A 49,853-nucleotide genomic window follows, 5' to 3' on the forward strand; every position below is an offset into this window, starting at 1 on the left:
GATCACCGTTAGGAACCATCAGTGAGCGATAATCTGAAGCGCGATGCGGCGGAGAAGGCTGCGGCCCTCGTCAGCGACGGCATGAGGCTCGGTCTCGGCACCGGGTCCACGGCGGCCTATTTCGTGGCTGCTCTCGGCGCGCGTGTCCGCGGCGGTCTCTCCGTCGTTGGTGTTCCCACCTCCGAGGCGACCCTCGATCAGGCCCGCCGCGAGGGCATTCCTCTGACGACCCTCGACGAGACGCCCGAACTCGACCTGACGGTCGACGGTGCCGACGAGATCGACGATGATCTGCGTCTCATCAAGGGGGGCGGGGGTGCGCTCCTGCGGGAGAAAATCGTGGCGTCCTCCAGCCGCCGCATGATCGTGATCGCCGACGGAACGAAGCGAGTCTCCCGTCTTGGACGCTTTCCGCTGCCGATCGAAGTCGTGCCTTTCGGCCTGCGCGCGACGCAGATCGCCATCGAAAAACTGCTGGAAACCCTGGAGATGAGCGGTGAGATGCATCTCCGGCGGATGGCCGACGGAACGCCCTACATCACCGATGGCGGGCATTTCATCCTCGATGCGCATCTTGGGCGCATCGACAAGCCGAACGTGCTGGCTTCGACGCTCAACAATATTCCGGGCGTCGTCGAGCACGGTCTTTTCATCGGCCTTGCCACGGGTGCGATCCTCGCAACCGGGCAGGGTCTCGTCGAACTCGGTCAGATCTGACCATACCGTCGTGACTGGAGCTTAACCTATGATCCGTTCCGCCTCCCGCTTCGCTGCGACCACGGTCGCGATCCTGATGCTCGCAAGCCCCGTTCTGGCTCAGACGGCGCAGCCTACGCCGACTCAGCTGGCGCTGGCCCGCGAGGTCGCCATCAATTCCGGAATGACGCGCTCGTTCGATGCCATGACCGAGCCTTTCTTCGCTCAGTTGCAGCAGATGAACGTCACGCGTCCCGAGGTCAAAAAGGACCTCGAGGAGGTGGTCACCATGCTGCGGCCAGAGGTGGATCAGCAGAAGCAGAAGATGATCGACAGCGCCGCCCGTGCCTTCGCCAATCGGCTCTCCGAGTCCGAGCTGAAGGAGATCGCGGCCTTCTATCAGACGCCGGCCGGCAAGAAATATGTCGAAGTCCAGCCCGGCCTTCTCGACGACATCGTCAAGGACCTGGCGACCTGGACCCAGAACGTGTCGGAATACATCATGATCCGCGCCCGTGCCGAGATGGGCAAGCGCGGGCATCAGCTCCAGTAACGAGCAATCCCAGACGCATAAAAAGGCCCGGAACACCGGGCCCTTTTTGTGTGATGCTTGCTCGCCATCAACGCGGTTGCGTCACCTTTCGGACGTACCGGCAAGATGCAGGGTCAGCTCATGGGTGAGGCGTTCGAGATCCGCTAGGTCGGTCACGTCTACCAGCCGGATCCCTTGTTTGTTTGCCGACGCGACGAGCGCTTCATTCTCGCGAATGGAGCGCTCCACGAACTTATCGATTGCGCGCTTCGTCTGATCGCTCTGCTGCGAGTGGGCACTGCCTTTCTCGATACGCTCTCGCAGGGCATCGCTTTCGGCGTGAAGACAAATCACCAGTGCCTCGCCAATCTCCCAATCGGACAGGTATTCGGGGCGGAGCGCAGACCCTTCCAAGATGAAACCACGACCCGCTTCGCGCGCCGCTTTTATCGTTTCCCTAATGAAGGGCCGCATATTCTCATGGTGTACCCGCAGGAACCAATGAATCGTGGCATCCGTCAGGCGGAGATAGAATTCCGTGACCGCATCGGGCACGCCCGTCCAAGGTCGGCCTGGATGGCGCCCCAACTTGTCGGTCGAGATGACGGGCCATTCCGTGGCATTGCCAAGGTCGTGCGCGCATGTCGATTTTCCGACATGAGAGGTGCCAAGTAAAAGCAAGCCAGTCGGTCTGGATGTCATAGAAGGTACGTCCTCACCAGGAATGCGGCACTAGAATATGATCTGCGCCGCCTCGAAGAGGTCGACGAACCCGCCTCTCTGAAGCGTGAGGTTGTGATGCGCCACAATCTGCGCGCCGGACAATTCCGGTGTATCGAATGTCGTGTGCCCGTCGCTCACCAGGGTCACCGCGTAACCGAGATCGCGCGCTGCGCGGCATGTCGTATCGATGCAGTACTCGGTCTGCATGCCGGCGATGACGAGCCGATCGATGCTTTGAGAGTGAAGGCGCTCATGCAGGTCGGTTCCGACAAAGGCGCTGCACCGGTCCTTGTCGATGATCGGCTCGCGATCTTGTGGCGCAACGGCGGAATCGATGTCCCAGCCAGGCGTGCCACGCTCAAGGGGATCACCGGCACCTCCATCGTGGCGGACATGAAAGATCGGGATCCCGCGCGCTCTCGCCCGTACAAGCAGATCGGCGCTCCGAGACAGCACCGCATCCCCGGCGTAAGGCTTGTCCGTCAAGCCGAAATTCCCGCGTTGCAGGTCGATCACCAGCAGTGCTGTCGTCATCGCTGATCCCCCCATTGTGCGAAGGCGGCGAGCAGTTCCGGAAATTTCTCCGCAGGCGGAAACTTCTCGAAACTGTGGGGTGCCGGGGTCTTCGCCCAGGGAAGCATCTCGCTCGTATAGGTTTCGACGAAAGGAACGAAGTCATGCGCATCGTCGAACATCGTGCTGCGCACGTTGACGAGATCGTCGAGACCTGCCGGGCGGGTGAACACCCAGCTCATGCAGAAGGCGCAGAAGAAGTGACGGGAGGTGCCGTGGAGACCGCCGATCACGGGCTCTCCCTGTAGGATCTCAAATCCGTCGCTTGGATAGAGAGTGCTGAGCGAGAAGGCGCTTGCCGTCATGCGCTGGCACCCGGTGCAATGGCACGCCATGGTGATCAGCGGCCGGGATGTGACGCGAAACCTCAAGCGGCCGCACCGGCATCCACCTTCCTTCGCAACGTCTTTGTCGGTCATCGCCTGCTCCGCTTTTTGAAGAGTGCATCGTTCGAGGCAGACCCAGAGGGCCGCGTCAGCGAAAACCGGGTCCACTTTTCGCTGACGCGGCCCTCCGGTTCCGCACGATGCGCTCGCATCGGGAGCCCGCTTGGTGCGGGCCGGAGCTCACCGGAGGGCAGGAAGCTGCCCTCCGGGTATCGATCGTCTTAGTCTTCCTGCATCTTGAAGCGGTTGAGCCCCTTGAGCATGAAGGGCAGGATCAGCGCGATGACGGCGATGCCGAGGAGAGTCGCTGAGATCGGGCTCTGCAGCAGGATCATCGGATCGCCGAGGCTGATCGAAAGCGCGCGGCGGAGCTGCGCCTCCGCGATGGGCCCAAGGATCAATCCGACGACTACCGGAGCGATGGGATAATCGAACCGGCGCATGAGGAAGCCGAGGACACCGAAGACCCCGAGCATGGTGAGCTCCACGACGGAAGGCTTGGCGGCGATGGTGCCCATGGTAGCGAAGACCAGAATGCCCGCATAGAGCCAGGGTTGCGGGATCGCCAGGAGCTTCACCCAGAGGCCGACCAGCGGCAGGTTCAGGACCAGCAGCATGGTGTTCGCAATGAACAGGCTGGCAATCAGACCCCATACCAGTTCGGGCCGCTCGGCGAAGAGCAGGGGACCGGGATTGAGGCCGTATTGCTGGAAGCCGGCGAGCATCATGGCGGCGGTCGCGGAGGTCGGCAGACCAAGAGCCAGGAGCGGCACCAGCGTTCCCGCCGCGGAGGCGTTGTTCGCTGCTTCGGGCCCGGCAACGCCTTCGATGGCGCCCTTGCCGAATTCCTCCGGATACTTGGTCAGGCGCTTCTCTGCGGAATATGACAGGAAGGTCGGGATCTCCGCGCCGCCGGCCGGCAGGGCGCCGATCGGGAAGCCGAAGAGGGTACCGCGCAACCAGGGTTTCCACGAGCGTTTCCAGTCCTCCTTGGTCATCCAGAGCGATCCGCGTACCGGCTCGAGGACTTCCTCCTGGATGTGGCGTCGGGAGGCGACGTAGAGCGCCTCGCCCACTGCGAAGAGGCCGACCGCCAGGGTCGTCACCTCGACGCCGTCGAGGAGTTCCGGCACGCCGAAGGTCAGGCGCGCCTGGCCGGTGAGCTTGTCGATGCCGACGAGGCCGAGCGCAAGCCCGACGAACAGGCTGGTGAGCCCGCGCACGGGCGAGTCGCCGAAGGTTGCCGAGACCGTCACGAAGGCCACGCACATCAGGGCGAAGTAGTCCTCCGGACCGAACTGCACCGCCAGCTCGACGAGGGTCGGAGCAAGGAAGGCGAGGCCCAGGGTCGCGATCGTGCCGGCCACGAAGGAGCCGATGGCGGAAGTGGCAAGCGCCGGCCCGCCGCGTCCGGCCTTCGCCATCTTGTTGCCTTCGAGCGCCGTCGCCATGGAGGCGCTTTCGCCGGGCGTGTTGATGAGGATCGCCGTGGTCGAGCCGCCATACATGCCGCCGTAATAGATGCCGGCGAACATGATGATCGAACCGCCCGGATCGAGCTTGAAGGTGATCGGCAGCAGCAGCGCGACGGTCAGCGCCGGACCGATGCCAGGCAACACACCGACGGCAGTACCCAGGAGCACGCCGACGAGCGCGAAGAGCAGATTCATCGGCTGGAGGGCGACCGTCACGCCATGGGCGAGGGCGAAAAAGGATTCCATGTCGTTACGCTCCGATCAGACGCTCGAGGGGGCCCATCGGCAGGCTCAAGGTCAGGAGCTTGGCGAACAGCAGATAGATCACGAGGCCGGCGACCAGGCCGATCACCAGGTCGATGATGAAGGCGCGTCGCCCGAAGGCCGCGGAGGTGCAGGCGAAGAGAACGGCGGTTGCCGGAATGAAGCCGACATTGAACTCGACGAAGGCGATCAGGAGAGCGAGGCCACCGATGATGAGCAGGATGGGCGTCCACCGCAGGCTTTCTCGCTCCGGCAGTTCGCCGCGAAAGGCGCTGACCGCGTTACCCACGGCAAGGATCGCAAGGCCGATGGAGACCACCATGGGCATCGCCTTCGGGCCCAGGCCATAGACAGAGGAGAGCTGCAGGCTGCTCATGTCCTGCCAGATCAGCCCGGCGAGGACGAGCAGTGCTAGGGCAATCAGGAGGCCTGGCTTGTCGACGCGCCGTGGATTGGGTGTCGTCATTGTTGTTCTTCCTTAGAAAAGAAGCGCCGCACGGGGCGGCGCTTCCAGACGTCGTTCCGGGTCGTCCGTTTATGACTTCACGAGGCCGACGGAGGTCAAGACTTCTTTGGTACGGACCTGGTCGTCGGTCAGGAACTTGGCGAAGGCATCGCCCGACTGGTAGGCGTCGTCCCAGCCCTTCTGCTGTAGGATTTCCTGCCATTCCTTCGACTTGACGAGCTTGTCGATGGTGTCGCTCAGGGCCTTCTTCTGCTCGGCCGTGATGCCGGGAGGAGCGACGACGGCGCGCCAGTTGGCGATCTCGAGATCGACGCCCTGATCCTTCAGGGACGGCATCTCTGCCGTGCCCTTGCCGGCAGGCGTGGTCAGGCCGATGAGGCGCAGCTTGCCGGCCTTGATCTGGCTTTCGAATTCGCCGTAGCCGGCGATGCCCGCGGTAACCTTGCCGCCGAGGATGGCCGCAAGCGACTCGCCGCCGCCCGAGAACGGGATGTAGTTGATCTTGGTCGGGTCAGCGCCGACGGCCTTGGCGAAGAGGGCCGCCGCGATGTGGTCGACGCCACCGGCAGAGCCGCCGGCCCAGGTTACCTTCGCCGGGTCGGCCTTCACGGCTGCCGCGAGGTCCTTGGCGTTCTTGATCGGCGAGTTGGCCGGGACGACGATGGCCTCGTACTCGCCTGTCAGGCGGGCGATCGGGGTGGTCTGATCGAGGGTCACCGGAGACTTGTTGGTGAGGAGAGCGCCGACCATCACATAGCCCATGACCATGAGCTGGTCGCCAGCGCCCTTGGCACCGTTCACGAACTGGGCGATGCCGATGGAGCCGCCGGCGCCCGGAACGTTCGTTACCTGGACGCTCTTGACGAGGCCGGACTGGGTCAGGGCCTGCTGCATGGAGCGGGCCGTCTGGTCCCAGCCGCCGCCCGGCGCTGCCGGGGCCATGATCTTGAGTTCAGCCATCTGGGCCGAAGCCGTCGTGACAAAGCCTGCCACGGCCGCGGCGGCGAGCATGCCCCGCCAGAGGCCCTTGCGATAATGGCTCATTCTATTTCCTCCGATACTCGAGAAATTTCGCGCGTGTCGCTTGACTGTTCCCATGCGGGAGCCCGCGCGCTGCGACAAACCGTAAAGCTCGAAAGTGCCTCCGGCAAGCGCTTGCTGCTTTATCGGCGTTAAACCTTCGCGTAAGAGCCAGCCCATGAAAGTTCTCGCCCCGGCCTCCGCCGACATGCCTCCGGCTCAGTCACACTCCCTTCTGGCACAGGGATTGTGGCGGGCCTCCATGGTGGCGCTTGCCCTTATGCCGATCGGAATGGCCATCGCTCACCGGTCGAGCCCGGCCTTCGTTTCCCTGGCGGCACTCTTCGCCCTGGGGGCGGTTATGGCCGAAGGAAGCCTAGGACCATTCGCCGCGAGAATGCGCTCCGCACTTGCGTCGCCGACTGGTATGGCCGCCACGGCCTTCATCGTCTGGAGCCTCGTATCCATCGCGTGGAGCCCGTTCAAGGGCTTGTCCATGAGCGCGTTCGGGGAATTTGTTCTTCCCGTTGTGGCGGTCTTCGTCCTCGGGCTGACGCTTCCCGGCCGCATGAGCCGGGGTGCCTTCTGGCTTCTCGTCGGCGCTTGCGTTCTGGCCTGCGTCACGATGCTCATCGAACTCAAGACAGGGCTCGCCTTGCGCCGGTCCCTCGGGATGCGTTGGAACAGCTTCATCTTCAACCGACCGATCCTGACCCTTCTCTGCCTGACGCCAGCCGTCGTGGCATGGCTTCTGCGTCATGTCCGCTATGGCTGGATCGCGAGTCTGGCCTTCGCGGCGCTGGTCTTCACCGCCATGGCCCATTCGGAAAGCGGGGCATCGATCCTCGGCTTTGCCGCCGGGACCGCGACATTTCTCTTTGCCCTGGCCGCGCCATGCCTCGGAACACGCCTCGCCGTCATCGCCTTCGTGCTCCTGACCGCCGCGGCGCCCTTCCTGGGGACAATCGCCGACCGGGTGATTCCACAAAGCGTGCATCAGACATTGGCGAACGATCATTCGCGCGATCGCGTCGATATATGGCTCAGCTTCGGAGAGGTCATTCGCCAGCAGCCGGTCCTCGGCACCGGCTTCGGGATCAGCCCGCGGATGCGCGATGCTGCCGTTGCCGACCGGATCCCGAGCGAGGACGAAACTCTCCTGGGCGTCGGTCATCCCCACAATGCCTTGATTCAGATCTGGGTTGAGCTCGGCGGTATCGGGGCCCTTCTGGCGCTTTCGGTAATCCTTCTTACCTTGAGGGTAGTCGCCCGGCAGGAGCGTCTGGTGGCGGCGGCGTCGCTGACCCTTCTGGCGGCCGCGACGGCGGTCGCCATGGTCGGCCATGGCGCCTGGCAGGGTTGGTGGGCGGCATCGCTGGGAGCCGCTGTCGTATGGATTCTGGCCGCGCGCCGGACAAAGCTGGGGAAGCAATCATGAGCGATTTCGACGTCGACCTTTTCGTCATCGGCGCGGGGTCGGGTGGCGTCCGTGCTGCGCGCATCGCGGCCGGCTACGGCGCCAAGGTGATGATCGCCGAGGAGTACCGGGTCGGGGGCACCTGCGTCATTCGCGGCTGCGTCCCCAAGAAGCTGATGGTCTATGCCAGCCGCTTCCGCGACGAATTCGAGGAGGCAGCGGGCTTCGGCTGGACCCTGTCCGAGCCTCGCTTCGAGTGGGCGACCTTGATGCGCAACCTCCACAAGGAGGTGGATCGGCTAGAGGGGATTTACCGGGCCAACCTGGAGAAAGTCGGCGTCGACGTCGTCGATAGCCGCGCGGTGATCATCGATCCCCACACGGTTCGCCTTCTCAAGACGGGCGAAGAGATTCGCGCCCGCTATATCCTGATTGCGGTCGGAGCCCATCCGGTGATGGGTCCGCCCATTCCAGGCGGCGAACTTGGAATCACCTCCAACGAAGTGTTTCACCTCAAGGAGCAGCCGCGGCGCCTCCTGGTGGTCGGGGGCGGCTACATCGCGGTGGAGTTCGCCGGTGTTTTCGCCGGCCTCGGCAGCGAGGTGACGCTTCTGCACAGAGGCAACAAGCTCCTGCGCGGGTTCGACGAGGACATTCGCGATGCGCTCGGCGCCGCCTATGTCCAGCGTGGAATCGATGTGCTTCTGGAACGCACCATCCAACGTCTCGATCGCAACCCGGACGGCATTGCCGCCACCCTGAGCGACGGCAGCGTCGTGACGGTGGATCAGGTGCTCGTCGCCACCGGACGCCGTCCGAACACGGCCAATCTCGGTCTCGAGAACGTGGGCGTGAGCGTCGACGAGGTCGGCGCGGTGATCGTCGACGGCTATTCCCAGACGATCGTTCCGTCCATCTATGCGGTCGGCGACGTCACAAACCGGGCGAACCTGACACCCATCGCGATCCGCGAGGGACATGCCTTCGCCGACACGGTCTTCGGCGACAGGCCGACCATGGTCGATCATGATCTGATCCCGACCGCCGTGTTCTCGACGCCCGAGATCGGCGTCATCGGCTGCGGCGAGGCAGCCGCCCGGGAGCGCTTCGGCGACGTGGAGATCTACTACACTACGTTCCGTCCCATGAAGGCGACATTGTCGGGCAGCCAGGACCGGGTGCTGATGAAGCTCGTGGTCGACAAGGCCACCGACAAGGTGGTCGGCGTCCACATCATGTCCCCCGACGCGGGCGAGATGATCCAGCTCGCCGGCATCGCCGTGACCATGGGAGCGACCAAAGCCGATTTCGACCGCACCGTGGCCGTCCACCCGACGGCGGCGGAAGAACTCGTGACCATGCGCACCCCGTTCGTGGTGAAGAAGCCCGTGGCGGTGGGGTAGGGGGCGGCTATGCCCTCTCGCTAGTCCCAGGTGGTAGCGTCGTACCAGGAGACGCCCTGATTGAGCTCGCTCATCAGAGCGTCGTACTGGGCTTGTGCATCGACGACTACGATCGAGGTGTCGCCGACCGTACCGTGCTTCAGAATCCCGTAGCGGCTATTGAGATAATTGCAGAACTTCGTGACGACGTATGATCCCCAGCGGATAGCGTGCACATAAGCGTCCGCTTCGATCGAGCGGCCTGCAGTATCTATGAGATTATAATGATGCGGGCGTCCGAAGAAGACCGGACGTGGATAATCCTGCTTGAGAATATACTCCGGCATATGGATCATTGAGTTGGAATCGAGACTCGCTCCGAGGTAAGCAACCTTGCCGTTGCGCTTCATGAGCTCATGCCAGGGAGAGCCAACATCCATTGAATAGGCAAATTGGTGGTGATTCTCAAGGAAGGGTTCGAATGAGCGCGGCCCCCAAACGGCGCAGTTGTAAATAGGATTGGTGCTGCGCTTCACATCGGAAAATTCGAGAAACAGCTGAGGAAGAAAGCCCCTATTGGTGCGCTGATGCCTCAGGTCGAAGGTGGTGCCGCGAAAAGAGGCCATTTGATAATCGGGAAGAAACTCGGATGGCATCATCAGAATGCCCTCAGAACCAACGAGATCTTTCAGTCCCCGTATGACATTGCGCCCGTAGTGGTCGCTCAAGGACCATTCTGCTTCTTCCGGCCAGCCGTAATAGAGGCTCCGAAACGCCGTATGAGTGAGAAGGCTATCGCCCTCACGGACACCCAGTTCGCGCAAGCACGATACAAGCGCTTCCACCGGAATAGGATATTTACGGTCCATGTGCTGATCTTTTCTCTCAGGCGTGACGACCAATGCGAACAGCCGATCCGGGGCCAAGGTCGAACCAGAAGACGAAATCACTTCCACGCCAAGCGCCGCTCGGCGTCCCTCCATCAACAGTGACCTTATCAGTATCGCATGCGAGCGCGAGACCTTCGATAGCGGTTTCACCGCCGTTGCGAACCGTGATCTCACCCGACGAATGAGGAACCATTTCGACTTTCTCCAACGATATCAGATAATCGAGAAAGTTCCGTAGAGTCGCATTCCACAGCAGCCCGTCCTTCTGCAGGGCGGAGAGGTGCGCAAGGAGGCTCTCGAACTCGGGAGAAGTGACGATTTCCTCATCTTCCGACACGGTCCATGCATTGTTGTAGTCGCCAATGTATGTCGGATAGCAGTGGGAAATGTAGACACCCCATTCGCGAACGAGCTGATTGATCTGCTCACGCGTATACATGGCACGGCCTGCATGTCCCGGATACCAGGATTGCCAAGTCGCAAATGAGACGAATGGAGCTGAACGCAGTCCGGTAGCATCTGCTTGCTTACTCAGAGTCGGATGCCGCCAGTAAATGGGATTTGGGTATGCCGCATCCCAAACCCAATGATTCAGAGCCTCGCTGTTGGCCCGACCGTTTTCCTGTTTTGCATGATACTCGTAATAGGAATTCCAAAAATACTTGATCCCGTGTGAGAGCCAGCTCTGGGCGCTGTAGCTCTTCAAGCCTCGGCAGCAGAAGGACTCAAGGCAGCCTGACTTCTCGCCGTCTGGCTTATACCAGAGGTGATCGATCCATGAGACGGAATTAAAGTGTTCGTGCATGTAACGTGCGGCTTCTTCCACCTCCGCAGCATCGGATGTGTCCGGAGACGCACTGTGAAGACAAATCTCGTATCCGTGACGATGCAAATCCTGAAGGTAGGCGCTAAAGCCTGGTGTCGTCTTGATAGAGCTCATCGGCCCGACGAAATGTCTGGTCTGCGAGTCGTTCAAAACGCCTTCCTTGTTATTGTAGAAAACGCTCTTTGTTGTAGGGATACCTGCTCCCACGAAACCGCCAACGGCTTCTCCGCCGTTATCAATGCGGTCAGAACCAAAATATACTGCGCGGTGCACACGGTCGTGCGTGAAGCAGCCGTGCTCCGTGAAAACGTGGGTTGCCACATAGCCCTTTGGCTGCGTCATAAGGCGAGGGAGAAGAACCGGCTCGAAGCCAGCCCAGAGGGAAAAACGCGCCTCCAGGACGTCCCCAGACTTCAGGACACTCGCAGAGACTTCGTGAAATCCGCCTTCCTCGTTGTTGATCATCATTGGATGATCATCGCATGAATCCAGATTCACGATCAGCCGATTAGGAGCAGGCTCAAAGGCTAGCGAAGAGACGTCGGGAGCGTGATAGATGACAAGGCTGGTTGGACCTTCTCCGAATGCCATGCCTTGCTTGTCGAGCCAGTATCGTTCCCGCTGGAAGGATCGCTGAACCTTACGATTTTTGAGATAGAGCTCCTGAACGGGCGATGCTACCGAAAACTCAAGGGCTACCGTGAAAACCGTAACTTCCTCAGCGCGAGCCTGAGCTTGAGTCACAAATTTGATCTCTGGAGAATCATCCTTGAAGAAGGCACTGACTTGAACCTGCAGCTCCTCCCCGGAGGAGAGAATTAATTCGACATCGCCCCAAAGAGGCCAGGACTTCGTCATTGTAACGGGCAACAAATCGCCCTTAGCGATCGTAGTTGATGCCGTCTTTCCCTCGACAATCAACTGCAATGCGGAAACGATCGGCACACCATCTTTCGAGCTTATGATCCCGATATCACCCGCCGGAAACTTGACGATCTCATAGAACGCGTTGCGGTAGAGGGTTTCCCTCGGCCATTGGCTCTGTTGAACGGCGCGTATGATCTCCGGTCTGGGCTCTTCGACGATCTCGGGCGCTGCCGGAGTGGCGCTCGATGCCTCCGCAGACGCTTCCGAGACAGGTTCTGCCGCTATTTCAGGAAGTGGATTTTGCGCTGCCTCGGCCTGAGCCTCAAGTTCCGAGATCCGTGGAGCAACGACAAGGCGCAACTGAGCTTGCCGACCGAGACCGAACGCGAGAAAGCGTTCGATGATACGCTTAACGATCCGCAGAAAGTATATGATCAAGGACTTCATTTGACCTTGCCTGGTTTATAGGCCGCTTTGTCTTTCGCAACACTTGGCATCTTTATTGCGATTCGGGGGGGTGGGGAGAGATATGCAGGTGAAGGCGAACATCTCTTCCGAGTATCTTCGATGAGAATTTCTCGAAGCAGATCTTATTGAGGCGCAACACGACCCGGAGCAGCTGTAGTCCTAGCGGGCGGCGCCGAGGAACGACGGAAGACGTATCGCTGAGAGCTGCCGGGTCGCTCTCTGGCTGCATGGTCTCGACCAGGCAATCAGTGGCAGTTTCGGAATTCACTAAGGTTTCGTCGTTGACTCCCGCAAGAAGACGCGCAATTTCAGCTTCCTCGGCTGCCTTGGCTGCGCGCAATTCACGCAACGCTTCGCGCCATTCTGTTCGCGTCAACTCCCGAGAGAGGGAGGCTGAGGTTTCGACGAGACCTTCGGGAAAATGAGTAGGACGTGCCGGCATCGCTCGCATGACTCGGTGGTCCCATTCCTCCGAGATCACGGAATCGATCTCCCGGACAAACGCATCGTAGGAGTAGAGGCCGGTTTCGATCAGATCTCTATATGCCCTTTCAGCCATGGCTTCGACAAAATCGATGTCGCGCAACTGATCGACGACCTCGGCAAAATTCGAGAAGTCTTTCTCAAGGGCAATATAATGACGCCCTTTCTCGATGACTTTGGAATATTCTCCAGGAAACAGAACAAGCGTTGTCTTGAGATGAACGGCCTCGAAAATGCGAGGTGAGACCACGTTGAGGACTACATTTCCTTCATATGGCTTCAAAATTTCGCGCTCGACTTCCTCGTATGATGCAGGCGGATGTGTTGTGAGGTAGGAGTATACAGACGCGTCGATCTCTTCCGTTACATCGACGCTGAAGGAGTCCGGCAATCGCCCTGCAAGAAACGCGAAAACAGCGCGATGGATCTCGCCTGTAAAGTCGACGATGCTGGCTCCGCTTTCGACACCCAAAGACGTGCGAGAAGAAGCAATGAACTTGAGCCAGTCGGCGCTGTATATGCGCCGTTCCTCCCGCCAATCGATGTCGCAGCGCAAATCCGTGTGGGAAGCACGAAGTGCGAACTCTTCGGCGATCGTGTATTTCTCTCTATGGAGGCGTCCCAACGCCGGCCAAGCGGGACGTGCGCGATATACAACGTCGAGCGTGCGTTCGCGGTGGGGGCGGATCAGGCTTTCTTCCACATGTTGCAGAGGTGCATACCCTGTCAGGGTCGTTAATACCCGCACCCCGCGCCTGATGAGTTCGCCATAAACGCGATCAATATTGTAGGGCTGATAGCAGGTGAAGAGAACATCGATGCCAATTCGAAGCATATGATCGATGGCGCAGTAGACTTCCCTGTACTCATCTTGGATAAATAAGACCTTCAGGCCACGATAAGCCTTGAGCGCGTTAATCTGAGTATCAGGAAGATAGTTCTTGTTCCAAATAACAATAGAATAATGTATTATTATTGCATCGAAATGATCTAAGTCGGCAAAGGTACCGTTGAGTACCGGATCATGTATAAATACATCGTGCCGGCTTAGTTCCGATAAGGCATATTCATGATCATGTGAGGTGCCGGCATGACCCGGTCTGACATGAGAGAGCATAAGAATGCGCAATTTTTCCTTAGAAGGCAGGGTAAGCCCCATATCTTACACTCTATTAACTTAGTAGCCCTTTCAAATATGCGTCTGTATCCAAGTCAAGCAGTTTGTCCCGCTGCGGCGGTGAGGTGCTCGCTTTTCTCCGCTCTTGGTGTATAGGTGCCCTTTCGTGCCGCTTGTTGCGGTGCACGACGAGGATTTTTGAGGAAGACACGAGGAGTGTGTCATGAACGAGCGGTGGACGCCCGAAAGCTGGAGAAACAAGCCAATCCAGCAGGTCCCGGCCTATCCGGACCTTGAGGCGCTTGGAAACGTCGAGCAGCAGCTCGCTGGGTTTCCGCCGCTGGTTTTTGCAGGTGAGGCGCGCAAGCTGAAGCAGGCTCTGGGCAAGGTCGCCAAGGGGGAAGCCTTCCTGCTTCAGGGGGGCGATTGCGCCGAGAGCTTCGCCGAGCATAGCGCCGACAATATCCGCGATTTCTTCCGCCTGTTCCTGCAGATGGCCGTGGTGCTGACCTTCGCGGGCTCATCGCCCGTCGTGAAGGTGGGCCGTTCGGCCGGCCAGTTCGCCAAGCCGCGTTCTTCCGATACGGAAACCATTGGCGGCGTCGAACTGCCGAGCTATCGCGGCGACATCATCAACGACATCGCCTTCACCCCGGAAGCGCGCATCCCCGATCCACGCCGTCAGGTGGAGGCTTACCGGCAATCCGCCGCGACCCTGAACCTGATCCGGGCCTTCGCGAATGGCGGCTATGCCAATCTCGAGAACGCCCACCGCTGGATGCTGGGCTTCGTGAAGGATTCGCCCCAGTCGGCGCGGTACCGCGAACTGGCTGAGCGTATCACCGAGAGCATCGACTTCATGCGGGCCATCGGGATCGACCCGGAGACCCATCCGGAGATGCGCTCGACGGATTTCTACACCAGCCATGAGGCGCTGCTGCTCGGCTACGAGCAGGCGATGACGCGCGTCGATTCCACGACCGGGGACTGGTACGCGACTTCCGGCCATATGCTCTGGATTGGTGACCGCACCCGCCAGGTCGATCATGCCCATGTGGAATACATGCGCGGCATCAAGAACCCGATCGGCCTCAAATGCGGCCCGTCGCTGACGACGGACGGGCTGCTCAAGCTCATCGACAAGCTCAACCCCGAGGACGAGGCGGGCCGCCTCACGCTGATCTGCCGTTTCGGCGCCGGCAAGGTCTTCGATCATCTCCCGGCGCTCGTGCGCGCGGTGAAGCAGGAGGGCCGCACGGTCGTGTGGTCCTGCGACCCGATGCACGGCAACACCGTCAAGGCCGCATCCGGCTACAAGACGCGCCCCTTCGAGCGGGTCATGAGCGAGGTGCGCGACTTCTTCGCCGTCCACCAGGCGGAAGGCACTTATGCAGGTGGCATCCATCTGGAGATGACGGGCAAGAACGTGACGGAATGCACCGGGGGCGCCCGCGCGCTGACGGATGCGGACCTGATGGATCGCTATCACACCTATTGCGACCCGCGTCTCAACGCGGAGCAGGCGCTGGAAATCGCCTTCCTGACCTCGGAGCTCGTGAAGCAGGAGCGCCAGGGCGGTGCTCGGATCGATCCGGTGGCTGCCGAGTAAGTCTTCGGCAATTTATGGAAAGTAAAAGAGGGGCGCGCAAGCGCCCCTTTTTGCTGGTCGTAAACCGCAGAGGATGAAAATACTTGCTTAGTGCAAGTAGCCGAGGAAGAAAAGAATCAGAATAATCGGCAGCGGAATGCCGATAAGCCAGAGAAGGCCGCCTTTTAACATCGCTGTCTCCATTCGTTCTGTGTCGTGACAACGAACTATGCTGTTTCCGGTTCCATGGCGACGAGCATGGCCCGAGCTTGCCGTTATCGGGAAGTGCAATCCGGATATCTACGTGCTGCTTGTCGGCGGATTGCGGCCGGACGGCCGGCGCGCTACATGCGGAGCGTCATGGCCCAGAACATCCTCAAGATCGCACTCGCTCAGCTCAATCCCATCGTCGGCGATGTGGCCGGCAACGAGGAGAAGGCCCGATCCGCCCGCGCGGAAGCGGCCCGGCTCGGCGCGGATATCGTCATGTTCACGGAACTGTTCCTCGCCGGTTATCCGGCCGAGGATCTGGTGCTGAAGCCGGCGTTCCAGGATTCCTGCCGCGTGGCGCTCGAACGGCTCGCCCGGGAAACGGCGGATGGCGGGCCGGCGATGCTGATCGGGCTTCCTTGGCGGGATAACGGTAATCTCTACAACGCCTATGCGCTCCTCGATCAGGGCACCATCACGGCGCGCTTCAAGGTCGACCTGCCCAATTACGGCGTGTTCGACGAAAAGCGCATCTTCGAGCCGGGCCCGCTGCCAGGGCCCGTGAACTTCCGCGGCATCCGCTTAGGGCTTCCGATCTGCGAGGATATCTGGTCCGGCGACGTGGTCGAATGTCTGGCGGAGACCGGCGCCGAGATGCTCCTTGTCCCGAACGGCTCGCCTTATTGGCGCGGCAAGACCGAGGAGCGCTTCAACATCGCCGCTTCCCGCGTCACCGAGAGTGGCCTGCCGATGGTCTATCTCAACGAAATCGGCGGCCAGGACGAACTCGTCTTCGACGGGGCCTCGTTCATTCTCAATGCCGATTGCTCCCTCGTGGGCCAGCTCCCCGCTAACGAGGAGATCGTTGCTCTCACGGTTTGGGAAAAGGGACCCGACGGCTGGGCCTGCCGCGAGGCCCCGATCGTCACCGTGGAGGAGGAGGACGAGGCGGATTATGCCGCCTGCGTGCTCGGGCTTCGCGACTACGTGGACAAGAACCGCTTTCCCGGCGTGGTGCTCGGCCTCTCGGGCGGCATCGACTCGGCGCTCTGCGCCGCCATGGCCGTCGACGCCCTTGGGCCGGACCGGGTCCACTGCATCATGCTGCCCTATCGCTATACGTCGAGCGAATCCTTCCAGGATGCGGAGGCCTGCGCCAAGGCGCTGGGCGTCCGCTACGATACGGTGCCGATCGCGCCGGCGGTGGAGGGATTCGAGGCCCTGCTGCAGCCGCTCTTTGCTGGGAAGCAGCGCGACATCACGGAGGAGAATCTCCAGAGCCGTGCCCGTGGCACGATCCTCATGTCGATCTCGAACAAGTTCGGGCCGATGGTGGTGACCACCGGCAACAAATCGGAAATGTCCGTGGGCTACGCCACGCTCTATGGCGACATGAACGGCGGCTTCAACCCGATCAAGGACCTCTACAAGATGGAGGTCTATCGCCTGTCCGCCCTGCGCAACCGCTGGAAGCCGAAGGGCGCGCTTGGGCCGGATGGAATCGTCATTCCCGAAAATATCCTGACCAAGGCGCCGAGTGCCGAGCTGCGCGAGAACCAGAAGGACCAGGATTCGCTTCCGCCGTATCCGGTCCTGGACGACATCCTGCGCGGTCTCGTGGAGGATGAGCTGCGCGTCTCCGAGATCGTCGCCAAGGGGCACGATCTGGAAACCGTCAAGAAGGTGGAGCGGCTGCTCTATCTCGCCGAGTACAAGCGCCGCCAATCGGCGCCGGGCGTGAAGGTGACGCGCAAGAATTTCGGCCGCGACCGCCGCTATCCCATCATCAACCGCTTCCGCGATCAGGGGCTGACCGCCCACAAGCCCGATGAGGCTCTGGAGCGGGCCGCCGGCAAGCCGCGGCAGGCCTCTGTGGATATATAACCGTGACCGTCATTCCGGGACGGCGCGGAGCGCCGGGCTCGGAACCCATAACCGCCGGCGTTTCGAAACAGAGAGCAGCGGCTGTCGTCATGCTCTATTCGTCGACGTTGGAGTTCATGGGTTCCGGGCTCCGCTTTCGCGGCCCCGGAATGACGGGATTGCGCAGCTCTCCTCTTGCGCCCCACGGCTCCCTTCGTCATAGGGTTTTTCATGTCAAAGCCCATCGTCCGCTTCGCCCCGTCTCCGACCGGGCATATCCATATCGGCAATACCCGCGTCGCTCTGCTCAACGCGCTCTTCGCGCGCCGGGAGGGCGGGACCTTCATCCTGCGCTTCGACGACACCGATCTGGCGCGGTCGAAGAAGGAATATGCGGATTCCATCGAGACCGATCTCGCATGGCTCGGGATTCCGCCGGATGTGGTGGTGCATCAATCGGAGCGTTTCGAGCTTTACGACGAGGCCGCGGAGCGTCTGAAGGGGATCGGGCGGCTCTATCCCTGCTACGAGACGCCGGAGGAGCTGGAATTCCGCCGCAAGCGCCAGCTCGCCCGCGGCTTGCCGCCGATCTACGACCGTGCCGCGCTCAAGCTCACGCACGAGGACCGCGCGAAGCTCGAAGCCGAGGGGCGTCGTCCCCATTGGCGCTTCCGCCTCGATCATGAAACGGTCACCTGGGACGATCTCGTGCGTGGCCATGCCCATGTGGATTGCGGCTCGCTGTCCGATCCCGTGCTGGTGCGCGAGGACGGGACCTATCTCTACACGCTGCCTTCCGTGGTGGACGATATCGCGCTCAAGATCACACATGTGATCCGCGGCGAGGATCACGTCACCAACACGGCGGTGCAGATCCAGATCTTCGAGGCGCTCGGCGCGAAGGTTCCGACCTTCGCCCATCACAGCCTCCTCATCACCGCGAGCGGGGAGGGGCTGTCGAAGCGCCTCGGGCATCTGTCGATCAAGGGATTGCGGGAGGCCGGGCTCGAGCCGCAGGCGGTCGCCTCACTGGCGGTCCTCGTCGGCTCGGCCGAGGCGGTGCGGCCCGTCGCCGATCTGAACGAGCTGGCGCAGCTCATCGACTTCTCCCACATCTCCCGTGCGCCGGCGAAGTTCGACGAGCATGAGCTCGACCAGCTCAACGCCCGCCTGATCCATGAGATGCCCTACGAGGTCGCACGTCCGCGCCTCGCTGCTCTTGATGCCGACGGAGGGGAAGCCTTCTGGAATGCCATTCGCGGCAACCTGACCAAGCTGGTCGACGCGGCCGAATGGTGGACCATCGTCCGAGGGCCGATCGTCCCCCTGATCGCAGAGCGCGCCTTCACCGAACAGGCCCGCGAACTACTGCCGCCGGAACCCTGGGACGGCACGACCTGGAAGACCTGGACAGATGCCGTGAAGGCAGCGACCGGCCTGAAGGGCAAAGCTCTGTTCATGCCCCTGCGCCAAGCACTGACGGGTCTCGATCACGGCCCTGAGCTCGCCGCGCTCCTGCCGCTGATCGGCCCGGAGCGGGCACGGGCGCGGCTGTCGGGGGAGGCTGCCTGAGAGGCAAAGTTGCCGTCATCCCCGGCCTTGTGCCGGGGATCCACGTTTTCGTGACAGCCGGGTCTCTAAAGACGTGGGTGGCCGGGACAAGCCCGGCCATGACGGGAGTATAGTGGAAAGAGCGCGGCGGATTGGTGACTAAAGCCCCGCGCCACTCTTCAACAGCTTGTAGACCATCGAATCCGTCAGGGCCTGGAACGAGGCGTCGATGATGTTGGCGGAGACGCCGATGGTGGTCCAGCTGTCGCCGGAGGCATCGGAGAACTCGATCAGCACGCGGGTCACGGCATCGGAGCCGCCCTGGTAGATGCGCACCTTGTAGTCGATGAGCTCCAGATCCTGGATCAGGTCCTGATACTTGCCGAGATCCTTGCGCAAAGCCACGTCGAGGGCGTTGACGGGACCGTTGCCCTCGGCGGCGGAGATCAGCACGTCCTCGCCGACCCGCACCTTCACGATGGCCTCCGAAGCGGTGACCATCTCGCCGAGCGCGTTGAAGCGGCGCTCTACGTTGACCGAGAAGCGCTCCACCTGGAAGAAGGCCGGCACCTCGCCGAGCATGCGCTTGACCAGCACATAGAACGACGCATCCGCGCCCTCGAAGGCGAACCCTTCCGCCTCTTTGCGCTTCACCTCGTCGAGGATGCGCGACACGCGCTTGTCGCCCTTCTCGAAGGTGAAGCCGAGGCGCTTCAGTTCCGCCAGGATATTGGACTGGCCGCCCTGATCGGACACGAGCACTTTTCGCACATTGCCGACACTTTCCGGCTCCACATGCTCGTAGGTATGCGGATCCTTGAGCACCGCGGAGGCATGGATGCCGGCCTTCGTGGCGAAGGCGCTGGCGCCGACGAAAGGTGCGTGGCGGTTGGGCTGACGGTTGAGGATCTCGTCCACCTGACGGGAGAGATGCGTAAGCTGACCTAAGGACTCGTCGGAAACTCCGAGATCGAAGCGGGAGGCATAGCCATCCTTCAGCTTCAGCGCGCCGATGAGCGTGACGAGATTGGCATTGCCGCAGCGCTCGCCGAGACCGTTGAGAGTGCCTTGAATGTGGCGTGCGCCGGCCTCGACGGCTGCGAGGGAATTGGCGACCGCGCAACCGCAATCGTCATGGGCATGGATGCCGAGATTGCCGCCCGGCACGACCTTCACAACCTCCCGCACGATGGCGGAAATCTCATGGGGCAGGGTGCCGCCGTTGGTGTCGCAGAGCACCACCCAGCGCGCACCGGATTCATAGGCCGTCTTCGCGCAGGCGAGCGCATAGGTCGGATTGGCCTTGTAGCCGTCGAAGAAATGCTCGCAATCGACGATGACCTCGCGTCCCTTTTCGCGCGCAGCGGAAACGCTGTCGCGGATGCCGGCGAGGTTTTCCTCGAGCGTCGTCTCCAAGGCTACGTGGACGTGGTAATCCCAGGACTTGGTGACGAAACAGATCGCATCCGCCTGCGCCTCGAGGAGCGACGCGACGCCGGGATCGTTCGAGACCGAGCGGCCAGGGCGCTTCGTCATGCCGAAGGCGGTGAACTTGGCGTTCTTCGTGCGTTTCTCGGAAAAGAACGTCGTGTCGAGCGGGTTCGCACCTGGATACCCGCCCTCGACGTAATCGACGCCGATGCGATCAAGAAGGCTTGCGACCGCACGCTTGTCTTCGAGAGAGAAGTCGACGCCCGTCGTCTGCGCACCGTCGCGCAGGGTCGTGTCGAAGAGATAGACGCGTTCGCGGGTCATGACGAGAAGGTCCTGTCCTCAGGTTTTGCGAGGCGCTTTTCCATGGTGGTGTTGCCGAGCCATTCGTCGCCCATCGTCACCGTGTTCCGGCGCTGGGCCTGAAAGCCCTGCTTCTCGAAGAAGGGCCGCGCGTTGTCGCTCGCATCCGCAACGAGGCGTGTAGCGCCACGTGCGGTGGCGAGCTTCTCTACGGCATCGTAGAGCATGGTGCCGACGCCCTGTCCGGCCACCGCGGGGTGGACGTAGAACAGGGCGATCTGCTCGTTGCCTTCGAGCGTGATGAAACCGACGGGAGAGCCCTCCACGAGAGCCACCAGCGTGAGGCTCTTGGCGAGAAGCTTGGCAAACTCCTCTTCCTCGGCGACGGAGGCCCAGGCTTCCCGCTGGCTCTCGCTGTAGTCTTCGCCCGTCAATTCCTCGACGCTCGCCTGAAGGATCTCCGCGAGGATCGGGACGTCGGCCGGCAGGAAGGGCCGCAGGCCGGGCTTCGGCATGGATTGTCCCATCAGCGTGCAACCTCCCAGGTGGTGGTGCCGTCCTTGTTGTCCTTCACCACGACGTTCATCGCCGCGAGTGCGTCGCGGATGCGGTCGGACTCGGCCCAGTTCTTTGCCGCGCGCGCTTCCTTGCGGGCTGCAATGAGCGCCTCGACCGCGCCTGCGTCGATGGCAAGCGACGCCTGACGGCGCGCTTTCCAGGCCTCAAGGCTGTCCGTCAGGAAGCCGAGGGCCCGAAGGTTCGCCACGAGTTCTTCATGGGCCCCCTGGCCGTCGAGCGCATGCAGTTCCGCGATCATGCGCGGCGTGTTGAGGTCATCCGCCAAAGCGTCGACGACAGGTGCGGAGAAGGCTGCCTTCTGTCCGTCGGCCGCCAGACCGTACCAGCGATCCAGCGCCTTCTCGCTCTCCTCCAAACCGCGCGCCGTCCAGTCGATCGGCTGGCGGTAATGGGTGCGCAGCATGTTGAAGCGCAGCACTTCTCCCGGCCAATCCTTGAGCAGATCATGGATCGTGAAGAAGTTGCCGAGCGACTTCGACATCTTCTCGCTCTCCACCTGCAGGAAGCCGTTGTGCATCCAGACATTCGCCATGCGCTGCATATCGAAGGCGCAGCAACTCTGTGCGATTTCGTTCTCGTGGTGCGGGAACACGAGATCGATGCCGCCGCCGTGAATGTCGAAGGTCTCGCGCTCGGTCGGATCGCTGCATGACAGGCGCGTTTCGAACGCCTTGACGAGATGACGCCAGGCCATGGCGGAGCATTCGATATGCCAGCCCGGACGACCGGGCGTCGCGATGCCGGCGGGCGAGGGCCAGGACGGATCCTGCGGGCCGGAGGGCTTCCACAGGACGAAGTCCATCGGGTCGCGCTTATAGGGCGCGACGTCGACGCGGGCGCCCGAGAGAAGCTCGTCCAGCGAGCGCTTGGAGAGCGCGCCGTATTTCGGAACGTTCGGGAGCCGCTGCATGGCGACGACGCTGAAGAGCACATGCTCCTCGGCCACGTAGGCGGCCCCGCGAGCGATCAGCCTTTCGATGATCATCCGCATCTCTTCGATGTGCTCGGTGGCCCGAGGCTCGACGAAGCGTGGTGGCTGGCCGGGTTCGTTCACGTCGGTCGGCATCAGGACGCCCAGAGCCCCGATATCCGCATGGAACTGCGCCTCGGTCTTCTGCGTCACGACGCGGATCGCCTCGTTATGGGGCAGGTCCGGGTAATCTCGCGCGGCGCGCGCGTTGATCTTGTCGTCCACATCCGTGATGTTGCGCACATACGTTACGGCATCTGTGTCGTAGACATGTCTCAACAGGCGGAAGAGGAGATCGAAGACGATAATCGGGCGGGCGTTGCCGATATGGGCGTAATCATAGACGGTCGGCCCGCAGACATAGAGGCGTACGTTCTTCTCGTCGATCGGGACGAACGCGTCCTTCGACCGGGTCAACGTGTTGTAGAGCCGAAGATTCGACGCCATGGAACCACCCTTTCAGGCCACAGGCCGGAGGATGGTTTCGATCTTGGAATGAGAACGAGACGGCTCCAGCCAGCGTGTGAGCTAGCTGCAAATAATCCCGGAAATGAGGATCGCTGCCGTTTTCATGTCACGATCAATGCCTTTTTCGCCTCACCTCGTCAAGGTTCCCTGCCATTAAGCAGAAATTATTTGCAATCTGGCAGGAAACCGGCATGAGGGGGCCGCGTTAGCGGATTATTCACGTCCCTTCGTGATACTGGATCACGAGTTTCAAATAGTGAGGTCTACATGCGCCGCGCATATACCATGCTCGGGTTGGGTACGCTTTTGTTCGTGGGGGCGACCACGTCCCTGACGCTTCTTCCCAACGGCACCCAGGCCTCCGCCACCGAAGCCACCTTCATCGTGCCGGCTGCGGACGGCTACGGCATCGCCGAATGCCTCGTCTCCGGCCACGCCTGCGGACAGGCGGTGGCCAATACCTGGTGCGAGGCTCAAGGCTATGCCCGGGCGGTCTCCTTCCACCAGACGAGCCCCGAAGACGTCACCGGCGCCGTGCAGAAGGTCGCTGTCGAATCGCAGGAACTGCTCCCGGTCGCGATCACCTGCGCGAACTGAGCCGCAGGCGCGCCTTTATCCGTTCAGCCAATCCCCACATTTCGGCGGCATCTCGCTGCCCCAGGGCATCAGCGGCACGCTCGAGGTCGAGTTCTTGGGCGAGCCTTCGATGGGACGGTCCGAATAGACCATGTAGACCAGGGTGTTGCGCTTGGCGTCGCAGCCCCTGACGATATGCATGCGCTTGAAGATCAGCGAGCGGCGCTCGCTGAACACCACGTCGCCTTGCGAGAATCGCTTCTTGAACTTCACCGGGCCGATCTGACGGCAGGACAGGGAGATGTCGGAGACTTCCTCCGCCACGCCGAAGGTGCCGGAAATGCCGCCGCGCTCGGGCGTCGTGTAGTGGCAGGCGACGCCCTCGATATCCGGATCGTCGATGCCGTAGACGGCGAGCTTGTCGTTGGGGGTCAACGCTCGCCAGACGGTCGACTTCTTGAAGATGACATCGGGTTCCTGGGCCGCAGCCCCGGAGACGGCTCCCAGGGCAAGGGCGGCAGCCAGGGCGAGGCGGGCAAGCATGACGGTTCTCTCCTTGAGTATCATCCGGCAACGTCAAGCTTCTATGTGGGAAGCGCAGGTCCGTTTCGCGAGGGTCACGCGACGCCGTGGCTGCAGACGCAGATCTTGTTGCCGTCGAGGTCCCGGAAATAAGCCCCGTAATAATTCGCATGGTATTGAGGGCGCAGGCCCGGCTCACCCTCGTCCGTTCCGCCCTTGGCGAGAGCCGCGGCATGGCAGGCGTCCACCTGCGAACGGCTTGTAGCAAGGAAGGCGATCATCGTGCCGTTGCCGGGAGCGGGCGCTTTGCCGTCATAAGGCTGGACGATCAGGAAGAGAGGGTGCCCACCAGCGCCGTAGCCCACCATATCGCTGGCTGAATAATGCACCGTGAGTTCGAGGGGTGCCAGCACGGCATCGTAGAAGCCCCTGGCCCGCGCAAGGTCATTTGCCCCAACGGTCGTATGAGAGTACATGCTGTTGCCTAGTTCTTGATGTGGTAGGGATTCTGCCAGCCCGGGAATAATCTCCGTTTTCCGGCAGCTGGCAAGGCGACGATCACATTGAGGCCCTTTTCACGACGTTTCTTGCCCGCCCCGGGCAGGGGATGCCTTGAATGAAATCGATTTCGTGACACGCTCAATAATGGCCAAGATATCTTTTTTTCAACCTCTCGTTGCCGTTGCGGCCTTTCTGGCCATCGGCGGAACCGCGCTCGCCCAATCGGCCGAGTGCCAGCGTTTCCGCGCCGAATTGGCAGCTCTGGAGCGGAGCGGAGGGCGGTCCAACTCGGGCGAAGCAGAGAACATGCGAGTCGAGATCGGCCGGCTGGTCAATTATTACCGTTCGATCGGCTGCGAGCGTGGCCCGCTCGGCTTCCTGGCCGGACCGCCGCCAGCGGAGTGCGGCACCATCGCCCAGCGGATCCGGCAGATGGAAGCGAATTTCTCCCGGCTTTCGGCCCAGAGCTACGATTCGGGCGATTTCGAATTCCGCCGTCGCCAGCTCATGGCGGCCGTGCAGCAGAGCTGCGCCGTGGATCAGCCCCGCGGCTTCTTCGAATCCCTGTTCGGTCCGCCGCGCGGACAGCAGCCTCTGCCGCAGGTCGCTCCAGAGGGGCAGCCGATCATTACCGAGGAGCAGCAGCCCTATGGCGGGCGCAGGCTCATCTGCGTGCGGACCGGCGACGGTTCCTTCTTCCCTCTGAGCGTGTCTCCCGGTGGACGTACCGGCGCCGACGAGATGTGCCAGGCGCTCTGCCCTGAAACGGAGACTCTCGCCTTCGCCTATCCGGGCGGGGACGATGGGCTCAAGCAGGCGGTCTCGGTGTCCGGCAGCCGTCCTTACGTCTCGCTCCCAAACGCCTTCAAGTTCCGCAAATCCTTCGATACATCGGTGGCCTGCAAGAAGGACGACGAGCGTTGGGCGGTGGTGCTCCGCCGGGCGGAGAGCATGCTCGAGCAGCGCAAAGGCGACGTGATCGTCACGGCCGAGAAGGCCGAGGAAATGTCCCGTCCGAAGGCGGTTCAGGCCCGCAAGGCAGTCGAGAAGAAGACCGACGAGGAAGCCAAGGCTGCCGCCGAGACGGCTGCCGCCGCCCCGACGGCGAGTAAGGAATCCGCCGGCATCGGGCCGAAATCCATCGAGACAAAGCGGGTCGTCGGCCAGACTGAGGGTGGCAAGCGCGACGCTGTCCTCGACGACGGCAAGAAACATGCCGTTCGGGTGATCGCACCGGAGCTGATCCCGGTTCCGAACGCGAACTGATCATGCGGTTAGGACGCCGTTGCGCATTCCCTCTATCTTGAGACATACCCTGTCATTCCGGATTGCCGTCAGGCAAATCCGACCCGAAGGGCCACGCGAAGCCGGGGAAATCCATAAGCGCCAAGGGTAGGGAGCAGGACGCAGCGGAGGCCGCTGCGTCAATCTATGAACCTTAAGCTTTTATAGGTGCCGGGCTCCGCTTCGCGGCTTCGGAATGGCAGACGCGTCGTTCTTCGCGGATTTCGTCCTAGAACCGCTGCTCGATCATCTCTTCGTTGGCAACGACGCCGATGCGGCGTGCAGAGGCTTCGAGCATGGGGATGACATCCTCGACCTGTTCGGCCACGAGATAGCTGAGTTCCAGCCCGGGACGGATGAAGCCCTCGTTGCGCATATGGGCGAGAAGACTGAGGAGCGGCTTCCAGAAACCCTTCGTATTGAGCATCAGGATCGGCTTGGTGTGGCGGCCAAGCTGCGCCCACGTCATTTGCTCGACCAACTCCTCCAGCGTCCCGATTCCACCCGGCAGGGCCACGAAGGCGTCGGCCTTTTCGAACATCAGGCGCTTGCGGGTGTGCATGTCGGGGACGGTAATGGTCTCCTGCACTGCATCGAGAAGCTTCTCGCGGGCCTTGAGAAAGTCCGGAATGATGCCGGTCACATGACCGCCATGGTCGATCACCGTCTTCGCGATGGTCCCCATGAGGCCCACATTGCCTCCGCCGTAGACAAGCTTGATATCCTGCTCGGCCATTGCGCGGCCTAATGCCGCCGCATTCTCGGCAAAAACGGAATCGTCTCCGAAACCGGATCCGCAGTACACGCAAATGGATTTAATCAGAGGCATTGGAATGTCGGAAAAATGAGGGTTAGTCCCCGTTGAGTCGTAAGGCATTATGATATTCCTTATGGCCGTAGCCTTTTGAAAGATAAACAGGTTTAATGCACGAAAGTGCCAAAACGAGAAAAGGCGTCATGGCAGACGAAAGACAGGGCAGGGGGACAATTGCCATTCTTGGCGCGACGGCGGTTGCCGTCGTCCTGGGGCTCCTTGGCGTGTTGAATTGGGGCGGCGGGGAGAAGCAAGCAGCCACCGAGAAGACGGCCCAGGTACCGGTATCCGGCGCGGCCGGATCTTCGCGTCAAGCAGAAAGTCAGGCACCGACCTCGACTCCGAAGCCCGCGCCGAGCCCGGTGACGGCATCGAACCAGGCTCCTAAGCCTGCGGATTCGAAGGCTACGCCGGTGGCGCCATCCTTCGATATCGTCCGTGTCGAGCCGACGGGGGACAGCGTCATCGCGGGCCGTGCCGCACCAGGCGCCACCATCGAATTGCTGCGCGACGATCAGGTCCATGCGCGGGGCGTCGCCGATGCCTCCGGCCTCTTCGCCATCACGCCGCCGCCGTTGCCGCCCGGCTCTCATCAGATCGTGCTGCAATCCATCGCACCCGACGGGACGCGCCAGCGCTCGCGCGAAAGCGTAACGGTCGCGATCAACGGCGATTCCAGACCGCTCGTGGCCCTGGCCGCGCCGGACAAGCCGACGGTCCTCCTGTCCAATCCCGAGCCGCCGGCTCCGAAGCCTGCCGAGCCGCCGAAGACGGAGGCAAAGACGACGGAAACGCCGACGCCTGAGCCGCAGAAGCAGGCCAATGCGGAACCGCCGGTCACGCCACCGGCTGCCGCGCCGACACCGCCAGCCCAGCCCGCATCCCGTGCCGAGATCAAGATCACCAGCGTCGAAAGCGAGCCCGGGCGGCTTTATGTGTCGGGGCAGGCGTCGCCCGGGGCGACCGTCCGCCTTTACCTCAATGAGACTTTCGTGGCGCCCGGAGGCGCCGGATCGGACGGCAAGCTCTCCTTCGCCATCGCCAGCGGCGTCAGGCCGGGCGACTATCGGGTGCGGCTCGACGACGTCGATCCGGTCTCCGGCCAAGTGAAGTCCAGGGCGGAAGTCGCCTACAACGTGCCGGTGGAAACGGCGGCGCCTCAGCTCGTACAAGGTCAGGCCACACCGGATGCGATCGGAGCGCAGGCGAAGTCCAGCCCGGCACAGGCGTCATCCACCGGGGCTTCATCCTCGTCGCAACCGAATGGCGGGCGCGTGGCGTCGGCCCTTCCCGACGGCACTGCGGTACCAAGCGCGGTCGTCGTGCCGAATATCGAAACGGCCATCGTCTCCCGGGGCGACAGCCTGTGGCGGATCAGCCAGCGGATTTATGGCCGCGGCATGCGCTACACGGTCATCTATGGCGCCAACCAGAAGCAGATCCGCGATCCCGACCTGATCTATCCTGGCCAGGTCTTCGTTCTTCCCTCCGACCAGACGAAGGGGACGAACTGATCGCGGGAGTGGAGGGCCTGCAAGCGCCGGGGTGAATTCCTTTCTCCGATCGCTTATATGCAGGTCCGGCAAACGCATCGGATTCTCGTCGAAATGTCCTCTCCGTCAGCGTCCTCTCCGCGTGAGGGGGCGAAAACAACGCCCGGTTTCATGGTCACGGTCAATCGGCTCTGGCCCTATCTTTGGCCTCACGGTCGCCGGGACCTTCAGATGCGGGTGTTCCTGGCCTTCGCGCTTCTCCTGGTCGCGAAGGGCGCCACGATGGTCACGCCCTTCGCGTTCAAGTGGGCGACCGATGCTCTGGTGGCGGCGACATCGGCGAGCGGTCAGTCGGCGACGGAAACCGCTGCCACGGCCGGTGCATGGCTCTGGCGCGCGCCGATCCTTCTGACGGCGATCTACGGCCTCACCCGGATCATCATGGCGGTGCTCACACAGGTCCGCGACGGACTCTTTGCCAAGGTCGCCATGCATGCGGTGCGCAAGCTCGCCATGCAGACCTTCGAGCACATGCACCGCCTCTCCCTTCGCTTCCACCTGGAGCGCAAGACCGGCGGCCTCACACGCGTGCTGGAGCGGGGCCGTAACGGCATTGAGGAATTGTCGCGCCTCGCGGTGCTGACCCTCATTCCGACCATCGTGGAATTTGCGATGGTGCTTGGTATCCTGGCCTGGGAGTTCGACTGGCTCTATTCGCTCGTCGTGTTCGTGATGGTGGTGGTCTATCTCGCCTACACCTATCAGGCGACGCAGTGGCGGATCTCGATTCGCAGGCGCATGAACGAGTCGGATGTCGACGCCAACACCAAGGCGGTCGACTCGCTCCTCAACTACGAAACGGTCAAGTATTTTGGCGCCGAGGCGCGGGAGGCGATCCGCTACGATCACTCCATGGAGCGCTTCGAGAAAGCCTCCACCCAGACCTACACATCGCTCGCGGTGCTCAATGCCGGACAGGCGGTCATCTTCACCATCGGCATGACGATCGTGATGATTCTGGCAGCGCGGGACATCATGGCGGGGCGCACCTCGATCGGCAGCTTCGTCCTCGTCAACGCCATGCTGGTGCAACTCTACATTCCGCTGAACTTCATGGGCATGCTCTATCGCGAGATCAAGCAGGCGCTCATCGACATCGACGACATGTTCCGGATCCTCGACAGCAATCCCGAGATCGAGGACAAGCCGCATGCAAAGCCGCTCCATGTCGGGCAGGGCATCGTCCGCTTCGAGGATGTGCACTTCGCCTACAATCCGGAGCGCCCGATCCTGAAGGGTGTCAGCTTCGAGGTACCGGCGGGACACACGGTCGCCATCGTCGGCCCGTCCGGCGCCGGCAAGTCGACCATCTCGCGCCTCCTGTTCCGCTTCTACGAGCCGACGAGCGGCCGCATCCTCATCGACGGCCAGAACATCGCGGACGTGCAGCAAGCGTCCCTCCGGAAGGCCATCGGCATGGTCCCGCAGGACACGGTGCTGTTCAACGACACGATCGGCTACAACGTCCAGTACGGCCGCTGGGACGCGGCCGCCGAGGAGGTGAGGGAGGCGGCGCGTCTCGCTCAGATCGACCGTTTCATCGGTCACCTTCCGGAAGGTTATGAGACGCCGGTCGGCGAGCGCGGCCTGAAGCTTTCCGGCGGCGAGAAGCAGCGTGTCGCCATCGCCCGCACGATCCTGAAAGGACCGCCGATCCTGGTCCTCGACGAGGCGACCTCGGCCCTCGATTCCTTCACCGAGAAGGAGATCCAGGATGCTCTCGACCGGGTCAGCCGTGGCCGCACGACCCTCGTCATCGCCCATCGCCTGTCCACGATCATCGGGGCCGATGAGATCATCGTGCTCGATCACGGACGCATCGTCGAGCGCGGCACCCATGCGAGCCTGCTGGCCCAGGGCGGCGTCTATGCGGCCATGTGGAATCGCCAGCGCGAGGCGGACGAGGCCCGCGAGACTTTGCTGCGGACCGAGGACGAGGAGCGCAAGCGGGAAAGCGTGGCGGGTTGACGGAACCCGCCGGCCCTGCCATCCCCCTGATCGACATAAAGGTTTTGAGGAAGAATGTCCGATATCCTGGAATCGATGCGCCGCATCTTCGTCCCGATCCATAAGGAAGGGTATCCCTTCATCCTGATCGCCTTGATCGCCACGATCCTGCTGGCCATGCTGTGGTCGCCGTTGGGATGGATCGGCACGATCCTGACCGTCTGGGTGTGCTACTTCTTCCGCGATCCGCCCCGCGTGACGCCGATCCGCGAGGGCCTCGTGGTCTCTCCCGCCGACGGGCGCGTGAGCCTCATCACCACCGCGGTGCCGCCCGCCGAGCTCGACCTGCCGCAGGAACCGATGACCCGCATCTCGGTGTTCATGAACGTGTTCGATTGCCACGTGAACCGCTCGCCGGTGGCCGGCCGCATCCTCCAGATCCTCTATACGCCGGGCCTCTTCCTCAATGCCGAGCTCGACAAGGCAAGCGAGGACAACGAGCGCAACGCTCTCGTCATCGAGACCGCCGGCACCCGCATCGGCGTGGTCCAGATCGCGGGCCTCGTGGCGCGCCGCATCGTCTCCTTCGTCAAGACCGGCGACACTTTAAGTCCCGGCGAGCGCTTCGGCCTGATCCGCTTCGGCTCGCGTCTCGACATCTATGTGCCCCTCACGGCCCAGGTCCTCGTCGGCCTCGGCCAGACCTCGGTCGCAGGCGAGACGCTGCTCGCGGACCTCTCGGTCAACGAGCCGGCCCGGCAGTACCGGGTGGGGTAGGGGCGGCCCGTCGACCCCTCGCACCCGGCAGGGCGCCGAGGGCAAGTCGCATCCGGCTCTTGCCGCGCGAAGGGGGCGCCCTTACAAACCGGTCATGAGCGATCTTTTCCCACCCTTCGCGCCCGATCCGGATGAGCCACGCAAGCGGCTGTTCAAGCCGGTGCCGTTCCGCGTCATCGTTCCCAACATCATCACCCTGGTGGCGCTGTGCTTAGGGCTGACGGCCATCCGCCTCGCCTATGAGGGGCGGCTGGAGCCCGCGGTCTTCGCCATCATCGTGGCGGCGGCGCTCGACGGGATCGATGGGCGGGTGGCGCGCATGCTGAAGGGGACGTCCCGGTTCGGCGCCGAGCTCGATTCCCTGGCCGATTTCGTCAATTTCGGCGTGACGCCGGCGCTGGTGCTCTACAGCTTCGTCCTGCACGAGTTGAAATCAGTGGGCTGGATCGCAGTGCTGGTCTTCGCCATCGCCATGGTGCTGCGGCTCGCCCGCTTCAACGTGATGCTCGACACGCCCAACCGACCCGAATGGCAGAAGAACTTCTTCACGGGGATGCCGGCGCCGGCCGGGGCCATCACCTCGCTCCTGCCGATCTATCTGCATTTCCTCGGGGTGCCGATCGTCGACGCCTCGGTGGCGCCCATCGTGCTCGTCTATCTCCTTGGGCTCGCCTTCCTGATGGTCTCCACCATCCCGGTCTATTCGGGCAAGACCATCGGAAAGTATGTGCCGCGCCACTGGGTGCTGCCCATCTTCGTCGTGTCCGTGGCCCTGTTCGGGCTCCTGGTCAGCTTCCCCTTCGAGATGCTCACGGCCATCACCCTTCTCTTCCTGGCAACGATCCCGATCAGCGCCATGCGCTACCGGCGCCTCGAACGGCAGGAGGCCGCCAAGGCTGCCGTCGAGCCCGAGCCGCCCCTGACGGGCGCTTGAAACGCCATTTCGCGGTTCCATGTTGTGGCGGGGCCGTTCCGGTCCCTTTGAGTATAGTTATCCTTCGAGGAGCCGGCCGCCGGCGCCTCAATGCCTGGAGAAGATCGTGGCGTCCTCCCCCGAGATGTCGAATGCCGGTTGGCGTCCCAAACTCGTCCTGGCTTCGGCCTCACCCCGCCGGCTGGCCCTCCTGCAACAGGCCGGAATCGAGCCGGATGCGCTGCTCCCGGCCGATGTGGACGAGACGCCTCAGAAATCCGAGAATCCGCGCGAGCTCGCCAAGCGTCTTGCCAAGGAAAAGGCGGAGGTCGCCCGCCGGGCGGCCCGCAACCGGGAGGATCTGAAGGAGGCCTTCATCCTCTCCGCCGACACGGTGGTGGTGGCGGGCGGGCGCATCTTGCCGAAGGCGGAAGTGGTGGACGAGGCTGCAGCCTGTCTGCGGATGCTCTCAGGCCGGGCTCACCGGGTCTACACGGCCATCTGCCTCGTGACGCCCAAGGACGGTGTACGCCTGCGGATGGTGGAAACGCGGGTGCGCTTCAAGCGTTTGTCCCGGGACGAGTTCGAGCGCTACCTCGCATCCGGCGAATGGCGCGGCAAAGCCGGCGGTTACGCGATCCAGGGGCTTGCCGGCACCTTCGTGGTGAAGCTGGTCGGTTCCTATTCCAACGTGGTCGGCTTGCCCCTCTACGAGGCCGTTGCCCTCCTCGACGGCGAGGGCTATCCGGTCCGCTTTAGCTGGCTCAACGCCGCCTGAGGTTCGACGGAAAGTGCGTCATGACACCTGCCAACGAAAACAAGCCGAAGGCGTCTGCCGGAAAGTGCCCGACGTGCGGCAAGCCTTCGGACCCGGATTATCGGCCCTTCTGCTCCAAACGATGTGCCGACGTCGACCTGCAGCGCTGGCTGTCCGGCCGCTACGCTATTCCAGCCGTCGAGGACGACGAGGACCGGGACGAAAACGACCAGGAATCGTAAGCCGAAAAAATTTCGCATCCGATGCGGCACAGATGGCTGGACATGCGCGCCGGCTCTGACTATACAACCGGCCTCCGACGCAAACGGGCGCTGCCCGCGACGGACGCCCAGGTAGCTCAGTTGGTAGAGCATGCGACTGAAAATCGCAGTGTCGGTGGTTCGATTCCGCCCCTGGGCACCACTCTTTTTTCAGGTCCTGGTATGGAAGGACTTGAGACGATAGATCCCTACATGTCCGACGCTGATGACACACAGTGGAGGCTTTTGATCCCCCGCTGCTCTCAGGCTTGATATTTGCCAACGGCCCAGAACCAGCGGCAAGACCGCCGGGAGGCAGCCAGCCTTGCTGAGGAATAAACTTTATCGGAACAAGCTTCGCGCCCGAGTTGCTTGGCGGCGATGCGCCCGCCAAATTTCACTCCAAAGGCCCCCTGGATGCTTCGGACGCAAACGGAAGACGCTATAGCGCCTTCCATTCGCATTCTTCGCCACTGCCAGGAACGGCCGGAATGTCGGCGACAGGAGAGGCCGCAACGGCCCTATGCGGCACGGATGCTTTGGAGGAAGTTCTCGATTTCATTGTTGAGAGTGGATGAATTGCGGGCCAGTTCTCCCGCCGCCGAGAGAACCTGGGAGGCCGCAGATCCCGAATGCGTCGCAGCGTCTTGCACCTGAACGATATTCTCGGTGACGGCCTGGGTGCCTTGCGCCGCCTGATTGACATTGCGGGCAATCTCCTGCGTCGCAGCCTGTTATTCCTCGACGGCGGCGGCAACGCTCATCGCGATATGGTGCACTTCCTCGATGGTGAAACCAATCTCCTTGATTGCTTCAACCGTCTCGTTGGTCGCGTCCTGAATCTGAGTGATCTGTGCCGAGATTTCTTCGGTCGCCTTTGAGGTCTGGTTCGCGAGTTCCTTCACCTCGGACGCCACGACAGCGAACCCTTTGCCCGCCTCGCCAGCTCTTGCCGCCTCGATCGTCGCGTTCAGTGCCAAAAGGTTCGTCTGGCTGGCAATCGTGTTGATGAGCGCAATGACATCCCCGATCTTTTGAGCCCCCGCGGCCAAGGTTGCTACACGGCTGTTCGTTTTGCGCGCGCTCTCGACGGCTTTCGCTGCCGCAGTCGAGGTTTGAGCGACCTGCGATCCGATTTCGCTCGACGATGCAGCCAATTCTTCCGTTGCCACGGAAACGGCCTGTACGTTTGCCAAAGTGTCTTCCGCGGCTGCGGCCACCGAGTTCGACTGCTGGTTTGTTTGCTCGGCTGTGGCAGCCATCGAGCGCGCTGTCGCCTCCATCTGCTGGGCCGCCACGGAGAGGTGTTGAACCAAACCGCCGACACTGGCCTCGAAACGCTGTGCAAGAGCGGTCATGTCGGCCCTCCGGCGTTCCGTCATCTGGCCCTCGGTATCGGCTTGTGCCTGCCGAAGCTGTTCGGCATCCTGCATCGCACGGGCGAACACCTGGGTTGCCCTCCAGATGTCTCCGATCTCGTCCCTGCTCTGGCTGATCTGCGGCAGTCTGTAGTCACCGGAGGCCAGTCTCTGGATCGCGCCTGTCACGCCAAGAAGAGGGCGTGCGATCTGCCGATGGCCAACGAGCCATCCGATAAGAATGGCGATCAGAGTGCCTCCGAGCGCAAGTGCGGAGAGAAGCATCAAGCGTTGGCTGTAGAGTGCATCCGCACCCTTCTGAACAGCTTCGGACTGCGCGGTGCCTCGCTTGGTCAAAGCATCGATGCTGGCTTGAAAGGCTTTCCTGTTTGCCCTGTTGGCTTCATTGTTGCCTTGCGCATTGGCCGCTTCCGGCGAGACTTCCGCGCCAAGGCGGACCGTCTCGCTCCTGAATGTCTTGAACGCTGCCGCGTCGCGCAGAACGGCGTCAAAAAGCTTTCGGTCTTCGCTCGGGACGAGCGGCTCCCACTTTTTTAGAAGTGCATCGATATCATTGAGCGTGGATAGAAGCCCATCGCCAAACTTCTGCGCCTCTTTCGTATCTCCGGACGCGTAGATCCCACGGGCTTCCATAACCACATGAGTTACCATCCGGTTGAGACGTTCGCTATAAAGAGCACGGGTCGCCGCGGCGTCTACATCGTGAACAGCTTCTTTGTATGTTCGCAATGTGCTGATGCCGACGCCGGCAATGATGATGGCAACTGCACTCAGTGCTCCCACAAGTGCAAAGATCTTTGTTCTTATCTTCATTATGTCATCCCCCTGGACCATTTTTCTGTGGCCTTGAGATCAAGAGAGAGGATTGCGGTTACGAAGCGGTTAAAGGAAGAAGTTTGCTTGTCGGATGTTCTTCAATGCGGTGAGTGTTCCAGCTTTCTTTTGAAACCTGCGCTGTTTTTTTGTAACAAAGTACGGGCAATAACTTGCCTTGGAGAATCCTGGCCGGAGGCTTTTACGTCGGCGGGATCTGTGATCATTACGTGGCACTAGAGGCTCAATGTCCTGTGCCGACGGTTTTTCAGTGATGATTACAATCTGAGATCAGCGATAATCGCATTCGCGGAGAGGTTGCCGTCCCGGGCACCTTTAACGACAGCATAAGCTCCATATCGCAGGAACCTTTTGCGATGCGGGTGTTCACTGCGCCCTTTAGAATTGCCCTGGTAGTTCCAGGTGCAAACAACGGCCAAGGACTTTGCCGGGCAGGACGCGAAACGGACGGATATGCAGGCCCGAACAGGACAGAGGGGCCTTGATCGTGGTGATTATTCCCTAAGGGAATGGCAGGATCCGGCCAGATCTGTGCCGTTCGTCGATGATGCTATGTCCGCGGCCGCTGATGGGGCGAGCTGACCGAGGCAGCCTCGACGTGACTTGATTTGTCGATCTCTCCTGGTCAACAACGGCAGAGATCCGCCACGGTGTGGGAAGTTCTCGGGCTATGCTTGTTTTCGTGTATGGGGCGGAAACCCTCTTGCTAGCGTTTGGGTTAGGGGTGGCAGCTCTCGCCGGACCTAAGGTTCTGCCGCTCCCTCGCGGGGGCGGTTTGCTTTCGGCGTTGCGGCGGCCCCGTTTGCCCTTGCGTCCGTCATCCTCTTGACCACGATCGCCTTGGCCGGGGGCACCCGCTGGACTCCTCGCCTCTGCCCGCGTCCTGCTCGGCCTCGTGCTCTGCGCTGCTTCTCTCGACATGCGACTGCCCCGATCAAGTCCCAGGCGTGGAATCGACACGATGCTGCCATTCTGGTCCGGCGCGTGAGGGATCGCCAGAGGCTCTCCGTGATCGAATGGCGCCCGATCGTCGTGGGCACATGGTTTGTCGTAAATTGCCTGTTTCTCTTGGGTGCCTTCGACGTCGGTGGGATGCAGCTCGGAGCATGGACGGTGCTGAATTCTCGCTACGCCATGCAATGGCATCTCTTAGCGGGATTTGTCGCAGCATGGGGGATCGCAGCCGTTCTCACCAGTCTCGGGACACGGAAATACGTGCTGGGAGAATCGTTGAGTGCGCCAGCAATCGCTTCCCTCGCGGCAGTCACAGCCATTCTCGTCATGCAAGTGTGGCCGTATTTCCCGACGCCGGTTTATCTTACCCTCACTGAAAAGCTGAACGGCCTAGTGCGGTCGCTTCCGCCGTCCTGCCGGATCCTTTCCGATGATACCGGCCTCAACTTCTATTCTGAACGCCCGGTCGTCCAACTATAGCAAGGCGATGCGCGACCTGCTCCAGGCAAAGGACACGGCAGCGCTCGATGCTCTCCTCAAAGAGCGAAATCTGTGTGCCGTCGTGCTTTATCAGGGTCTTTACATAGACACCACTGGGCCGCAGATGCCGATGACACAACTTCTTAGCAGCAGGGCGTTCAAGATGCATGACGCTTTGCCATGGCGAATTTACCTCCGCTAGAGATCTTTGACGGCGCCATGGCGGTCGCTTCCACTCTGTTCGGCGTCGGTCCGTATGATGCCATCATCATTGTTGCACTTTATCTTTTGTCCTTACGGAGCCTGTCTATACGAATAGTTTCCTGATGCCGGCGCTTGCACTAGGAGGTTGCAACAGCATCACCTTCTTCGCTCTCCGGTAATGAGCCGTTTCAGGACACCTTCCCTTTCTGCCAGCGCAATCCTGCAAGTCGCGCCGCAAGATCTGCCGCAGGCCACTCTCCAGGGTGGCGCTGCGGACGATACGCTTTTGCTGCTCGACGGCGGGAGCTTCGACCTGAGGCTTGCCGCGGTCTTCGACGGCATCGAGACGGTGCAGGGGTCGGTGGCCCACGACACGATCATTCTCGATGAGGCGCGCTTTGGCGGCATTCTTGCCTTCGATGGCGGTGCCGCTGCGGCAACCCATTGGGACGAGATCGTCCTTTACGGCGCTGCCTTCGATTTCACCGGTCGGAGCCTGACCGGCATCGACCGTGTCTCGCTTCAGACGGACGATGCGGTCCTGACGATGGCGGATCACGACAGTGCGCTTCTCGCCTCCGGCATCGTCAGCCAGAACGATACGCTGATCGCCGCGAGCGTCACCTTCACGGCGGCGGAGCTGGCACGGCTGCACCGGCAGGGCATCGATACCATTGTCGATGCGGCAGGCACGCATGTGAACACGGCGCCTGTCATCCGGGCGCTGTCGGGCGATCGGGTCGACACGCAGGCCGCCAAGACGGTCTTCATTGATGCCGGGTGCGATGCCGTCGTTTCCGACGATGACGGGACTTATGCGCTTCTGACCGTGACGGCGCCGCAGGGGCTCGATGCGCCGGGCCATCTCGGCATCGACACGACGGGAGTAATCGCCCTTTCCGCAGGCTATGCGGCGGGCAGCATCGTCATGGTCGGCGGGATTGAGGTCGGCATGCTATGGGAGGCGGGCGATGCCAGCCTCAGCATCGCCTTCAACGACGTCAACGCCACCTCGGCCCGGGTCCAGGAGCTGATCCGGGCGGTGACCTTCACCAGCGCCGCCGTGCCGCCGCAGGTGAGCACCGAGCAGCCGGTAACGGTGACGCTCACCGACGAGGGCGGCCGCCGCTCGTCCGCACATCTCACCCTGGTGCAGGATGTCCCCACCATCCCGCCGCATCTCGTGCTCAGCCATGCAAGCGTGCCGGAACTCTCAGGCGCCGGAACGCTGGTGGGACTGCTCACGGCGGAGGTGCTGGGCAAGGGTGACAGCTTCACCTACACGCTGCTCGACGATGCGGATCACCGCTTCATGCTGCAAGGCGACCGTCTGCTGGTCGCCAGCAACGCCCGGCTCGATTATGAGGCGAAGACATCCCACCGGGTGGTGGTGCGTGCGACGGCTGCGGACGGCAGTCATCTCGACCAGGCCTTCACCATTACGGTCGAGGATGTGAAGGATGAGGTCGTCTACGGCACGGTGCGCAACGACGGCACGCGCTCGGTCATCGGCACGGACAGCAACGACACCCTGATCGGCGGCAGCGGCCGGGATACGCTCTCCGGCGGGCTCGGCAACGACATGCTCATCGGGCGCCTTGGCAAAGACGTGCTGATCGGTGGGGAGGGACGGGATCTGTTCGTGTTCGACACCAAGCTGAACCCGCGCAGCAACGTGGATAAGATCGTCGATTTCTCGGTCCGCGACGACACCGTCGCGCTCGACAACGGGATCTTCAAGGCACTTGGCACGAGGGGCACTTTGAGCAGGCCCGCGAAGCTGAACCCAAAGATGTTCTGGAAGGGCGCCAAGGCGCACGATGCCGACGATCGCGTCATCTATAATCCGAAGACCGGAGCGCTGTCCTATGATGCAGACGGAACCGGGACGATGGCAGCCGTGAAGATCGCCGTGCTGGCGAAGGGGCTGAAGGCCATGTCGTACAAAGATTTTTTCGTGATCTAGCGTGCACCCATGACAGCAAAGTTCATCCGCGCTCTGCGCAACGACTGGAAATACATCAACGATTGGCGCGGCTTCGCGAACTCATCGGATGGCGAAGGTGTCGTCATCACCTACAATTTCATGACCAAGGTTCCCGACGAACCGCGCGTCGATCCGCTGCCGGAGATCAATACAAGCTTCTCCCGATACAGCACCGTCGAACAGACGGTGGTGCGGGCGGCGCTGAAGATCTGGTCGGCCTATGCCAACGTCAAGTTTGTCAAGGTCGACACCCAGGATGCCGGCATCATGTTCGGTCAGCACCGGATGTATGATCCTGTCGAGGGATTTGCGGGGACGCTGCTCTTCGACCCGGCCAAGCAAGCCATGCGCCCGACCGATGTCTGGCTGAAATCGAAGGGTTTCACGGACGGGTTCCTCACGACCCATCGCGGCCTCGAAGTGGCGCTTCACGAGATCGGTCATGCGCTCGGGCTCAAGCACCCCTTCGCCGGGAAGGCGCGGCTTACCGGCGACGACCGAGATTCCTCGATCATGTCTCAGGACTACAGCGGGCCGTACAACAAGCCCGGAATCTATGATATCGCAGCGCTCCAGTCGATCTACGGGCCCGCGCACAAGCGGATGGGCGCAAACACCTACAAGATCGGCAGTGACAAGCTGATCTGGGATGGCGGCGGCATCGACACCGTTTCGGCCGCATCCGCCAAGGCGAAGACCTACATCGACATGAATGACGGCTCCTGGAGCTGGGTCGGCAAGAAGGCAAAGTCTCTGCTCGATGACGGGCAGAGCTGGACCGGACACTTCACGCAGATCGAGAAGGCGATCGGATCCCGCTACGACGATAAAATTGTCGGCAACGAACTCGACAACATTATCCAGGGCGGCAAGGGCAACGACACCATCACCGGAGGCGGCGGGGCTGACAGGCTCTTTGGTGGCGCAGGCAAGGACACCTTCGTGCTCAAGAGCTATGCCGACATGGGCACGCTCGAACATCATGATGAGATTATGGATCTCCAGCCCGGAGACAAGATCGATCTGCGCGCCCTTCATACAGCTTTTCGGGGCAGCGGCGAGTCCGATGCGATCCTCACCCCCGGAACAGGCGGCCAGTTTTATTTCAACAGTGTGAGTCAGGAACTCAGGTTTGATGCCGATGGGAACGGAGTGATCGACGCTGCCGTCGCGGTTCATGCCAATACGATTAACCAAGCGATCTTGATCATATTCTGAAAGAGGCAAGGCGATGACACGACTTAAGTGGCTGGGAGTCCTCACGTTGGCGCTGATGGCGCAAGGTTTGTCGTTAGTCGGAAACGCCCAAACGCGCGTCGAAGAGTATTTCAAAGTGTTCCCAAGTGAACGGGCTCCAGATGGTGGAAAGCCTGCGCTCTTCTTGCGACGTGATCCCATCACGGCAATTGCCATCGGCTTTGAACACGGTCAGCTTGCACGGATGGCAACCATCGTCACGATCTTCGCAAAAGCTAGTTCGTTGCCGCTGACGTTCTCGGATAAAGGGGCAAACTTGATCCTGATCAGGGCTCCAGACACGCACCGCGGGACAAAGCTAAATCCCGAAGCCCTCCGGCAATCCGGTATTGGACTAAATGTCATTGCCACAATGAACGAGGATGGTGTCTGGGGTTCTGGATGCGGAATTTATAACTTCCGGAACAAGTACGGCAGCATCTCAGCCTCGATTGGGGTCGTCGACGCAGCATTGTCCGAAGATGAGCAGCGTGTCTGTAGTTCATTCATTATCGCGGCAGCGTTTGGCTTTGGTTTAGGGCTTAATGACGGCACATCTCTACCGCGCGAAGTGAACGTGTACAGAAATGCCTACATTGTTAGGGTCGTCTCACTTTGCAAGGATATTTACGCGCAGCAATCAAATGAACAGTACAAGAAATGTATCGAAGGCGAAGTCAGTAAATTCTTGCAGCTCGACATAAAGGCTTTGATGCATACGAATGCAAATAGCGCGGGTGAGGACGTCATTTTCGCGAGGACGGCACCGATCGTGCTTGGCTACGGTGGATTTGATCAGACTGGCATCGGCGTCATTGAAGAAACCGTCGCTTTATACGCCGAGGCAAGCTCTCTGCCGGTGTCGGTCTCGGACAAGAACGTGAATCTGGCGATATTGAAAGCAGAAAATATTAGCGATGGTGATGCCCTACGCACAGAATCCCTAGCAAAGTACAGCTTGTCTGACGAGATGATCCGGGAATTGGTCCAATTGCCAGGATGGTCTCGCGGTTGTGGTGTGTATGCCTTTAGAGGAAAGGACGGGCGGGTATCGACCTCAGTCGGGATCGTTGACAAGAGCCTCTCTCGCCAAGACGAACGCGACTGCCTCAATTTTATCATCTCGATGTCTTTCGGGGTCGAAGTACACAGCAAAGAGCTAGCAAGAGACGATGCGTTTACATATGCGATCGCGTATTTATTGAGTATCGTTCCGATATGTGAACGTGAAAATCGCGACGCGAAAAGTGCACTTAAGTGCATTGGCGAACGATACGAACGCTTGAACTAATATCCCTTAAAATTTGAAGTCGAGAACACAGTATGGATAGGATTACTGTTAGTGCGCCGATCTCCGCAACGACGTCAATCGGTGTGGGTACTGAGCTCGGAGCGTTGGGGTATAGCGCGTCTCTTGATGGCACGATCAATCTGAATACAGGCATAAAATCATACGGTTTGTCGTATAGTCGAGGTAATGTCTCCCTAGGCCTTCAAGGAGAACAGGGTTCCCTGCCCGAGCTAACTGCAAGTCCAACGTTCAGTGCCGGGGAATTCATGGGAGCTGGCGCAAGACTAGAATTAGATAAGGATAATCTAACACTCAAGTTGGGCTTTGGCTTCTCTGGGGGCGTTCCGTATGGGCTTACGGCAATAACATATGTAAGTATTCAAACGAATTACTTTCATCAGGTTCCCCAAAGGATTGATCTGGCGGCAAAGCAATACTCCCTCGATGTCACGATGTCGGAGCTCGACAAGCTGCTTGGCGATATTCCGGATGAAGAAAAAGCCGCGTACTTGGATGACTTACACCAACTTGAGAACGCGATAACTGGATTTGACGATGGAGAGTTGTCTTCGTCGTACATGCCAGCCGCACATTGCTTCGCGAGGGATACGCTTATCGCCACCGACGCCGGTCAAGTTCCCATCCAAGACATTTGTCCCGGTGACCTAGTCTTGGCATACGATGCTTTAGGAGCGTTGAAGTATGGGAGGGTAGTGCGCCTGTTTAGAGGCGTTACAACGGAGTGGTTGCGGTTGTCCTGCGGTCTGACCGTAACTCCAGGTCATAAATTCATCAACGAGTATGGAGCGTTTGAACGAATTGATAGCATCGTCGGGCGCGGTGGCAGGATCATATCGAAGTTTGGAGCTGAAACGACTGTTAGCGCCAGCAGGGTAGTTTATTCGGAGGACACGAAAGAATGCTATGAGCAGGTGATAGCCAAGGGATTAACTGCTGACCGCATCGATGTAATTGATGCCTCTGCCGAAGTAGGGTGGAGGACGTACAATTTTGAAGTTGAGGAGCTACATACCTACGTCGCGGGAGGTGTACGGGTTCACAACGACTCCTTGCAAGATTATCTCGCTATCTCAGTCATGATGCAGAACGACGCATACGTCGCAGCGGCCTATGGTGATATGCAGGCCCGCGGTTGGGGCGAGCATGCGTTCGCGTCGGCGGCTTGGGGGGCTGAAGCCTTTGCAGCGCCGGGTTTCGCCGATCATCTTAACGATATGCAAGCCGCTTATGATAAGGCCATCGCGGAGAAGGACTATTCGACGGCTCAGGCAATTAGAGAAGGGCTCGAGTCGGCTCAAAGTGGGATGCGATCCGCGTCCTGGGAGAACGAGCAGGCACGGCTGGCAAATCCAAATTCGACAATCATGGGTGAATTGCAACGACAGGATGCCGTCCTCGACAACAACGAAAAAGCTATCGGCAACACTCTGAGCAGCATGAATGGCGAGAAAGCAACAACGGGTCAGGGAGGAGACTTTGACGATCCAAGCTATGGCGGTGAAGGCGGCCTCTCGCTGAACGAAGAGAGTGGGAAGGGAGCGTGGCCCCAACGGATTGCATCGGGAAATAGGTCAGCCGGTGTGATCGAATTTCCGAGTGGATTAAGGATTGCACAGTCTGTCAGCGGCAATAAAAGAAACTCTGCTGTCGTTCGGGACGGAGATGTCCTGGTTATGAGCAACCAAGTCACGCGTCCGGATGGCACCCAGCAGAAGGAGGAATACACCGCTCTTCCAAACGGTGGCGTGAAGGCTGTTGTCAGTGACTTCGGTCCCAGTGGGCTGGCTAATAGTCAAACTGTCACGATCAACCATGTCCTCAATTCGGAGTACAAGCGCATCGGCTCAGGTACTCAGACGTGGCGACAGTATTCCGACACGGGCATATTGGTTTACCGAGTGTTGTTAGAATCCGACGGTGCCGGCATAGTTTGGCAGTATGATTTTTCCCGAAAGGAAGCGTGGTTTACCCGGGAAACGTGGCTTTTGCCCAATAGCATAAGTCACGTGCTATTGGCTTACGATAAAGGTCCGAAAGAGATCCAAAGCTATATCGGGAATTTCACGCTCCCCAGCGGCGTGAACAAGCTCACCCTTATGGATCGCGCCAGGAATGGTACGGGCAATTCTCGTAATAATCTCCTGACAGGGAACGACCTCGCCAATAAGCTTAGTGGTGCTGGGGGCAGTGATACCCTCAAAGGCGGCAGTGGCGACGACACACTGCGAGGCGGTGATGGTAACGACAGCCTCTACGGCGAAGCAGGCGGCGACGTGTTGCGCGGCGATGACGGCAACGACACACTCTCTGGCGGTATCGGCGACGACACGCTCTACGGTGGCTTGGGGAACGACAATCTCTCCGGCGAGGGCTGGGACGACACGCTGTTCGGGGATGCCGGCGACGACACGTTGTCCGGTGGTGATGGCTACGATGCGCTCTATGGTGGAGCCGGCAACGACCGTCTCGAGGGCGGCACGCAGGGCGACATCCTCGATGGCGGCGACGGCGACGATACCCTCTCCGGCGGCAGCGAGGGCGACGAGCTGTATGGCGGCAACGGCAATGACCTGCTTGACGGTGGCTCCGGGTTCGATCGCCTCTTCGGTGATGCCGGCAACGACAGCCTGCTCGGCGGCGAGGGTTCGGACGAGCTCTATGGCGGTGATGGCGACGACACCTTGAACGGCGGCGTTGGCCACGACTTCCTCGTCGGTGGCGCGGGCGACGATTGGCTCCTCGGTGGCGATGGGAACGATGACCTTCGCGGGGGCGACGGCAACGACCGTCTCCAGGGCGATGCGGATGACGACGAAGCCTCGGGAGGCGACGGCAACGACACGGTTCATGGTGGCGACGGCAACGACCGCCTCCGCGGCGACGCGGGCGACGATACCCTCTATGGCGATGATGGCCGTGACGACCTCGATGGTGGCGCTGGCAACGATCTTCTCTACGGCGGCGACGGCAACGACGCCCTGCTCGGGTCAGGTGGTGACGATACGCTCTATGGCGGCGCCGGCCATGACGGGCTCGTCGGCGATGCCGGCGATGACCGCCTTTATGGTGAGGCGGGCGACGATGTCCTCAAGGGCGGGGCAGGGACCGATCTCCTTGCCGGGGCGATCGGCGCCGACACGCTCTATGGCGGTGCCGGCATGGATACCCTGTCGGGCGGCGATGGCAACGATCAGCTCTATGGCGACGCGGATGCCGACAGTCTCGATGGCGGTGCCGGCGACGACAAGCTGTGGGGCGGAGACGGCACCGATACGCTCGACGGCGGCGACGGCAATGACGTTCTCACGGGCGATGCCGGCGACGACACCTTACGCGGTGGGCTCGGCGACGACATGCTCTCCGGCGGGGCCGGCAACGACAGCCTCGACGGCGGCGGCGGACGCGATCAACTTTTCGGCGGCGACGGCAACGATATATTGATTGGCGGACCGGACGTCGACTACATCGATGGCGGGGAGGGCACCGACACCCTCGTGCTCACCGGCCTGCATTCCGACTACAAGATCCGCTTCAACACGGCGATCGGCCGCTTCTCCATCGTCGACCTGCGCGCCGGTTCGCCGGACGGCACCGACCTTGCGGCCATCGAGCTGTTCCAGTTCAGCGACGGCACCTTCACCAAGGCCGAGCTCGATTACGTGATCGGTGCCGACCAGAGCATCGCCTGGGACGTGCTCGACAGCGACGGCTCGAAGAGCACGCTCGGCTGGCGGCCCTGGTCCGTCGATCCGACGCAGTTCGAGATCTTCATCCAGCGGCGCAACATCGCCAATGTGAAAATGAGCGAGACCGTCTTCCATCCGGACGGATCACGGCTGGCCTATGCGTGGGATACCAGTCTCGATGGCAAGGGCGAACCGTGGGTATCCTATGTGCAGACCTACGACACGCAGGCGCGGCTGGTGAAGCAGCAATACGAGAACGACGACACGACGCGCCTGATCGAGGAAAACGATTATGACGGCAATCAAGCCTGGGACCACCGCGAAACCTGGTCGATGAATGTCGGCGGCGTCTATAGGGACTATCACCAGATCGACACGCTGCACGAACCCGATCCCGATCCGAGCATCGTCGACGTGATCGAGCGCCTGCGCGATCCGGCCAATCAAGCGCCATGGGACGTGATCGTCCGCGAGTATGACGTCTACAGCCCGAACTCTAACCACTGGCTGACGGAAGATACGACCTATGATGACGGTACGCGCATCCTGAAGGGCAAGGACTATGCTCTAGATACGAAGAACTACGGATCACCGCCGGCCTCTTACGCGCGTGACGGCGAATGGAAGGAATTCGAGGAGCGCTACGATTCCAGCGGCCGGAAATACTATGAAACGTACACCTATTATGGTGCGACCGAGACCGACCAGACCCACACCATCGTCAAGCAGTGGGACTACAACGGCCAGGATTGGGCGGATTCGACGCTCTACATCGAAGGCCAGGACCGCAAGGTTTGGCACGAGATCAACTACGATACCAACCCGACCTACTCCAAGATCCGTTGGGATTGGCACTACGCTGCCGGGGACTGGTCACAGCAGGTGACCTACTGGAACAAGGCTGGGCAGCAGGTGTGGCTGGAGCAGACCTGGATCAAAGACGATGGGACGGTGGACCGCGGCAAAGTCTTCCAGTGGGATTACACCACTGCCATCGCCTGGCAGCGCTACGAGTACGACTATAGGCATGACACCGGCCACATCACGGAGGAGCGCACCCTCTATGACGACAATACGTATGGGATCGTCTATCACGACCTCGACAACCAATACGCCGACTACAAGGTCAAGACGGTGACCTATACGAATGAGGCGCAAACAACACGGCTATTGGAGCGTATCGAGCTGGATGCTCCGAATGGTCGCGGCGCGACACTGACGGTCTGGATGTGGGATGTGACCAACGCTGATCCGGATTGGGCGCGGCTTTTTACGGAGTATCAGCCCGATCCCGCCGGGCCGGACCTGTTCCGGCGCGTCCACCAGATGCAGTACTTCAGCATGACGAGCGACAAGGAACATTATGAGCGCCTGTGGGATTATGGGACCGCCAAAAGCTGGAAGTACTCCGTCGAATTGTTCAATAAGAACGATGTTTCCTATGCGCGCAATTTCCAGATGGATGACAACACCTGGAAGACGGAGGATTACGACACCGGTTCAGCGAAATGGGAAACGATCACGCAATATCTGCTGGCGGACAAAACGACCCGTAAGCAAAAGGATACCCTTTTTGACGACGACCACGTGGTGATCGAGAAATGGGACATCGGCGACACGGATGGCTCGTGGGATTACTACTACATTCGGCTGGAGCACAAAGGCGATAGCGAGGCGAAGGCGACTTGGAAATGGTATCTCGATGACAATGGCCAACCACATTATGTCATCGGCGATGCCAACGGTCCCAAAGACCAGCTTACCGATCCGCCACCCCATGTGGATCCGGACCCTAGGTTTTCCGGCCTACTCATGGATGGAAAGGCATCGAAGTCGCTGATGCCTGAGCTTCACGTTCTTTAGGCGAGGCGGGCGGTCTGGAGTCGCCATAGTGCAGTCTCCCCGCCTGTACCCTATCCTCTGAAGCGTTGGCTGCACCGGGCCGATGCTTCCCGCCGACGCGTGAGAGCTGCGGCCAAGGCAAGAGGCACTCGAACTCGTTTGAAAGAGACGCCTATTCTGACACCTGAAGCGCGGAATCGAGGATCGTTGCTCAGGTGGGGCTATTGGGTGGCCCGCCTACCAAAGCATTGTACCGTAAGTAAATTTATGTAACGTTATTTCGCATAATAACTTTCAGAACGATGCAATGAAGCCTTTTGATCCGGATCAGCGCAACCTTACGCGCACACCTCTCGATAACGAGCATATTCTCAGCGGGCAGTTCTGGGGTGAGCTCAGAGTCTTTCTCGCTGTTGCTAAAGCGAAGTCCTTCAACCGCGCCGCCGAACTTCTGAACTCAAGCCAGCCAACTGTCAGCCGGCAGGTGAAGCGCCTGCAGGATTTGATGGGTTCGCAGCTCTTCGTGCCGAGTCAGCACGGGGTCAAGTTGACCCCTAAAGGACAGGCATTAGCTCAGGCATTGTCAAGCCTCGACCATTCGCTCTTCGCGCTCACCAACGACCTTCGCGCCGAAAACAAGGAGGCTGAGGGAATTGTTCGTGTCAGCATCACTGACGGCCTGAACACATTCTTTGTCGCGCCGGCCGTTTCAACATTCGCTGCCGAATATCCGAAGATCCAGCTTCACCTCAAAAGCCCCGCTAACGTGGTCAGCCTACGAGACAACCAAACCGATATGATGATCGGATTCAGTCCGATCGATGCGGCGGATATCTACACCCAGAAGCTCGGCGCCCTACACTTCATTCCGATCGTCGCGAAATCCTACATCCAACAACATGGGATCCCAACGCGATCCAATCTCGAGCAGCACCTTTTCCTTCAATCGGAATTCTATACCGCGAAGACCGGTCTCTGGGATTCTTGGAACCGCGCGGTTCTCCGCGGCCGTATCGTGCATTTCTGCGACAACTCTATGGCCTACGGGATGCTGGTCAAAGCGGGCCTCGGCATCGGATTGCTCGGCAGCTACACCATTCTCGAGCCAAACGCCGTCCCATTGGAACTTGACGTCGCAATTTCAGTGCCCCTCTATGCTCACGCTCTGACGGAGCGCCTGAATGCAAAGCCCGTTCGTCTAGCCTTTGATTGGCTCTGCGACATGTTTGGATCGTCTAACCCGTGGTTTGGCCCGAGGCTTCGTCTGGACCCGCCTCAAAGCAGGTTTGACATTGGTATCAAGCTTCTCTTCAACCTCTGAAAGTTGGCTTTGGAGGTGATAGCGGCTGATGCTCTCGGAAACCCAAATATATGTGTTGCCGGCATCTTCGAATAGCTCTGCTAGTTCGAGCGGAACATCCGACCCTTCAAAAAGGAGCTTTTCGAACATCGCCCTATGCAGCGTAACGACCTGTTGAAGGTATGCACGAAAGTAGTTCATCAGAGCAACTGGGTCTGCCTCATCTAATTCTGGAGGTGGGGTTGAAGGAATGCTGCTCATGTCCTGCGAGCTTCAAATTCAGATCGATCATCCCATTGCCCTTCGATGCGAAATAGAACTGCAGTGTCCGAATCTGCGGTAATTGCATTCTTTGGCGGATTCAGTTCTTTGATAAGCTCAAGATAGGGCTCATCGTGCCCTTCGAAGTAAAGCGGATCTTTATTCGGTACAGGTCGAAAGCCAAGAAGCGAGCGCCAGAGGCGAGCATATGTCGGTTGTGCGTGAGTTATGACTCGATCGTAACCTTTGCGACTGATGTGGTCGAAAATGAACTCTGCACACTTTTTGATCGTGCGAGGATCTCGCCAAGCCTTTCGAAAGCTTGTGCGCTCCATTTTCGCGAAGTCCTTGAACCAGCGAATGCGAGCCGTGCCGATCGGCTCGTCTTCTGCGTAGACAATGATATGCGTCGCTTGGTAATCATTGCCGTCATAAGTTTGCCGGGCCGGGACGCCATGTTCTTCCAGAAAGCAAATAGCTCGGATTGCGTAGGCGTGGAGCAGCTGTTCAGGCGTCGTGACAACCTCAGCTCGTATCAGGTTGTCGTGTTTGCCGCTGGTCGAAGCGCTCTTTTCCATGACACAGGTCCTTGAGGAACAGGAAATCTGCTTAAGTAGAGAGCATAGGACCGCCACATCTTTGAAGGGCGTAAGATGTTGTGCTGTTCTTCATGGTTGTTGAACTAGAGGCCACTATGTCCGAATGTAATAACCGTGGGACAAAGAGTCTGGCTGAGATATGTCAGGAGGCGGTTGATCGCTTTGGTGACGATTGGGTCCAGATTCAGAGTTACGTGACGGAATATATTGACCGGATGCCGAGTGATGAGAGGGTCAGACTTGTCGATGAGGTTCGTCGGTTGCTGAGTTTCCATGCCCCATCCCATCAAAGTGTGCTCCACTGATGAGTCCTCTTAGATAGAAGTTTCATGCAGAAATTGCCCAACGCTGCGGATCGGTATATTGGCAGCCAGATCCGGACGAGACGCCTTATGATCGGGATGAGCCAGGAGCGGCTTGCAGGGGCTTTGGGGCTCACCTTCCAGCAGGTTCAGAAATACGAGAAGGGCGTGAACCGGATTGGCGCAGGACGTCTCTTGGAGATAGCTCAACTTCTCGGAGTCTCGATCGACTACTTCTACAAGGGAATTCAGGCCAAGTTGATGGGATCCGAGAGAGATCCCGTTGCGGTTGCCATGAATACACCCGAGGGGTTGCGCCTTGCTCGAGCATTTACGCGAATGTCCGACCTTCCGGCGCAGATCAAGCTCGTGGAGTTGGCGGAGGCAATCGCGAGCACTCGAGCCGTAGTTTAGTGAAATATGAATGAACGCGTGATGCTCGTATAAGAGCGTCCGAAGCGACCATCCGTAAGCGCTTGTGTTTTGACCGAGTTAGCGATCAGGCCGTTCATACCGGATCGGTGGATGCACATTGCGGAACGGCATACGCGGGACAACTCAATTCTCTGGAAGAAGGATCGATCGCCACGTCCATCTGAGCGTCAACTGACCTCGACGATGCGATGCAGATCAATTGCAAGTGCCGTGCGCGACGAAGCACGCAACTGATGTTCAGGCGTTGTCGTATCCACGAATAGGCCGGGCGTGTTGTCCTGCGCCCGGCTTTGTCTTGATGGTTGTCGTAACGTCCAGCCTTACAGCATGAAGTCGGAGGTGGTCAGCCCGAGCTTGAGGCCGGCCAGATCGACATGGAACTGGTAGTTGTCGACCTTGCCGTAGACATGCGTCGCTTTGTCTTGATGGTTGTCGTAACGTCCAGCCTTACAGCATGAAGTCGGAGGTGGTCAGCCCGAGCTTGAGGCCGGCCAGATCGACATGGAACTGGTAGTTGTCGACCTTGCCGTAGACATGCGTCACATTCGCCGCCGTGTCCTCGACCGCCCAGAGATGGCCGTTGCTGCCGC

The 49,853-nt window shown here is 60.5% G+C and carries 39 protein-coding genes and 1 tRNA gene; 23 read left to right on the forward strand and 17 right to left on the reverse strand.

Annotation, left to right across the window (positions count from 1 at the left end):
- The first annotated feature begins 21 nt into the window (after window positions 1-21).
- The gene (rpiA, locus tag K9B37_RS09240) at window positions 22-717 is read left to right on the forward strand and encodes a ribose-5-phosphate isomerase RpiA (protein WP_224312788.1); all 696 of its coding nucleotides are present in this window, start codon (window positions 22-24) and stop codon (window positions 715-717) included.
- A 28-nt stretch (window positions 718-745) separates the two neighbouring features.
- Entirely contained in the window at window positions 746-1,249 is a 504-nt protein-coding gene (locus K9B37_RS09245; protein WP_224312789.1) for a DUF2059 domain-containing protein, read from the forward strand.
- An 81-nt stretch (window positions 1,250-1,330) separates the two neighbouring features.
- Here K9B37_RS09245 and K9B37_RS09250 read toward each other — a convergent pair whose 3' ends face one another.
- The 6 genes from K9B37_RS09250 to K9B37_RS09275 all read right to left on the reverse strand — a co-directional run bounded on the left by K9B37_RS09250 (window position 1,331) and on the right by K9B37_RS09275 (window position 6,126).
- Entirely contained in the window at window positions 1,331-1,930 is a 600-nt protein-coding gene (locus tag K9B37_RS09250; RefSeq protein ID WP_224312790.1) for a hypothetical protein, read from the reverse strand.
- Between the two features lie 30 nt (window positions 1,931-1,960).
- Window positions 1,961-2,485, reverse strand: a complete 525-nt coding sequence (locus K9B37_RS09255) for a cysteine hydrolase family protein (protein ID WP_224312791.1) — start codon at window positions 2,483-2,485, stop codon at window positions 1,961-1,963.
- Complete coding sequence (locus tag K9B37_RS09260; RefSeq protein WP_224312792.1) at window positions 2,482-2,943, reverse strand: GFA family protein; 462 nt, start codon at window positions 2,941-2,943, stop codon at window positions 2,482-2,484. Before K9B37_RS09260 ends, K9B37_RS09255 begins: the two co-directional genes overlap by 4 nt.
- A gap of 188 nt (window positions 2,944-3,131) precedes the next feature.
- The gene (locus tag K9B37_RS09265) at window positions 3,132-4,631 is read right to left on the reverse strand and encodes a tripartite tricarboxylate transporter permease (protein ID WP_224312793.1); all 1,500 of its coding nucleotides are present in this window, start codon (window positions 4,629-4,631) and stop codon (window positions 3,132-3,134) included.
- 4 nt (window positions 4,632-4,635) lie between these two features.
- Window positions 4,636-5,115 carry a tripartite tricarboxylate transporter TctB family protein gene (locus K9B37_RS09270; protein WP_224312794.1) on the reverse strand — a complete coding sequence of 160 codons (480 nt, stop codon included), beginning with the start codon at window positions 5,113-5,115 and terminating at the stop codon, window positions 4,636-4,638.
- A 69-nt stretch (window positions 5,116-5,184) separates the two neighbouring features.
- The gene (locus K9B37_RS09275) at window positions 5,185-6,126 is read right to left on the reverse strand and encodes a Bug family tripartite tricarboxylate transporter substrate binding protein (RefSeq protein WP_224312834.1); all 942 of its coding nucleotides are present in this window, start codon (window positions 6,124-6,126) and stop codon (window positions 5,185-5,187) included.
- A gap of 187 nt (window positions 6,127-6,313) precedes the next feature.
- Here K9B37_RS09275 and K9B37_RS09280 point away from each other — a divergent pair, with 187 nt between their 5' ends.
- Together K9B37_RS09280 and gor are read left to right on the forward strand one after the other, a co-directional pair.
- Entirely contained in the window at window positions 6,314-7,573 is a 1,260-nt protein-coding gene (locus K9B37_RS09280) for an O-antigen ligase family protein (protein WP_224312795.1), read from the forward strand.
- A complete protein-coding gene (gene gor, locus K9B37_RS09285; protein ID WP_224312796.1) occupies window positions 7,570-8,955 on the forward strand; it encodes a glutathione-disulfide reductase in 1,386 nt (461 codons plus the stop codon). The genes K9B37_RS09280 and gor overlap by 4 nt, the downstream gene beginning before the upstream one ends.
- A 20-nt stretch (window positions 8,956-8,975) precedes the next feature.
- On the opposite strand, the gene K9B37_RS09290 is transcribed toward gor, so the two are convergent.
- Genes K9B37_RS09290 through K9B37_RS09300 form a run of 3 tightly spaced genes read right to left on the reverse strand, consistent with a single transcriptional unit; the run spans window position 8,976 to window position 13,627 of the window.
- Complete coding sequence (locus K9B37_RS09290; protein ID WP_224312797.1) at window positions 8,976-9,890, reverse strand: AAC(3) family N-acetyltransferase; 915 nt, start codon at window positions 9,888-9,890, stop codon at window positions 8,976-8,978.
- Window positions 9,820-11,964, reverse strand: coding sequence for a hypothetical protein (locus tag K9B37_RS09295; RefSeq protein WP_224312798.1), 2,145 nt, complete (start codon window positions 11,962-11,964; stop codon window positions 9,820-9,822). The genes K9B37_RS09290 and K9B37_RS09295 overlap by 71 nt, the downstream gene beginning before the upstream one ends.
- A gap of 52 nt (window positions 11,965-12,016) precedes the next feature.
- On the reverse strand, window positions 12,017-13,627 hold the full coding sequence (locus K9B37_RS09300; RefSeq protein WP_224312799.1) for a hypothetical protein: 1,611 nt from the start codon (window positions 13,625-13,627) through the stop codon (window positions 12,017-12,019).
- 181 nt (window positions 13,628-13,808) lie between these two features.
- On the opposite strand from K9B37_RS09300, the gene K9B37_RS09305 reads away from it, so the two are divergent.
- From K9B37_RS09305 to gltX, 3 genes are all read left to right on the forward strand, one after another.
- Entirely contained in the window at window positions 13,809-15,194 is a 1,386-nt protein-coding gene (locus K9B37_RS09305; protein ID WP_224312800.1) for a class II 3-deoxy-7-phosphoheptulonate synthase, read from the forward strand.
- 339 nt (window positions 15,195-15,533) lie between these two features.
- Window positions 15,534-17,267 (forward strand): NAD+ synthase, encoded by a 1,734-nt coding sequence (locus K9B37_RS09310; RefSeq protein WP_224312801.1) that lies wholly within the window; start codon window positions 15,534-15,536, stop codon window positions 17,265-17,267.
- 210 nt (window positions 17,268-17,477) lie between these two features.
- Window positions 17,478-18,818 carry a glutamate--tRNA ligase gene (gltX, locus tag K9B37_RS09315; RefSeq protein WP_224312802.1) on the forward strand — a complete coding sequence of 447 codons (1,341 nt, stop codon included), beginning with the start codon at window positions 17,478-17,480 and terminating at the stop codon, window positions 18,816-18,818.
- Window positions 18,819-18,956: 138 nt separating this feature from the next.
- Here gltX and cimA read toward each other — a convergent pair whose 3' ends face one another.
- From cimA to cysS, 3 genes are read right to left on the reverse strand one after another with little or no spacing between them, the layout of a single operon-like run.
- Complete coding sequence (gene cimA / locus K9B37_RS09320) at window positions 18,957-20,552, reverse strand: citramalate synthase (protein ID WP_224312803.1); 1,596 nt, start codon at window positions 20,550-20,552, stop codon at window positions 18,957-18,959.
- Entirely contained in the window at window positions 20,549-21,058 is a 510-nt protein-coding gene (locus K9B37_RS09325; RefSeq protein ID WP_224312804.1) for a GNAT family N-acetyltransferase, read from the reverse strand. Before K9B37_RS09325 ends, cimA begins: the two co-directional genes overlap by 4 nt.
- A complete protein-coding gene (gene cysS, locus K9B37_RS09330) occupies window positions 21,058-22,527 on the reverse strand; it encodes a cysteine--tRNA ligase (protein WP_224312805.1) in 1,470 nt (489 codons plus the stop codon). Before cysS ends, K9B37_RS09325 begins: the two co-directional genes overlap by 1 nt.
- A 288-nt stretch (window positions 22,528-22,815) precedes the next feature.
- On the opposite strand from cysS, the gene K9B37_RS09335 reads away from it, so the two are divergent.
- Window positions 22,816-23,145, forward strand: a complete 330-nt coding sequence (locus K9B37_RS09335; protein WP_224312806.1) for a hypothetical protein — start codon at window positions 22,816-22,818, stop codon at window positions 23,143-23,145.
- 15 nt (window positions 23,146-23,160) lie between these two features.
- Here the strand turns inward: K9B37_RS09335 and K9B37_RS09340 are convergent, their stop codons facing one another.
- Window positions 23,161-23,667 (reverse strand): CreA family protein, encoded by a 507-nt coding sequence (locus tag K9B37_RS09340; RefSeq protein ID WP_224312807.1) that lies wholly within the window; start codon window positions 23,665-23,667, stop codon window positions 23,161-23,163.
- Window positions 23,668-23,741: 74 nt separating this feature from the next.
- Window positions 23,742-24,122 (reverse strand): VOC family protein, encoded by a 381-nt coding sequence (locus K9B37_RS09345; RefSeq protein ID WP_224312808.1) that lies wholly within the window; start codon window positions 24,120-24,122, stop codon window positions 23,742-23,744.
- Between the two features lie 169 nt (window positions 24,123-24,291).
- On the opposite strand from K9B37_RS09345, the gene K9B37_RS09350 reads away from it, so the two are divergent.
- Complete coding sequence (locus tag K9B37_RS09350) at window positions 24,292-25,413, forward strand: DUF2865 domain-containing protein (protein ID WP_224312809.1); 1,122 nt, start codon at window positions 24,292-24,294, stop codon at window positions 25,411-25,413.
- A gap of 247 nt (window positions 25,414-25,660) precedes the next feature.
- Here the strand turns inward: K9B37_RS09350 and K9B37_RS09355 are convergent, their stop codons facing one another.
- Window positions 25,661-26,260, reverse strand: a complete 600-nt coding sequence (locus K9B37_RS09355; protein WP_224312810.1) for an LOG family protein — start codon at window positions 26,258-26,260, stop codon at window positions 25,661-25,663.
- 128 nt (window positions 26,261-26,388) lie between these two features.
- Here K9B37_RS09355 and K9B37_RS09360 point away from each other — a divergent pair, with 128 nt between their 5' ends.
- From K9B37_RS09360 to K9B37_RS09390, 7 genes are all read left to right on the forward strand, one after another.
- Window positions 26,389-27,759 carry a LysM peptidoglycan-binding domain-containing protein gene (locus K9B37_RS09360; RefSeq protein WP_224312811.1) on the forward strand — a complete coding sequence of 457 codons (1,371 nt, stop codon included), beginning with the start codon at window positions 26,389-26,391 and terminating at the stop codon, window positions 27,757-27,759.
- Between the two features lie 150 nt (window positions 27,760-27,909).
- Window positions 27,910-29,766 carry an ABCB family ABC transporter ATP-binding protein/permease gene (locus tag K9B37_RS09365; RefSeq protein ID WP_439651707.1) on the forward strand — a complete coding sequence of 619 codons (1,857 nt, stop codon included), beginning with the start codon at window positions 27,910-27,912 and terminating at the stop codon, window positions 29,764-29,766.
- A 54-nt stretch (window positions 29,767-29,820) separates the two neighbouring features.
- A complete protein-coding gene (locus K9B37_RS09370; protein WP_224312813.1) occupies window positions 29,821-30,522 on the forward strand; it encodes a phosphatidylserine decarboxylase in 702 nt (233 codons plus the stop codon).
- Window positions 30,523-30,616: 94 nt separating this feature from the next.
- Window positions 30,617-31,456, forward strand: coding sequence for a CDP-alcohol phosphatidyltransferase family protein (locus K9B37_RS09375; RefSeq protein WP_224312814.1), 840 nt, complete (start codon window positions 30,617-30,619; stop codon window positions 31,454-31,456).
- Between the two features lie 124 nt (window positions 31,457-31,580).
- Window positions 31,581-32,213 (forward strand): Maf-like protein, encoded by a 633-nt coding sequence (locus K9B37_RS09380; protein ID WP_224312835.1) that lies wholly within the window; start codon window positions 31,581-31,583, stop codon window positions 32,211-32,213.
- 20 nt (window positions 32,214-32,233) lie between these two features.
- The gene (gene yacG, locus K9B37_RS09385; protein WP_224312815.1) at window positions 32,234-32,434 is read left to right on the forward strand and encodes a DNA gyrase inhibitor YacG; all 201 of its coding nucleotides are present in this window, start codon (window positions 32,234-32,236) and stop codon (window positions 32,432-32,434) included.
- A 105-nt stretch (window positions 32,435-32,539) separates the two neighbouring features.
- A tRNA-Phe gene (locus tag K9B37_RS09390) sits at window positions 32,540-32,615 on the forward strand.
- Between the two features lie 571 nt (window positions 32,616-33,186).
- Here K9B37_RS09390 and K9B37_RS09395 read toward each other — a convergent pair.
- Entirely contained in the window at window positions 33,187-34,644 is a 1,458-nt protein-coding gene (locus tag K9B37_RS09395) for a methyl-accepting chemotaxis protein (RefSeq protein WP_369414259.1), read from the reverse strand.
- 1,029 nt (window positions 34,645-35,673) lie between these two features.
- On the opposite strand from K9B37_RS09395, the gene K9B37_RS09400 reads away from it, so the two are divergent.
- The 6 genes from K9B37_RS09400 to K9B37_RS09435 all read left to right on the forward strand — a co-directional run bounded on the left by K9B37_RS09400 (window position 35,674) and on the right by K9B37_RS09435 (window position 47,687).
- The gene (locus K9B37_RS09400) at window positions 35,674-36,099 is read left to right on the forward strand and encodes a hypothetical protein (RefSeq protein WP_224312816.1); all 426 of its coding nucleotides are present in this window, start codon (window positions 35,674-35,676) and stop codon (window positions 36,097-36,099) included.
- Window positions 36,100-36,481: 382 nt separating this feature from the next.
- Window positions 36,482-38,269 (forward strand): hypothetical protein, encoded by a 1,788-nt coding sequence (locus tag K9B37_RS24790; protein ID WP_305072145.1) that lies wholly within the window; start codon window positions 36,482-36,484, stop codon window positions 38,267-38,269.
- Between the two features lie 9 nt (window positions 38,270-38,278).
- Complete coding sequence (locus K9B37_RS24795; RefSeq protein ID WP_305072146.1) at window positions 38,279-39,508, forward strand: M10 family metallopeptidase C-terminal domain-containing protein; 1,230 nt, start codon at window positions 38,279-38,281, stop codon at window positions 39,506-39,508.
- A gap of 13 nt (window positions 39,509-39,521) precedes the next feature.
- Entirely contained in the window at window positions 39,522-40,817 is a 1,296-nt protein-coding gene (locus K9B37_RS09420; protein WP_224312817.1) for a hypothetical protein, read from the forward strand.
- Window positions 40,818-41,914: 1,097 nt separating this feature from the next.
- Window positions 41,915-46,387: a calcium-binding protein gene (locus K9B37_RS24800; RefSeq protein WP_305072147.1), complete on the forward strand. Its 4,473-nt coding sequence runs from the start codon at window positions 41,915-41,917 to the stop codon at window positions 46,385-46,387.
- A gap of 286 nt (window positions 46,388-46,673) precedes the next feature.
- On the forward strand, window positions 46,674-47,687 hold the full coding sequence (locus tag K9B37_RS09435; RefSeq protein ID WP_224312818.1) for a LysR family transcriptional regulator: 1,014 nt from the start codon (window positions 46,674-46,676) through the stop codon (window positions 47,685-47,687).
- Between the two features lie 236 nt (window positions 47,688-47,923).
- Here the strand turns inward: K9B37_RS09435 and K9B37_RS09440 are convergent, their stop codons facing one another.
- Window positions 47,924-48,505: a GNAT family N-acetyltransferase gene (locus K9B37_RS09440; protein WP_224312819.1), complete on the reverse strand. Its 582-nt coding sequence runs from the start codon at window positions 48,503-48,505 to the stop codon at window positions 47,924-47,926.
- Window positions 48,506-48,918: 413 nt separating this feature from the next.
- Between K9B37_RS09440 and K9B37_RS09445 the strand changes: the two genes are divergently transcribed.
- Window positions 48,919-49,242, forward strand: a complete 324-nt coding sequence (locus K9B37_RS09445; RefSeq protein WP_439651702.1) for a helix-turn-helix domain-containing protein — start codon at window positions 48,919-48,921, stop codon at window positions 49,240-49,242.
- Window positions 49,243-49,853 lie beyond the last annotated feature (611 nt).

It is taken from the genome of Microvirga puerhi, assembly GCF_020089865.1.
Lineage (GTDB): Bacteria > Pseudomonadota > Alphaproteobacteria > Rhizobiales > Beijerinckiaceae > Microvirga > Microvirga puerhi.

What these genes read in the sequence shown, in the direction of transcription:
- K9B37_RS09245 (WP_224312789.1), top strand. Translation starts at nt 746, where the DNA reads ATGATCCGTTCCGCCTCCCGCTTCGCTGCGACCACGGTCGCGATCCTG.
- K9B37_RS09250 (WP_224312790.1), bottom strand. Translation starts at nt 1,930, where the DNA reads ATGACATCCAGACCGACTGGCTTGCTTTTACTTGGCACCTCTCATGTC.
- K9B37_RS09255 (WP_224312791.1), bottom strand. Translation starts at nt 2,485, where the DNA reads ATGACGACAGCACTGCTGGTGATCGACCTGCAACGCGGGAATTTCGGC.
- K9B37_RS09260 (WP_224312792.1), bottom strand. Translation starts at nt 2,943, where the DNA reads ATGACCGACAAAGACGTTGCGAAGGAAGGTGGATGCCGGTGCGGCCGC.
- K9B37_RS09265 (WP_224312793.1), bottom strand. Translation starts at nt 4,631, where the DNA reads ATGGAATCCTTTTTCGCCCTCGCCCATGGCGTGACGGTCGCCCTCCAG.
- K9B37_RS09270 (WP_224312794.1), bottom strand. Translation starts at nt 5,115, where the DNA reads ATGACGACACCCAATCCACGGCGCGTCGACAAGCCAGGCCTCCTGATT.
- K9B37_RS09275 (WP_224312834.1), bottom strand. Translation starts at nt 6,126, where the DNA reads ATGCTCGCCGCCGCGGCCGTGGCAGGCTTTGTCACGACGGCTTCGGCC.
- K9B37_RS09280 (WP_224312795.1), top strand. Translation starts at nt 6,314, where the DNA reads ATGAAAGTTCTCGCCCCGGCCTCCGCCGACATGCCTCCGGCTCAGTCA.
- gor (WP_224312796.1), top strand. Translation starts at nt 7,570, where the DNA reads ATGAGCGATTTCGACGTCGACCTTTTCGTCATCGGCGCGGGGTCGGGT.
- K9B37_RS09295 (WP_224312798.1), bottom strand. Translation starts at nt 11,964, where the DNA reads ATGAAGTCCTTGATCATATACTTTCTGCGGATCGTTAAGCGTATCATC.
- K9B37_RS09300 (WP_224312799.1), bottom strand. Translation starts at nt 13,627, where the DNA reads ATGGGGCTTACCCTGCCTTCTAAGGAAAAATTGCGCATTCTTATGCTC.
- K9B37_RS09305 (WP_224312800.1), top strand. Translation starts at nt 13,809, where the DNA reads ATGAACGAGCGGTGGACGCCCGAAAGCTGGAGAAACAAGCCAATCCAG.
- K9B37_RS09310 (WP_224312801.1), top strand. Translation starts at nt 15,534, where the DNA reads ATGGCCCAGAACATCCTCAAGATCGCACTCGCTCAGCTCAATCCCATC.
- gltX (WP_224312802.1), top strand. Translation starts at nt 17,478, where the DNA reads ATGTCAAAGCCCATCGTCCGCTTCGCCCCGTCTCCGACCGGGCATATC.
- cimA (WP_224312803.1), bottom strand. Translation starts at nt 20,552, where the DNA reads ATGACCCGCGAACGCGTCTATCTCTTCGACACGACCCTGCGCGACGGT.
- K9B37_RS09325 (WP_224312804.1), bottom strand. Translation starts at nt 21,058, where the DNA reads ATGGGACAATCCATGCCGAAGCCCGGCCTGCGGCCCTTCCTGCCGGCC.
- cysS (WP_224312805.1), bottom strand. Translation starts at nt 22,527, where the DNA reads ATGGCGTCGAATCTTCGGCTCTACAACACGTTGACCCGGTCGAAGGAC.
- K9B37_RS09335 (WP_224312806.1), top strand. Translation starts at nt 22,816, where the DNA reads ATGCGCCGCGCATATACCATGCTCGGGTTGGGTACGCTTTTGTTCGTG.
- K9B37_RS09340 (WP_224312807.1), bottom strand. Translation starts at nt 23,667, where the DNA reads ATGCTTGCCCGCCTCGCCCTGGCTGCCGCCCTTGCCCTGGGAGCCGTC.
- K9B37_RS09345 (WP_224312808.1), bottom strand. Translation starts at nt 24,122, where the DNA reads ATGTACTCTCATACGACCGTTGGGGCAAATGACCTTGCGCGGGCCAGG.
- K9B37_RS09350 (WP_224312809.1), top strand. Translation starts at nt 24,292, where the DNA reads ATGGCCAAGATATCTTTTTTTCAACCTCTCGTTGCCGTTGCGGCCTTT.
- K9B37_RS09355 (WP_224312810.1), bottom strand. Translation starts at nt 26,260, where the DNA reads ATGCCTCTGATTAAATCCATTTGCGTGTACTGCGGATCCGGTTTCGGA.
- K9B37_RS09360 (WP_224312811.1), top strand. Translation starts at nt 26,389, where the DNA reads ATGGCAGACGAAAGACAGGGCAGGGGGACAATTGCCATTCTTGGCGCG.
- K9B37_RS09365 (WP_439651707.1), top strand. Translation starts at nt 27,910, where the DNA reads ATGGTCACGGTCAATCGGCTCTGGCCCTATCTTTGGCCTCACGGTCGC.
- K9B37_RS09370 (WP_224312813.1), top strand. Translation starts at nt 29,821, where the DNA reads ATGTCCGATATCCTGGAATCGATGCGCCGCATCTTCGTCCCGATCCAT.
- K9B37_RS09375 (WP_224312814.1), top strand. Translation starts at nt 30,617, where the DNA reads ATGAGCGATCTTTTCCCACCCTTCGCGCCCGATCCGGATGAGCCACGC.
- K9B37_RS09380 (WP_224312835.1), top strand. Translation starts at nt 31,581, where the DNA reads ATGTCGAATGCCGGTTGGCGTCCCAAACTCGTCCTGGCTTCGGCCTCA.
- yacG (WP_224312815.1), top strand. Translation starts at nt 32,234, where the DNA reads ATGACACCTGCCAACGAAAACAAGCCGAAGGCGTCTGCCGGAAAGTGC.
- K9B37_RS09395 (WP_369414259.1), bottom strand. Translation starts at nt 34,644, where the DNA reads ATGAAGATAAGAACAAAGATCTTTGCACTTGTGGGAGCACTGAGTGCA.
- K9B37_RS24790 (WP_305072145.1), top strand. Translation starts at nt 36,482, where the DNA reads ATGAGCCGTTTCAGGACACCTTCCCTTTCTGCCAGCGCAATCCTGCAA.
- K9B37_RS24795 (WP_305072146.1), top strand. Translation starts at nt 38,279, where the DNA reads ATGACAGCAAAGTTCATCCGCGCTCTGCGCAACGACTGGAAATACATC.
- K9B37_RS09420 (WP_224312817.1), top strand. Translation starts at nt 39,522, where the DNA reads ATGACACGACTTAAGTGGCTGGGAGTCCTCACGTTGGCGCTGATGGCG.
- K9B37_RS24800 (WP_305072147.1), top strand. Translation starts at nt 41,915, where the DNA reads ATGATGCAGAACGACGCATACGTCGCAGCGGCCTATGGTGATATGCAG.
- K9B37_RS09435 (WP_224312818.1), top strand. Translation starts at nt 46,674, where the DNA reads ATGAAGCCTTTTGATCCGGATCAGCGCAACCTTACGCGCACACCTCTC.
- K9B37_RS09440 (WP_224312819.1), bottom strand. Translation starts at nt 48,505, where the DNA reads ATGGAAAAGAGCGCTTCGACCAGCGGCAAACACGACAACCTGATACGA.
- K9B37_RS09445 (WP_439651702.1), top strand. Translation starts at nt 48,919, where the DNA reads ATGATCGGGATGAGCCAGGAGCGGCTTGCAGGGGCTTTGGGGCTCACC.